The organism is Nioella sp. MMSF_3534 (assembly GCF_030732985.1).
Classification (GTDB): domain Bacteria; phylum Pseudomonadota; class Alphaproteobacteria; order Rhodobacterales; family Rhodobacteraceae; genus Nioella.
The window spans coordinates 1-55,346 of sequence record NZ_JASHJX010000005.1 but is presented as its reverse complement, the minus strand read 5'-3'; the positions used below and the strand labels follow the sequence as shown (position 1 = coordinate 55,346).

General features: G+C 62.8%; 54 protein-coding genes and 3 tRNA genes (1 of these 57 running past the window's edge). 34 read left to right on the top strand and 23 right to left on the bottom strand.

The window, feature by feature from the left end; all coding sequences use genetic code 11:
* The 3 genes from RBB16_RS03520 to rimK all read right to left on the bottom strand — a co-directional run.
* Positions 1 to 452 carry the 5' portion of a hypothetical protein gene (locus RBB16_RS03520; protein ID WP_306044826.1) on the bottom strand. The gene continues 199 nt to the left of window position 1, outside the view, so 452 of the gene's 651 nt are visible here — the first part of the coding sequence; it begins with the start codon at positions 450 to 452; its stop codon lies off the left edge, out of view.
* Between the two features lie 52 nt (positions 453 to 504).
* Positions 505 to 858, bottom strand: coding sequence for an SUF system Fe-S cluster assembly protein (locus RBB16_RS03515; protein ID WP_071689805.1), 354 nt, complete (start codon positions 856 to 858; stop codon positions 505 to 507).
* Positions 859 to 1,132: 274 nt separating this feature from the next.
* Positions 1,133 to 2,524: a 30S ribosomal protein S6--L-glutamate ligase gene (rimK, locus tag RBB16_RS03510; RefSeq protein ID WP_306044825.1), complete on the bottom strand. Its 1,392-nt coding sequence runs from the start codon at positions 2,522 to 2,524 to the stop codon at positions 1,133 to 1,135.
* 73 nt (positions 2,525 to 2,597) lie between these two features.
* Between rimK and tgt the strand changes: the two genes are divergently transcribed.
* From tgt to lon, 3 genes are all read left to right on the top strand, one after another.
* Positions 2,598 to 3,728 (top strand): tRNA guanosine(34) transglycosylase Tgt, encoded by a 1,131-nt coding sequence (gene tgt, locus RBB16_RS03505; RefSeq protein WP_306044824.1) that lies wholly within the window; start codon positions 2,598 to 2,600, stop codon positions 3,726 to 3,728.
* Between the two features lie 89 nt (positions 3,729 to 3,817).
* On the top strand, positions 3,818 to 5,362 hold the full coding sequence (locus tag RBB16_RS03500; RefSeq protein ID WP_306044823.1) for a hypothetical protein: 1,545 nt from the start codon (positions 3,818 to 3,820) through the stop codon (positions 5,360 to 5,362).
* 212 nt (positions 5,363 to 5,574) lie between these two features.
* A complete protein-coding gene (lon, locus tag RBB16_RS03495; RefSeq protein WP_306044821.1) occupies positions 5,575 to 7,980 on the top strand; it encodes an endopeptidase La in 2,406 nt (801 codons plus the stop codon).
* A 324-nt stretch (positions 7,981 to 8,304) separates the two neighbouring features.
* Here lon and RBB16_RS03490 read toward each other — a convergent pair whose 3' ends face one another.
* Positions 8,305 to 8,517 (bottom strand): hypothetical protein, encoded by a 213-nt coding sequence (locus RBB16_RS03490; protein WP_306044820.1) that lies wholly within the window; start codon positions 8,515 to 8,517, stop codon positions 8,305 to 8,307.
* A 237-nt stretch (positions 8,518 to 8,754) separates the two neighbouring features.
* Here RBB16_RS03490 and RBB16_RS03485 point away from each other — a divergent pair, with 237 nt between their 5' ends.
* From RBB16_RS03485 to RBB16_RS03445, 9 genes are all read left to right on the top strand, one after another.
* Entirely contained in the window at positions 8,755 to 9,534 is a 780-nt protein-coding gene (locus RBB16_RS03485; protein WP_306044819.1) for a polysaccharide deacetylase family protein, read from the top strand.
* A 104-nt stretch (positions 9,535 to 9,638) separates the two neighbouring features.
* Positions 9,639 to 9,980: an HU family DNA-binding protein gene (locus RBB16_RS03480; RefSeq protein ID WP_306044818.1), complete on the top strand. Its 342-nt coding sequence runs from the start codon at positions 9,639 to 9,641 to the stop codon at positions 9,978 to 9,980.
* Between the two features lie 51 nt (positions 9,981 to 10,031).
* Positions 10,032 to 10,106: transfer RNA gene (locus RBB16_RS03475), tRNA-Val, on the top strand.
* A 75-nt stretch (positions 10,107 to 10,181) separates the two neighbouring features.
* Positions 10,182 to 10,772 carry a histidine phosphatase family protein gene (locus RBB16_RS03470; RefSeq protein ID WP_306044817.1) on the top strand — a complete coding sequence of 197 codons (591 nt, stop codon included), beginning with the start codon at positions 10,182 to 10,184 and terminating at the stop codon, positions 10,770 to 10,772.
* 42 nt (positions 10,773 to 10,814) lie between these two features.
* Positions 10,815 to 10,890 (top strand) — tRNA-Val (locus RBB16_RS03465).
* A 292-nt stretch (positions 10,891 to 11,182) separates the two neighbouring features.
* The gene (locus RBB16_RS03460; RefSeq protein WP_306044816.1) at positions 11,183 to 12,094 is read left to right on the top strand and encodes a hypothetical protein; all 912 of its coding nucleotides are present in this window, start codon (positions 11,183 to 11,185) and stop codon (positions 12,092 to 12,094) included.
* A gap of 190 nt (positions 12,095 to 12,284) precedes the next feature.
* On the top strand, positions 12,285 to 13,247 hold the full coding sequence (locus RBB16_RS03455) for a pirin family protein (RefSeq protein ID WP_306044815.1): 963 nt from the start codon (positions 12,285 to 12,287) through the stop codon (positions 13,245 to 13,247).
* A 99-nt stretch (positions 13,248 to 13,346) separates the two neighbouring features.
* Positions 13,347 to 14,333 (top strand): DMT family transporter, encoded by a 987-nt coding sequence (locus tag RBB16_RS03450; protein WP_306044814.1) that lies wholly within the window; start codon positions 13,347 to 13,349, stop codon positions 14,331 to 14,333.
* Between the two features lie 134 nt (positions 14,334 to 14,467).
* Positions 14,468 to 14,544: transfer RNA gene (locus tag RBB16_RS03445), tRNA-Asp, on the top strand.
* A 190-nt stretch (positions 14,545 to 14,734) separates the two neighbouring features.
* Here RBB16_RS03445 and mmsB read toward each other — a convergent pair.
* From mmsB to RBB16_RS03415, 6 genes are all read right to left on the bottom strand, one after another.
* Complete coding sequence (gene mmsB / locus RBB16_RS03440; protein WP_306044813.1) at positions 14,735 to 15,610, bottom strand: 3-hydroxyisobutyrate dehydrogenase; 876 nt, start codon at positions 15,608 to 15,610, stop codon at positions 14,735 to 14,737.
* A gap of 12 nt (positions 15,611 to 15,622) precedes the next feature.
* The gene (locus RBB16_RS03435) at positions 15,623 to 16,657 is read right to left on the bottom strand and encodes an enoyl-CoA hydratase/isomerase family protein (protein ID WP_306044812.1); all 1,035 of its coding nucleotides are present in this window, start codon (positions 16,655 to 16,657) and stop codon (positions 15,623 to 15,625) included.
* Positions 16,657 to 17,802 (bottom strand): acyl-CoA dehydrogenase family protein, encoded by a 1,146-nt coding sequence (locus RBB16_RS03430; protein ID WP_306044811.1) that lies wholly within the window; start codon positions 17,800 to 17,802, stop codon positions 16,657 to 16,659. Before RBB16_RS03430 ends, RBB16_RS03435 begins: the two co-directional genes overlap by 1 nt.
* Positions 17,799 to 18,044 carry a hypothetical protein gene (locus RBB16_RS03425; protein WP_306044810.1) on the bottom strand — a complete coding sequence of 82 codons (246 nt, stop codon included), beginning with the start codon at positions 18,042 to 18,044 and terminating at the stop codon, positions 17,799 to 17,801. The genes RBB16_RS03430 and RBB16_RS03425 overlap by 4 nt, the downstream gene beginning before the upstream one ends.
* A gap of 78 nt (positions 18,045 to 18,122) precedes the next feature.
* Complete coding sequence (locus RBB16_RS03420) at positions 18,123 to 19,256, bottom strand: carboxylate-amine ligase (RefSeq protein ID WP_306044809.1); 1,134 nt, start codon at positions 19,254 to 19,256, stop codon at positions 18,123 to 18,125.
* A gap of 105 nt (positions 19,257 to 19,361) precedes the next feature.
* Positions 19,362 to 19,691 carry a cupredoxin family copper-binding protein gene (locus tag RBB16_RS03415; protein WP_306044808.1) on the bottom strand — a complete coding sequence of 110 codons (330 nt, stop codon included), beginning with the start codon at positions 19,689 to 19,691 and terminating at the stop codon, positions 19,362 to 19,364.
* 162 nt (positions 19,692 to 19,853) lie between these two features.
* Here RBB16_RS03415 and RBB16_RS03410 point away from each other — a divergent pair, with 162 nt between their 5' ends.
* The gene (locus tag RBB16_RS03410; RefSeq protein ID WP_306044807.1) at positions 19,854 to 20,036 is read left to right on the top strand and encodes a hypothetical protein; all 183 of its coding nucleotides are present in this window, start codon (positions 19,854 to 19,856) and stop codon (positions 20,034 to 20,036) included.
* 132 nt (positions 20,037 to 20,168) lie between these two features.
* Entirely contained in the window at positions 20,169 to 20,834 is a 666-nt protein-coding gene (locus RBB16_RS03405) for a hypothetical protein (protein ID WP_306044806.1), read from the top strand.
* Between the two features lie 66 nt (positions 20,835 to 20,900).
* Here the strand turns inward: RBB16_RS03405 and RBB16_RS03400 are convergent, their stop codons facing one another.
* The gene (locus tag RBB16_RS03400; protein ID WP_306044805.1) at positions 20,901 to 21,320 is read right to left on the bottom strand and encodes a hypothetical protein; all 420 of its coding nucleotides are present in this window, start codon (positions 21,318 to 21,320) and stop codon (positions 20,901 to 20,903) included.
* 197 nt (positions 21,321 to 21,517) lie between these two features.
* On the opposite strand from RBB16_RS03400, the gene RBB16_RS03395 reads away from it, so the two are divergent.
* Positions 21,518 to 21,676, top strand: coding sequence for a hypothetical protein (locus RBB16_RS03395; RefSeq protein ID WP_306044803.1), 159 nt, complete (start codon positions 21,518 to 21,520; stop codon positions 21,674 to 21,676).
* A gap of 57 nt (positions 21,677 to 21,733) precedes the next feature.
* Here the strand turns inward: RBB16_RS03395 and RBB16_RS03390 are convergent, their stop codons facing one another.
* Positions 21,734 to 23,233 carry a CoA-acylating methylmalonate-semialdehyde dehydrogenase gene (locus RBB16_RS03390; RefSeq protein WP_071689831.1) on the bottom strand — a complete coding sequence of 500 codons (1,500 nt, stop codon included), beginning with the start codon at positions 23,231 to 23,233 and terminating at the stop codon, positions 21,734 to 21,736.
* Positions 23,234 to 23,352: 119 nt separating this feature from the next.
* On the opposite strand from RBB16_RS03390, the gene RBB16_RS03385 reads away from it, so the two are divergent.
* From RBB16_RS03385 to RBB16_RS03355, 7 genes are all read left to right on the top strand, one after another.
* Positions 23,353 to 24,252 (top strand): LysR family transcriptional regulator, encoded by a 900-nt coding sequence (locus tag RBB16_RS03385; RefSeq protein WP_306044802.1) that lies wholly within the window; start codon positions 23,353 to 23,355, stop codon positions 24,250 to 24,252.
* Positions 24,253 to 24,314: 62 nt separating this feature from the next.
* A complete protein-coding gene (locus tag RBB16_RS03380; RefSeq protein WP_306044801.1) occupies positions 24,315 to 24,749 on the top strand; it encodes a CBS domain-containing protein in 435 nt (144 codons plus the stop codon).
* 106 nt (positions 24,750 to 24,855) lie between these two features.
* Positions 24,856 to 25,353, top strand: a complete 498-nt coding sequence (coaD, locus tag RBB16_RS03375; RefSeq protein ID WP_071689833.1) for a pantetheine-phosphate adenylyltransferase — start codon at positions 24,856 to 24,858, stop codon at positions 25,351 to 25,353.
* A gap of 162 nt (positions 25,354 to 25,515) precedes the next feature.
* Positions 25,516 to 26,022, top strand: a complete 507-nt coding sequence (locus tag RBB16_RS03370; protein WP_071689834.1) for a peptidylprolyl isomerase — start codon at positions 25,516 to 25,518, stop codon at positions 26,020 to 26,022.
* Complete coding sequence (locus RBB16_RS03365) at positions 26,015 to 26,563, top strand: peptidylprolyl isomerase (RefSeq protein ID WP_306044800.1); 549 nt, start codon at positions 26,015 to 26,017, stop codon at positions 26,561 to 26,563. Before RBB16_RS03370 ends, RBB16_RS03365 begins: the two co-directional genes overlap by 8 nt.
* 312 nt (positions 26,564 to 26,875) lie before the next feature.
* Positions 26,876 to 27,835, top strand: a complete 960-nt coding sequence (locus RBB16_RS03360) for a DUF3179 domain-containing protein (protein WP_306044799.1) — start codon at positions 26,876 to 26,878, stop codon at positions 27,833 to 27,835.
* 114 nt (positions 27,836 to 27,949) lie between these two features.
* Positions 27,950 to 29,773, top strand: a complete 1,824-nt coding sequence (locus RBB16_RS03355; protein WP_306044798.1) for an ABC-F family ATP-binding cassette domain-containing protein — start codon at positions 27,950 to 27,952, stop codon at positions 29,771 to 29,773.
* A gap of 166 nt (positions 29,774 to 29,939) precedes the next feature.
* Here the strand turns inward: RBB16_RS03355 and RBB16_RS03350 are convergent, their stop codons facing one another.
* From RBB16_RS03350 to RBB16_RS03340, 3 genes are read right to left on the bottom strand one after another with little or no spacing between them, the layout of a single operon-like run.
* Positions 29,940 to 30,380: a DMT family transporter gene (locus RBB16_RS03350; protein ID WP_306044797.1), complete on the bottom strand. Its 441-nt coding sequence runs from the start codon at positions 30,378 to 30,380 to the stop codon at positions 29,940 to 29,942.
* A 60-nt stretch (positions 30,381 to 30,440) separates the two neighbouring features.
* Positions 30,441 to 31,121 (bottom strand): hypothetical protein, encoded by a 681-nt coding sequence (locus tag RBB16_RS03345; RefSeq protein WP_306044796.1) that lies wholly within the window; start codon positions 31,119 to 31,121, stop codon positions 30,441 to 30,443.
* A 56-nt stretch (positions 31,122 to 31,177) separates the two neighbouring features.
* Positions 31,178 to 31,597: a PaaI family thioesterase gene (locus RBB16_RS03340; RefSeq protein ID WP_306044795.1), complete on the bottom strand. Its 420-nt coding sequence runs from the start codon at positions 31,595 to 31,597 to the stop codon at positions 31,178 to 31,180.
* Positions 31,598 to 31,815: 218 nt separating this feature from the next.
* On the opposite strand from RBB16_RS03340, the gene RBB16_RS03335 reads away from it, so the two are divergent.
* A complete protein-coding gene (locus RBB16_RS03335) occupies positions 31,816 to 32,091 on the top strand; it encodes a hypothetical protein (protein ID WP_306044794.1) in 276 nt (91 codons plus the stop codon).
* A gap of 62 nt (positions 32,092 to 32,153) precedes the next feature.
* Here RBB16_RS03335 and RBB16_RS03330 read toward each other — a convergent pair whose 3' ends face one another.
* Positions 32,154 to 32,690, bottom strand: coding sequence for a hypothetical protein (locus RBB16_RS03330; RefSeq protein ID WP_306044793.1), 537 nt, complete (start codon positions 32,688 to 32,690; stop codon positions 32,154 to 32,156).
* A 35-nt stretch (positions 32,691 to 32,725) separates the two neighbouring features.
* Positions 32,726 to 33,424, bottom strand: coding sequence for a DUF5765 domain-containing protein (locus RBB16_RS03325; RefSeq protein WP_306044792.1), 699 nt, complete (start codon positions 33,422 to 33,424; stop codon positions 32,726 to 32,728).
* Positions 33,425 to 33,777: 353 nt separating this feature from the next.
* On the opposite strand from RBB16_RS03325, the gene RBB16_RS03320 reads away from it, so the two are divergent.
* Positions 33,778 to 34,806 carry a hypothetical protein gene (locus RBB16_RS03320; RefSeq protein ID WP_306044791.1) on the top strand — a complete coding sequence of 343 codons (1,029 nt, stop codon included), beginning with the start codon at positions 33,778 to 33,780 and terminating at the stop codon, positions 34,804 to 34,806.
* Positions 34,807 to 34,809: 3 nt separating this feature from the next.
* Here RBB16_RS03320 and parE read toward each other — a convergent pair whose 3' ends face one another.
* The gene (parE, locus tag RBB16_RS03315) at positions 34,810 to 36,771 is read right to left on the bottom strand and encodes a DNA topoisomerase IV subunit B (protein WP_306044790.1); all 1,962 of its coding nucleotides are present in this window, start codon (positions 36,769 to 36,771) and stop codon (positions 34,810 to 34,812) included.
* 216 nt (positions 36,772 to 36,987) lie between these two features.
* On the opposite strand from parE, the gene ppk2 reads away from it, so the two are divergent.
* Positions 36,988 to 37,917: a polyphosphate kinase 2 gene (gene ppk2 / locus RBB16_RS03310; RefSeq protein ID WP_306044789.1), complete on the top strand. Its 930-nt coding sequence runs from the start codon at positions 36,988 to 36,990 to the stop codon at positions 37,915 to 37,917.
* 76 nt (positions 37,918 to 37,993) lie between these two features.
* On the opposite strand, the gene RBB16_RS03305 is transcribed toward ppk2, so the two are convergent.
* Positions 37,994 to 38,440: a hypothetical protein gene (locus RBB16_RS03305; RefSeq protein WP_306044788.1), complete on the bottom strand. Its 447-nt coding sequence runs from the start codon at positions 38,438 to 38,440 to the stop codon at positions 37,994 to 37,996.
* 192 nt (positions 38,441 to 38,632) lie between these two features.
* On the opposite strand from RBB16_RS03305, the gene RBB16_RS03300 reads away from it, so the two are divergent.
* Positions 38,633 to 40,015 (top strand): MATE family efflux transporter, encoded by a 1,383-nt coding sequence (locus RBB16_RS03300; protein ID WP_306044787.1) that lies wholly within the window; start codon positions 38,633 to 38,635, stop codon positions 40,013 to 40,015.
* A gap of 21 nt (positions 40,016 to 40,036) precedes the next feature.
* Here RBB16_RS03300 and RBB16_RS03295 read toward each other — a convergent pair whose 3' ends face one another.
* Positions 40,037 to 41,422, bottom strand: a complete 1,386-nt coding sequence (locus tag RBB16_RS03295; protein WP_306044786.1) for a M20/M25/M40 family metallo-hydrolase — start codon at positions 41,420 to 41,422, stop codon at positions 40,037 to 40,039.
* 75 nt (positions 41,423 to 41,497) lie between these two features.
* Positions 41,498 to 42,217, bottom strand: a complete 720-nt coding sequence (locus RBB16_RS03290) for a hypothetical protein (RefSeq protein WP_306044785.1) — start codon at positions 42,215 to 42,217, stop codon at positions 41,498 to 41,500.
* A gap of 270 nt (positions 42,218 to 42,487) precedes the next feature.
* Between RBB16_RS03290 and RBB16_RS03285 the strand changes: the two genes are divergently transcribed.
* The 4 genes from RBB16_RS03285 (at position 42,488) to ispG (ending at position 47,046) form a co-directional block, all read left to right on the top strand.
* Positions 42,488 to 43,072 (top strand): 5-aminolevulic acid synthase, encoded by a 585-nt coding sequence (locus tag RBB16_RS03285; protein ID WP_306044784.1) that lies wholly within the window; start codon positions 42,488 to 42,490, stop codon positions 43,070 to 43,072.
* A gap of 185 nt (positions 43,073 to 43,257) precedes the next feature.
* Entirely contained in the window at positions 43,258 to 44,481 is a 1,224-nt protein-coding gene (gene hemA / locus RBB16_RS03280; protein ID WP_306044783.1) for a 5-aminolevulinate synthase, read from the top strand.
* A gap of 162 nt (positions 44,482 to 44,643) precedes the next feature.
* Positions 44,644 to 45,828: a RodZ domain-containing protein gene (locus RBB16_RS03275; protein ID WP_306044782.1), complete on the top strand. Its 1,185-nt coding sequence runs from the start codon at positions 44,644 to 44,646 to the stop codon at positions 45,826 to 45,828.
* 93 nt (positions 45,829 to 45,921) lie between these two features.
* Complete coding sequence (gene ispG / locus RBB16_RS03270) at positions 45,922 to 47,046, top strand: flavodoxin-dependent (E)-4-hydroxy-3-methylbut-2-enyl-diphosphate synthase (RefSeq protein WP_306044781.1); 1,125 nt, start codon at positions 45,922 to 45,924, stop codon at positions 47,044 to 47,046.
* A 207-nt stretch (positions 47,047 to 47,253) separates the two neighbouring features.
* On the opposite strand, the gene RBB16_RS03265 is transcribed toward ispG, so the two are convergent.
* Positions 47,254 to 48,288, bottom strand: a complete 1,035-nt coding sequence (locus RBB16_RS03265) for an amidohydrolase family protein (protein ID WP_306044780.1) — start codon at positions 48,286 to 48,288, stop codon at positions 47,254 to 47,256.
* A gap of 188 nt (positions 48,289 to 48,476) precedes the next feature.
* On the opposite strand from RBB16_RS03265, the gene RBB16_RS03260 reads away from it, so the two are divergent.
* On the top strand, positions 48,477 to 49,889 hold the full coding sequence (locus RBB16_RS03260) for an FAD-binding oxidoreductase (protein ID WP_306044778.1): 1,413 nt from the start codon (positions 48,477 to 48,479) through the stop codon (positions 49,887 to 49,889).
* Positions 49,882 to 50,598: a VIT family protein gene (locus RBB16_RS03255; RefSeq protein WP_306044776.1), complete on the top strand. Its 717-nt coding sequence runs from the start codon at positions 49,882 to 49,884 to the stop codon at positions 50,596 to 50,598. Before RBB16_RS03260 ends, RBB16_RS03255 begins: the two co-directional genes overlap by 8 nt.
* Here RBB16_RS03255 and RBB16_RS03250 read toward each other — a convergent pair.
* Positions 50,595 to 52,622: a hypothetical protein gene (locus RBB16_RS03250; RefSeq protein WP_306044775.1), complete on the bottom strand. Its 2,028-nt coding sequence runs from the start codon at positions 52,620 to 52,622 to the stop codon at positions 50,595 to 50,597. The genes RBB16_RS03255 and RBB16_RS03250 overlap by 4 nt on opposite strands.
* Positions 52,623 to 52,777: 155 nt before the next feature.
* Between RBB16_RS03250 and edd the strand changes: the two genes are divergently transcribed.
* The gene (gene edd / locus RBB16_RS03245) at positions 52,778 to 54,583 is read left to right on the top strand and encodes a phosphogluconate dehydratase (RefSeq protein ID WP_306044773.1); all 1,806 of its coding nucleotides are present in this window, start codon (positions 52,778 to 52,780) and stop codon (positions 54,581 to 54,583) included.
* Positions 54,584 to 54,659: 76 nt separating this feature from the next.
* Complete coding sequence (eda, locus tag RBB16_RS03240) at positions 54,660 to 55,301, top strand: bifunctional 4-hydroxy-2-oxoglutarate aldolase/2-dehydro-3-deoxy-phosphogluconate aldolase (protein ID WP_306044772.1); 642 nt, start codon at positions 54,660 to 54,662, stop codon at positions 55,299 to 55,301.
* The last annotated feature ends 45 nt before the right edge of the window (positions 55,302 to 55,346 follow it).

Genomic DNA, 55,346 nt, shown 5'->3' with positions numbered 1-55,346 from the left:
TCCCGGTCAAGCAGAACGGCAATGCCTTTGTGGAGATACGCGGACTCACGCGCCGCGATGACGAGCTCTCGGTCCCTTGCCATGCCATCCAGGGCTTGGCCCGAGGCAATGAACGCAGGTCCAGACGCGTTTGACAGGTCGCCAACCGGCAAGGCGTCCACCTCTCCCAGGCCTATCGCAATGCGGCTTCGGGTTCCGGACTGAGCGGATTTTAGGCTGGCCTGAACATAGAGCGCAGCGCGCAGGGCGCGGCGCGGTTCGCTCAGGACGATCTGCCAGCCATCGCCCCGATATCGGGTGAACCGCGGGTCATCGGCGTCGTCCCAAGCCCTGATCTCATGCGCACATGTCTTGATACGGTCAAGCGCTTGTGTCGTCCATTCAGGCGAATGATCGGTTGAGCCAATGAGGTCGCCGGTAAGGACGGCCACGGGATGGGGGGTAGTGATCATGAATCAAGCCATATGACTTGATACCACAAAAATCAAGCCAAAAGACTTGATCTCACATGAAGCCCAGTTCCAGCCGGGCCTCGTCCGACATCATCTCCATCCCCCAGGGCGGGTCCCAGGTGATCTCGACATTGACGGTCTTGACCCCGGCAACAGGCAGGATTGCATCGGCCAGCCAGCCGGGCATTTCACCGGCCACGGGACAGCCCGGCGCGGTCAGGGTCATGGTCACCTCGACCTCGTTCTCGGCGCTGATCTCGACCGTGTAGACAAGGCCTAGGTCATAGATATTGACCGGGATTTCAGGGTCATAGACCGTGCGGCAGGCTTCGACGATCGCGTCGTAGAGAGGATGATCGGTCGAAGATGGTTTGATGAGGGGTGCCCCCTCCAGCTGCTCTTGCATTTGCGTGCCATCCGGCTTGGAAAACCAATTGTTGAGCAAAGATATAAGGAAAGCGCCCCCCGAGGTCCAGAGCCGCCAGCCAATCCCGTCTGTTCATCTTGGCAAAAATACCTCCGCCGGAGGCATCCTGCCCTCACCGCCATCACATCCGACCGGCCTGAAGCGCAGGTCTCGCAGATGTTCCGTGGCAACGCGGCATGACGAGGCCTCCGGCGTCAGCCGGGGGTTGAGGAGGGCCGCCCATGGGTCGACGCCAAAGGCGGCGAAACACCCCCTATTTTCCCTTGCGCTTGCGGGCAGGCGTCGGGCGCACCTTCTTCTCTATGGCATCGAACAGATGCGCGGCGATGTTCTTGCCGGTCGCCTTTTCCACCCCTTCGAAGCCGGGCGAGCTGTTGACCTCCAGCACCTTGGGACCGTCCGAGGCGCGCAACAGGTCCACCCCGGCCATCCCGAGGCCGAACACCCTGGCAGATCGCAGCGCCGCCTCCCGTTCCTCCTTGCTGATCCGCACCGCCTTTGCAGTGCCGCCCTGGTGAAGGTTGGACCGGAAATCATCCCCCGCCGCGCTGCGTTTCATCGCAGCGACCACCTTGCCGTCGATCACGAGGCAGCGAATGTCCTCGCCCGCGGCTTCCTTGACGAAATCCTGCACAAGGAAATTGGCCTTGAGCCCCCGGAACGCGTCGATCACCGATTGCGCGGCCTTTCGGGTTTCCGCCAGCACCACGCCTTTGCCTTGCGTGCTTTCCAGCAGTTTCACGATCAGCGGCGCGGTGCCCACGAGGCCAATCAGGTTGCCGGTGTCCTTGGGCGAGGCCGCGAAGGCAGTGCGTGGCATCCCGATCCGGTGACGGGCCAGCAACTGGTGGGCATGGAGCTTGTCGCGGCTCGCCGTGATCCCCGCGCTGCCGTTCACGCAGAACGTGCCGAGCGTTTCGAACTGGCGCAGAACGGCGGTGCCATAGGCAGTCACCGAGGCCCCGATGCGCGGGATCACGGCGTCATAGCGGGGCAGGCGGGCGCCGTCGTAATGGACCTCCGGGGCCAGCGAATTGATCGCCATGTAGCAGCGCGTCGTGTCGATGACCTCGATCGTGTGGCCACGCTCTTCGCCCTCATCGACCAGCCTGCGGGTGGAATAATTGTTCTCCCGGCTCAGCACGGCGATGCGCAGCGCGCGTTTCGGGGCCGAGGTCTTGACCTTGGCGGAATGATAGACATCGTAGCTCAGCAGCGGCTGACAACAGCTTTCCGTCGGGCTGACGATCCAGTCGGGCTGAAGCGCCTGCCGCCCCAACAGCATGCGATAGGCCATGTTGGTGCGGTCGGTCAGGGTCACCTCGATTGGCACGCGCTGCCCGCCGATATCCAGCTCGGTCTCGATCACATAGCGTTGTTCGGTCTCGCCATTGGACGAGGTCACCTCGCGCCGGTCCCGCAGCGGGGCGGAACAGGCGATGGTGATATCGGTGCGCCCCGGCACCGGATGCACGGCGAAGCGCACCTTCGGTTTGCTGGCCGAGCCGAAGGTTTCGATATCGAAGGCGTGCAGCGCCGAGGTCTTGGCCCCGGTGTCGACCTTGGCTTTCAGCGCGGGCAGACCGAGGCCGGGAAGGCTCAACCACTCTTCCCACCCAAGACGAAGGGACTCTTCTGCAGTCATTTCATGGGTCCTCTCTTGGCATCGCGAATATTTCGCCTATGACAGTCGCCTGTCCAAAGCAATGGGTGACGACATGACAGGCCGGTTTGACTTTTCGGTGACAGCGACCAGCGGCAAGGCGCGCCGCGGGGTGATCTCGACCCCGCGCGGGCAGATCCGCACGCCCGCCTTCATGCCCGTGGGCACGGCGGCGACCGTCAAGGCGATGATGCCCGAAAGCGTGGCCGCGACGGGGGCCGATATCCTGCTTGGCAACACCTATCACCTGATGCTGCGCCCGACGGCGGAACGGATCGACCGGCTTGGCGGGCTCCATCGCTTCATGAACTGGGACAAACCCATTCTGACCGATAGCGGCGGTTTCCAGGTCATGAGCCTTGCCGACCTGCGCAAGCTGACCGAAGAGGGCGTGAGTTTCCGCAGCCATGTGGACGGCTCGCGCCACATGCTGACCCCGGAACGCTCGATGGAGATCCAGCGGCTTCTGGGCTCCGACATCGTGATGTGTTTCGACGAATGCCCCGCGCTGCCCGCCGACCGCGCCCGGATCGCGGAGTCCATGCGCCTTTCTATGAGATGGGCCGCGCGCAGCCGTGAGGCGTTCGGCGACCGTCCGGGCCACGCGCTGTTCGGGATCATGCAGGGCGGTCTGGAACGCGATCTGCGCGAGGAAAGCGCCGAGGCGCTCAAGGCCATCGGCTTCGACGGCTATGCCGTGGGTGGCCTTGCCGTAGGCGAGGGGCAGGAGGCGATGTTCACCTGTCTCGACTACGCACCCGATTTCCTGCCCGAGGACAAGCCGCGCTACCTGATGGGCGTTGGCAAACCCGACGACATCGTCGGCGCCGTAAAACGCGGCATCGATATGATGGATTGCGTGCTGCCAAGCCGGTCAGGCCGCACGGGACAGGCTTTCACTCGACGCGGCGTGGTCAATATCAAGAACGCCCGCCATCAGGACGACCCGCGCCCGCTGGACGAGCATTGCACATGCCCCGCCTGCACCGGCTATTCCCGCGCCTACCTGCACCATGTCTTCCGCGCCAAGGAAATCATCAGCTCCATGCTGCTGACCTGGCACAATCTGCATTACTTTCAGGAGCTTATGCAGGACATGCGCGACGCCATCGAAGCCGATGACTTCGCCGGGTTCGAGGCGCGGTTTCATGCCGGGCGGGCGGAAGGCGATATCGAGCCGCTTTGACAAAGCCACCACCACCGCAGGCGGGGAGTGTTGGCCGGGCTAGTCCACCATGCTAACGATCAATCAACCGTGCAGCCTGAGGGACGGGAATGGCGATGGATCGTGGTGACAGCCTTGTTGAAACGCGCAGCGACAAGCTGTTGCCGGGGCTGACCCTTGCCCTGATCGGCCTGCTCTACCTGCTGACCTTCCCGCAGAATTTCACCGAAGGGGAGGACGCGGTCTATTATGTCGATCACGTCGCCGGTGGCGTTGCGCAATGGCATCCGAACCACCTGATCTATGAGCCGCTGATGCAGGGCCTCACCGGCGTGGCGCAAGCGGTCTGGCCGGGGGCGACGGCCTTGGCGGTGATGCAGGTGGCAAGCCTGATCGCTGCGCTTTGGACGCTGGCCCTGGTGTGGAAAATTGCCCGTCTCGCGGGCGGTGGATTGTCAGGCGCGTCGGGTGCTGTCTGGCTGCTGGCGGGCTGTTTCGCCTTCTGGCTTTATGGCATGTATCCAGATACTTACACGCTACCCTTGCCCTTCGTTCTGGCCAGCTTTCTGGCCCTTTGGCAAGTCGGTTGGGAACAGTCCGGCCCCCGTGCCGTGATCCTGGCGGCGTTTCTGGCGGGCATTGCCACGCTGATCCACCAAAGCCATGTGTTTCTGGCGGTGCCTGCGCTGATCGTGCTGATCTCTGCGCGCCGGATCGGGGCGGCGGTCCTGTGGCTGGCGGTGTTTGGCGCGGTGGTCGGGGTTTTCTATCTCTGGGCCGGGTGGGTCTTGCTGGGGCATCGGACGATCGGCGAGCTTATCCTCTGGGCCAAGGGCTATGCCGCTGACGGGCTTTGGACGCCGCTCTCGGTCCTGGCTCCGGTCAAGGCGCTGATCGGGCTTGGCACCGCGATCTGGTCGAGCCTGTTTCTCTTTGCCTCTCCAGAGGCCGCAGGCGCGCTGGAGAGGGTGTTCGCGGGCCGTCAACTGGTGGAGGAAGCGCATTTCGCTGAAACCGGGCTTGCGCTCGGGTTCTGGCCCCTGCTGCTTCTGACTGTGCTCAGCGTGCTGGCCATCGGCGCATTGTCGGTCAGGGCCTTGCTGCGCAGGGGCAGGGCGTTGACGCCCGGCTTTGCGCCGCTTCTGATACTGCATGCGGGCACCTATGCGCTGGTCGCCACGATCTGGGAACCTACCAACAAGGAATTCTGGATCGTCGCGCTGCCGTTTCTGGCCCTGCTTGTCGTGCTTCGGTTGCCGCCTGTCCGAGGCGTCCAGCGGGTGCTGGCGGCGGGCATCCTGGCCTTGTGGGTTGCCAACGGCGCGGGCGCGATGATGGGCTTCGCGCGGGCCGACAGCGATTACTGGCGCGTCACCCATGCGCCGCTGCTGCAAGAGGTCCGTCCCGGCGACATCGTCGTCGATGATTGCGGCTATATCTGCACGGGCTACCTGTTGCTGTTTTCCCCGGCAGAGCTGTTGCCCGCCGATGCGCTGGACCGGGCGGCTGACATCGGGCCGGGTCGCATCCTGCTGACCTCGCGCGCCATCGCGGCGCTGGATGTGGAGCCGGAAGACAGTTGGGCCAGCCAAAGGGCGCTGTTGCAACCTGTCTTTTCAACGGCGGCCCTGTCCCTGTCGGAACTGCCACGCTGACGGGCCGGTATGCGTCACATTTCCTTCATCATGCTTCAGTTCGCGCCTTGCCCCTGCCTGCGCCGGGGTGCAGACTGCCCGCGACCCAAAGCCGGGATGACCAGTTGAAATCGGCGGGCCATGCCCCCACTTTCAAGTGTCCCACCCGGAGAGGGCCGAGGGCTGCCGCATGACGGGGCCAGCGTCCTCTTGCCAAGAACAAGGAAGGCACCATGCCCGAGCAACATACAACCTATCCTGTCCTGCCGCTGCGCGACGTTGTCGTGTTCCCGCATATGATCGTGCCGCTGTTTGTCGGGCGCGAGAAATCGGTGCGCGCGCTGGAAGAGGTGATGCAGGAAGACCGCCAAATTTTGCTGTCGAGCCAGATTGACCCGGCAGAGGACGACCCCGACACCGATGGCATCTATCGCACCGGTGTGCTGGCCAATGTGCTGCAACTGCTGAAGCTGCCCGACGGCACCGTGAAGGTGCTGGTCGAAGGCCGCAACCGCGTGACCATCACCGGTTTCCTCGACAACCCCGAGTTTTTCGAGGCGACGGCAGAGGACCTCGCCGAAGACGAAGGGGATGCCGCCGCCATTCAGGCGATGCTTGGCCCTGTCGCGGAAGAGTTCGAGCGTTATGCCAAGGTCAAGAAGAACATCCCCGAAGAGGCGCTGACCTCGGTTTCGGAAACCACGGATCCGGCCAAGCTGGCCGATCTGGTCGCCGGTCATCTGGGCATCGAAGTGGCGCAGAAGCAGGACCTGCTGGAAACGCTGTCCATCTCGGAGCGGCTGGAAAAGGTCTACGGCCTGATGCAGGGCGAAATGAGCGTCCTGAAGGTCGAAAAGAAGATCAAGACGCGCGTGAAATCCCAGATGGAACGCACGCAGCGCGAATACTACCTGAATGAGCAGATGAAGGCCATTCAGCGCGAACTTGGCGATGGTGAAGAAGGCGCAAACGAGGTTGCGGAACTGGAAGAGCGGGTGGCCAACACCAAGCTCAGCAAGGAAGCCCGCGAAAAGGCCGATGCCGAGATCAAGAAGCTCAAGAACATGAGCCCGATGAGCGCCGAAGCGACCGTCGTGCGCAACTATCTCGACTGGATGCTGGCCATTCCGTGGGGCGTGAAATCCCGCGTGAAGAAGGATCTGGGCCGCGCGCAGGGCGTGTTGGATGCCGATCATTACGGGCTGGAGAAGGTCAAGGAACGCATCGTCGAATATCTCGCCGTGCAGCAGCGGTCCAAGACGTTGAAAGGCCCGATCATGTGCCTGGTCGGCCCTCCGGGCGTCGGCAAGACCTCGCTTGGCAAATCGGTTGCCAAGGCCACGGGGCGCGAGTTCATCCGCATCTCGCTTGGCGGCGTGCGTGACGAAAGCGAGATTCGTGGCCATCGCCGGACCTATATCGGCTCCATGCCCGGCAAGATCATCCAGGCGCTGAAAAAGGCGAAAACAACCAACCCGCTGATCCTGCTCGATGAGATCGACAAGATGGGGCAGGATTTCCGGGGCGACCCCGCGTCTGCCATGCTGGAGGTGCTGGACCCGGAACAGAACTCGACCTTCGTGGACCATTATCTGGAGGTGGAATACGACCTGTCGAACGTGATGTTCCTGACCACGTCGAACAGCTACAACATGCCCGGCCCGCTTCTGGACCGGATGGAGATCATCCCGCTGGCGGGCTACACAGAGGACGAAAAGCGCGAGATCGCGCTGCGCCACCTGCTGCCCAAGCAGACCAAGAACCATGGTCTGAAGGCACGGGAGTTCGAGCTGACCGAGGACGGTCTGACCGACATCATCCGCTACTACACCCGTGAAGCCGGGGTTCGGAACCTGGAACGCGAGATTGCCAAGATCTGCCGCAAGGCGCTGACCAAGATCCTCAAGCGTGAAGTGGAAACGGTCCGCGTGACCCCGGAAAACCTTGAGGATTTCCTGGGCGTGAAGCGGTTCAAGTTCGGGCTGGCGGAAAAGGACGACCAGATCGGCGTGGTGACGGGCCTGGCCTGGACCTCTGTCGGTGGCGACCTGCTGTCCATCGAGGCGCTGCGCCTGCCGGGCAAGGGCCGGATGAAGACCACGGGCAAACTGGGCGATGTGATGAAGGAATCCATCGACGCGGCCAGTTCCTTCGTGCGGTCCATCAGCCCGGCCATCGGGGTGAAACCGCCGAAATTCGACAAGATCGACATCCATGTGCATGTGCCGGAAGGCGCGACGCCAAAGGATGGGCCATCTGCCGGGATCGCGATGGTGACCTCCATCGTGTCGGTCCTGACGCAGATCCCGGTGCGCAAGGACATCGCCATGACCGGCGAGGTGACGCTGCGCGGCAATGTGCTGCCGATCGGCGGTCTGAAGGAGAAACTGCTCGCGGCCTTGCGGGGCGGCATCAAGACGGTGCTGATCCCGGTGGACAACGAAAAGGACCTGCCCGAGATCCCCGACAACGTGAAAGAAGGGCTGGAGATCATCCCCGTCGCGCATGTGCGCGATGTTCTGGCCCATGCACTTGTGCGCACGCCCGAAGCGATTGACTGGGATGAAGAGGCCGAAGAAGCCGCCGCCGCCGCTGCGCAGGCCGCTGCAGGTGGAGGGGCAGGGGCAACCGCCCACTGACGGCTGATATACCCGGTCAGGATTTGAGAACCCCGCCGATTCGCTGTCGGCGGGGTTTGCTGTTCCGTGGCGGTGCCGGTGACAAAGAGCATCATCAAAGAGGACGCTGCGAAACAAATGAAAACACCAGCGTCACCGCTGGTGTTTCGTGCGTTCTGAATCATCGCTCACGACGGGTCTGTGTGCCGCCCTATCTGAACAACCGCGATGGCCATAGGAAACGACTACGGCGTCGCTTCAGATATCGGCCGTTCAAACCCGCCGTCTGCAAGCCCGTCCGTTGCCCATCTGGGCCGTCGGCTGGATTCGCTTCAGCGAGAGCGATCAGCTTGGCATCTGGTAGCCACCGCCACCGGACGCAGCCATCAGCATCAGGATCATCGCAAGGATCGGAACAAGAATGCCGCCGTCGACGCCGGTATCCATGGCGTCCTGGGACACGATCTCAACCGGCATGGTCGGCGTGGTCTCGTCGGCATAGGTGGCGGTTGCACTCAGCAAGGTGAGCGCCGTTGTTGCAGCCATAAGTTTTTTCATCGTCTTCCCCTTCAGAGCCATCGGCCCGTTCTTACCCCAAGGTTATTGTCAACCGTAATCAATCATAATGCAGGTTCGCAAGGCAAGAACCCCCTGTGTCGCAAAGGCGACACAAGTGGGGCAGGTGACACCCTTTTGCAACGGATCGGTGCCCCATTGCTGTGACAAAACTTGATTCGCAGCCGATTCGCGGGTTGCCTAGCCGAATTGCCTTAAACCGCCTTGCCTGGTGACATAATGAAAACCAACCTGACACGTCGCAGATTTGCCGGCTGCCTGACGGCCATATTGGCCAGCCCCGCCCTGATTGGCCGCGCAAATGCGCAGGCCCGGATGGATCTGACCATTCCCGAGGGGATCACTCAGGGCGGTCCGACCACGATCACCCGAATTCCGACGGATCAGCCATTGGTCGCCATGACCTTCGATGACGGTCCGCACCAGACGCTGACACCGCAACTGCTGGACATGCTGGCCGCGCGGAACATCCGCGCGACCTTCTACCTGATCGGTCGCCGCGTGGCGCTCTACCCCGAATTGACGCGGCGCATTGCGGCCGAGGGGCACGAGATCGGCAACCATACCTGGAATCATCCGCGCCTGACCTCGCTTGGCAATGACGGGCTGCTGCGGGAACTGGACCGTACCACCGTCGTGATCAACGAAACCGTTGGCCGCCCGCCGGTCACCATGCGCCCGCCCTATGGGCTGCTGTCCATGCGTCAGCGCAACCTGATCTACGAAGCGCGGCAGTTACCCACCATCCTGTGGTCCGTCGACCCCGAGGATTGGCGCCGCCCGGGCAGTTCGGTCGTGGCCAACCGCATCGTCAGCCGGTCGCATTCGGGCGCGGTGATTCTGGCCCATGACATCATCGGCCCCACCGTGCGCGCCATGCCGGCCGCGCTGGATGGTCTGATTGCGCGGGGCTATCGCTTCACCACCGTGTCCGAACTGATGGGCTGGCCCCGGTGGGATACCCGCAATATTCGGCTGGCGTCGGGCAGCGCGGGCTGAACAGGCGCGAATGCGGCTCTGGCGCAGCTGCGCATCGGTTGCTAGGTTGTTTCCACAGAAGCAACAAACTGCCGACAGGGGGCCATATGTCAGCCGGAGAAATCGTGAGTCTCTCCTCTTCCGCGGATGCGAACAGCGCAACTGCCGAAATCACGGGCGCGGATAAGCCCAAAGCCTACAAGATGCAGGACCTGATGCAGGCCATCGCCGATCAGTCCGACCTCAAGCGGTCGGAACTGCGGGAGGCCGCGGGCCTGGTCTGCGAAGCAATTGGTCGGGCGCTCGATGACGGGCAGGTGATTTCGCTGCCGGGGCTTGGCAAGATCACCCCGCGCAAGCGCGACAGCAAACCTTCCGGGGATCTGCTGACCGCACGAATCAAGCTCATGAACAAGGGGGAGAAACTGACCCCGACAGAGCCAGAGGACGATCCGGAAAAACCGTGATCTGGCCCCTTGCGCAGTTGCGAAAGCGCCGCTAAAAGACGGCCCCACGGCGGGTGATTAGCTCAGTGGTAGAGCGCTTCGTTCACATCGAAGATGTCAGGAGTTCAAATCTCTTATCACCCACCATTTTCCTTCCGAAAGGCGCCCGGTATCGCGGCGCCTTTTCGTTTTCACAGGACCTGATCGGACCGGAAAGCGCCCATGAAACAAGCCAGTACAGATTTTCCCGAACTCTGGGTGCTGCGCCACGGCGAAACCCAGTGGAATACCGAGGAACGCCTGCAAGGCCGGCTTGATTCACCCCTGACCGCTGCGGGATTGCATCAGGCGCGTAGGCAGGGCCAGCTTCTGGCAGCCCATCTGCCCGGTCCGGTCCGGGTCATTTCCAGCGACGCCCCCCGTGCCTTGCGCACGGCGGAGATCGCGGTTTCGGGCCTGGGTTTGACAATAGAAGCCGATCCGCGCCTCGCCGAGATCGACCTTGGCAAATGGCAAGGACGCACGGTGCAGGATCTGCGCGCGGAGCATCCAGACATCGCCCGTGCGACCGACCCGCATCTGTGGAAATTCACCGCCCCCGGTGGCGAGACGCTCGGCCAGATGGCGGCGCGGGTTCAGGCGGTGCTGGAGGGGCTGACCGGCCCCACGGTTCTGGTCACCCACGGCGTCACGTCGCGCCTGCTGCGCTGTATCGTTCTGGGGTTGCCGATCGCCGATCTGGCCTCGGTTCCGGGCGGGCAGGGGGTGGTTCACCACATCCGCGACGGCAAGGCGCAAATCCTGACTGCTTAGGGCTTGCGCCCCTTCCGGACCCGCGCTATCAGAACCGCCGACGGGTCGTTAGCTCAGTTGGTAGAGCGCTTCGTTTACACCGAAGATGTCGGGAGTTCGAGCCTCTCACGACCCACCATTCCACCTCACGATATTGTAATATAAGCATTGTCGGTGATGTGCGCTTTCCGCATTCAGGATCGGATTATCTCGATTCAGGTCCGGTATGCTCTCAACAGAAATCTCAATTACATCAAAGCTTTGTTGCCCAGAAACAAATTGTTTCCCCGGCATATCTCCGCGGTATCTATCAATTATCGGCGAAATCTGGAAAAATTTGTGGCGAAATTGTGGTGTTCGGGTGGGGGCTCGAAAACCAGCCGTGGAAGCCATATTCCTCGATGTCTGGTTTTATGACCGGAGGAATACCTATGCCTAACCATTCCAAAACTTTCACTTACGAGTTGGAGGGGCTGTCCTACACGGTGACCGTGTTTGAAGATCCTGTGACCGGCAGTGTGTTCGCGGAACTCGAAGTTCTCGAAGGCTCAATGGATTTGAATGCCATCTATTACGGGGATAATGACTTCTCAGGCGACAGTGCGTCGCTTGATGGCCCGCTCAACATGAACGGCACCCGGCTGGAGGGTGAGGATATCCAGTGGGATGGCGCAGTTGCGCTATCGGATCCGGGGCTTGGTCCGGATGCGGATGAGAAGGAAACCTATCTTCAAAGCGGCGAAAGCTACCTTGTGGAACTGACCGATGTCAGCAGCATTGACGAAATTGACGTGCTTGGTATCCGCGCCACATCGACCACGACCGAAGAAGGGTCCATCAAATCCGTCTCTGACGAACCCGAAGATCCCGAAGACCCCGAAGATCCCACCTTCGAGAAAATCGGCTTTGGCGTCGAAATCGGCGCAAATGGCGGCATTGAGAATGGCGTCTACGTCTTTGAAGAGGCCCTGCCGGAAGGCCAGGACGGCACATTCGAGAATTACGTCGCCTACTACGATAGCCTCTATGCGGAAGATCCCGACTACAACATCACTCAGTTGGAATCAGTGATCTTCCTGGAACTTGTCCCGGGCACCGATGACAACGGAAACCCGATCGACATCCCGCAGGAACTGTTCCGCATCGACGCGCCCGAGGACGGGTGGAACTCTGCCGATGATCTGCTTGCCTCCTATGAGGAAGCCGTGGCCAATGGGGCCCTCGATGGGGTCTCATCTGACGAAGGCGTCGAACTGATGGCTGCCCTCAGCCTTGACGGGTCCTATGACGACCCGGCCATGGACGGGGATGGCATGGAAGAGGACGCTCTAGAGTTCATGTAAAAGCGGCTGCAGCCCCTGTTCCGCTCTCCCGCCAGCGACTTTGTTCCGTTGGCGGGAGGCCCGGCTTTGCAGTCTATCGGGTTTACGCTCGTGCAATGCTGCGCGGTGCCTGTGTGCGGAGCTATAATAGGTATGTGCGTCTTTTGGACCTATCTTTGTCTTAGCTGCAAAACGATAGGAGACAAAGGACATGAGCTGGAACCCCGCCCTCGACCCGCATTGCCCGATGGGTGATGGGGTTGATGCCATCGAGACATTGATCATCCCGCGCGCCCGCGACCTGGGCGGATTTGAAGTGCGGCGCGCGCTGCCAGCGCCCAAGCGGCAGATGGTCGGGCCGTTCATCTTTTTCGACCAGATGGGCCCGGCCGAGATGCTGCCCACAAAGGGGCTCGACGTGCGCCCGCATCCGCATATCGGGCTGGCGACGATTTCCTATCTCTACCGGGGCCGGATGCATCACCGTGACAGCCTGGGCACCGATGGCTGGATCGAACCGGGCGATGTGAACCTGATGGTAGCGGGGCAGGGGATCACCCATTCCGAACGCACCGATGACGAGACCCAGACCCTGCCCATGCCCTTTTTTGGCATCCAGACATGGATCGCCCTGCCCGAAGACCAGGAAGAGCGCGCGCCGGAGTTTCATCACGCGGGCGCGGGCGACCTGCCGTTGCTGAAGGCCGAGGGAAAGGAGGTGCGGCTGATTCTCGGCTCTGCCTATGGCGAAACGGCGCCGGTGCCGGTCCCTTCCGAGATGTTCTACGCCGACGCGGTGCTGGAGCCGGGCGCGCAGCTGCCCTTGCCCGACAATCACGAAGACAGGGGTGTCTATGTGGCCGAAGGCTCGGTCACGCTGGCGGGCGACAGCCATGGCGCGGGCGAGATGATGGTCTTTCGCCCCGGTGACCGGTTGGCACTGACCGCTGGCCCGGCGGGGGCGCGGCTGGTGCTGCTTGGCGGCGCGACGCTGAACGGCCCGCGCCATATCTGGTGGAATTTCGTCTCCTCCAGCAAGGAGCGGATCCTGGAGGCCAAGGAAGCATGGCGCGCGGCCGACTGGCAATCGGGGCCGTTCCATCTGCCCCCGGGCGACGATGCGGAGTTCATTCCCGCGCCGGATCGGGGCCCTCTCTGGGCGAAAGGGGGGTGAGTCTGCAAAGGGTTCTCAGGGCAGGCATTTCGCGTTAGGGCTGGATCGCGCGCGGCGGCATTCATCCTCGCCCGCGCCCGACCAATGAAAGCAGACGAGATGCCCGGCCCTCCGCGCCCCACCGAGGAGACTCCGCCGCTTGCGATCCTTTTGATCCTGGCCGGCATGGTCTTCATCACCGTGAACGATTCCCTCATCAAGGCGCTTGGCGGCGACTATCCGTTGCACCAGATGGTTTTCGTGCGCTCGGCCATCGGGATCGTCTTTTCGCTGGTGATCCTGCAATTCGAGGGCGGTTTCCGCGAATTGCGTACCGCGACGCCGGGGCTGCACCTGATGCGCGGGCTCTTCGTGGTGATCTCGAACATGCTCTATTTCGCGGCGCTGGCGGTGATGCCGCTGGCCGATGCCGTGGCGACCTTCTTCGTGGCACCGCTGATCATCACGCTGCTGTCGGTCGTGGTTCTGGGCGAAAAGGTCGGCGTGCACAGGATCACGGCGATCATCGTGGGCTTTGCGGGCGTTCTGGTCATGACCCGCCCCGGCATGGCGGGCGAAGACGCGCCACAGCGCTGGACGCTTCTGCTGCCGGTGCTTGCGGCCACGGCCTATGCGGCGATGCAGGTGATGACGCGAAAACTGGGGGTCTATTCCAAGGCCTCGGCGCTGGCCGTCTATATCCAGGGCGTGTTCCTTGTGGTCAGCATCGGCTTCTACCTGGTGGCGGGCGATGGACGGTTTGCAGAAGGGGTCGAGGCGGAAAGCCTTGTCTTCCTGTTCCGGGCCTGGGTCTGGCCCACGCCGGGCGACTGGCCGCTCTTTATCCTGCTTGGCTGCATGTCCGGCGCAATCGGATACCTGCTATCGGCGGCCTACAAGATGGGCAACGCCGCGACGATTTCCTCTTTTGAATACACGGCCCTGCCGCTGGCCATCGCCTCGGGCTGGCTGGTGTTCGGGGAGGTGCCGGACCTTTGGGTGCTGGCGGGCACCGTGTTGATCGCGGGGGCCGGGATCCATGTTTTCATGCGCGAAAGACAGCGCCGCAGTCCGGTCGCGCCGCGCCGTCCGCTGAGGCGTGGATAGGCCCGCGCGGGGCGGTTGCGAAAAAAGTCGCCCGACAGGGATTTATGCGCAAAACCGCGCTTGACGGGGGGGCGCGAGGCACATAGAACCCGCTTCACGCCAAGGGGATGAACGCCCCGAGGCGGCAGCAGCGGGCGGTTGTAGCTCAGTTGGTTAGAGTACCGGCCTGTCACGCCGGGGGTCGCGGGTTCGAGCCCCGTCAACCGCGCCACTTTCCTTACCGTTTGAATCTGTTGCCCTGACGGGCGGTGGCTGCGTGCCTCCTCAAACCCCCGCTTGCGCGGGGGCCTTCGTCGGCCCGCTGTCCGCTGAAGCGGACGGTTGGATCAGGTGGAACCGGACGGAGGGAGACGGCTGTCCCGACGGCGTGACGCGCCATCCCTCTCCTGATCCGATCCCAGTCATCCGTTACGGTGGCGTTTCTCGAAGCGGGGCAGCATGGCGGAGAAATCCATGCCCTTGCCGTCCTCGCGTTCCACGAACTGTTCATAAAGCGCCGCCGCGGCCTGGCCCATGGGCGTGTCGGCATCGGCGGCCTCGGCGGCGGCCTGGCTGAGGCGCAAGTCCTTCAGCATCAACTCCGCCGCGAAGCCGGGCCTGTAGTCGTTGTCGGCGGGGCTTTGCGGTCCCACGCCCGGCGCCGGGCAATAGGCGTTCATGGTCCAGCTGTAGCCCGAGGAGGTGCTGACCACGTCGAACATCTTGTCGCGCGCGAGCCCCAGCTTGTCGGCCAGGGCAAACGCCTCGCAGGTGGCGATCATCGTCACGCCGAGGATCATGTTGTTGCAGATCTTGGCGGCCTGTCCGTTGCCCGCCGGGCCGCAATGCACGGCCTTCTGGCCCATGATGTCGAAAAGCGGCTTGGCCGTCGCGAAGGCCGCGTCGCCGCCGCCGACCATGAAAGTCAGGGTGCCCGCCGCAGCGCCGCCGACACCGCCCGACACGGGCGCGTCGAGAAAGCCGAGCCCTGCCGCCTCGCACTGGCCAGCCACCTCGCGGGCGGCCTCGACCTCGACGGTGGAGCAATCGAGCAGCACCGCGCCCTTGGCCATGGCCGGGATCACCTCGGCAGCCACGGATTTCAGGATCGCGCCATTGGGCAGCATGGTGATGACCACGTCCTGACCCGTTGCGGCCTCTGCCGCGCTTGCCGCCATGGTGACGCCCTCGGGCGCGGGGGCGGCAAGGTCGAAGCCTGTCACCGCGTGGCCCGCCGCGACGAGGTTCAGCGCCATGGGGCTGCCCATATTGCCAAGGCCGATGAAACCGATCTTCATTATGTCTCTCCTTCAGAGGGTCAGGGCATCCGCCCCGAGGGGCCGGAACATGGCGGAAACCTCGGCGGGGGGAACCGCGCCCGGTCCGGCGTGGCGCCAGTTTGGCGCGTTGTCCTTGTCGATGATGAGGGCGCGGATGCCTTCTAGGAAATCGCCTTTTTCCATGGCGCGCGCTGTAAAGCGGTATTCCATGTCGAGCGCGCCTTCGATCGTGTCTTTCATGCGGCTGCGATGGATCAACTCCACCGCGCAAGCCATTGAAATAGGGGAGTTCCCATCCATCGCCTTCAGGGCGCTTCGGGCGAAGTCGCTATCGGTCGCCGTCAGCAGATTGACGATATCGCGCAGAGTTTCTCCGCCGAAAAGATCATCTATCTCAGCCTGTTGCGCGGCGATCTTAGAGTCCGGGGCGGGCAGGGCGCTGCGATCCACGGCCTCCCAATCACCGGTTTCCGCAAGCGTCTCGATCAACGATGCCCAGTGGTCGCGCGGGATGTAGTAATCGGCGAAGCCTGCATGGATCGCATCGCCCGGTCCCATCCGGGTCGAAGTGACGCCGAGATATTCGCCCAAGCGCCCCGGCGCGCGGGCGAGGATCAGCGAGCCGCCTACATCCGGCACCAGACCCACCTTGGTTTCGGGCATGGCAATGCGACTGTCATCGCAGACGATCCGGTGCGAGCCGTGGCAGCCGACGCCCACACCGCCACCCATGACGAAGCCCTGCAGGAAGGTGACGACGGGTTTGGGGAAATTGAACAGGGCCGCGTTCATGCGGTATTCGTCCTGCCAGAAGCGGCGGCCATAGCTGTAGTCGCCCGCGCTGCCGGTCGCATACATCTCGGCCAGATCGCCGCCCGCGCAGAAGGCTTTTTCGCAGGGTAGACCGTCGATGATCAGCAGATTGACCACCGGGTCATCCGCCCAGGCCGTCAGCGCTTTCTCGATCTCCAGACACATGTCCCAGGTGAGTGCGTTCAGCGCCTTGGGGCGGTTGAGCGTGATCCGGCCCGCGCGGCCGTCGATACGGCAGGTGATGTCCGACATTAACCGCGCTCCGCAAGAATTTGACGGGAAACGATAAGCCGCATGATCTCGTTCGTGCCTTCGAGGATCTGATGCACCCGCAGGTCGCGGACGATCTTCTCGATCCCGTAATCGGCGAGGTAGCCATAGCCCCCGTGAAGCTGAAGGCAGGTGTTGGCCACGTCGAAGCTTGCATCGGTCACATACATCTTGGCCATGGCACAGAACTTGGTGGCGTCATGGGCCTTGTTGTCCAGCTTCCACGCCGCCTGCCGCAGGAAGGTGCGGGCGGATTGCAGCTTGACCTCCATCTCGGCCAGCTTGAATTGCAGCGCCTGGAAGCTGTCGATGGTGCGGCCAAAGGCCTTGCGTTCGCCCATATAGGCCAGCGTCAGATCGAGCGCCTTCTGCGCGCCGCCAAGGGCGCTTGCCGCAATGTTCAAACGCCCGCCATCGAGCCCCGCCATGGCGTAGACAAATCCCTTGCCTTCCTCGCCAATCAGGTTCCCGGCAGGCACCTTGCAGTCGTCGAACTGCACCTGCGCCGTGGGTTGGGCAAGCCAGCCCATCTTTTTCTCCAGCGCCCCGAAAGAAAGCCCCTCGGCCCCGTCCTCGACCACCACTGTGGAGATGCCCTTGGGCCCGTCCTCACCCGTGCGGACCATGGTCACATAGGCGTCGGAATAGGAGCCGCCCGAGATGAACGCCTTGGTGCCGGTGAGCGAATAGCCCTCATTCGTCCGTTCCGCCCGCGTGCGCAGCGCGGCGGCGTCCGATCCCGATCCCGGTTCGGTCAGGCAGTAGGAAAAGACTTTCTCCATGCTGCACAGGTCGGGCAGCCATTTCGCCTTGGTCTCGTCCGAGCCGAACTTGTCGATCATGCCGCCGCACATGTTGTGGATCGACAGGAAGCTGCCCACGGCGGGGCAGGACATCGCCAGCGCCTCGAAGACAAGCGTGGCGTCCAGACGGCTCAGCCCCGATCCGCCGTATTCCTCGGACACGTAAAGCCCGCCAAAGCCAAGCTCCGCGATCTTGGGCCACAGGTCCTTGGGGATCGTGCCCGCCGCTTCCCATTCCATCGCGAAGGGGGCGATATGTTCCTCGCCAAAGGCTTTCGCCATGTCGAAGATCATCACCTGTTCGTCGGTCAGTTCGAAATTCATGTGCTCATCCACCTCAGGATTTCGATAATCAGGACCCAGAGGATCATCCAGGCCAGCGCCGCCCCGATGGGCAGCAGTCGCAACCAGAAATACTGTCGCCAGGCTCTCAGACCGAAGGGGTCTTTCAGTGTCTTCCAGTCCCGCAGCGCCTGCCGGTAGCCGGGGTTGCGCCGGACTACGATATAGGCCGTGCCTATTCCGACGACGAAGGTAGAGATGACAACGAAGAGACCCAAGGGCAATTGGCGGCAATCCTCCCAGAATTGAACACTTGTTTAATTACCAAATCTTGCAAGAGTTTTGCAAGGCGATGCGCGGCGTCACAAATCCGCGTGAAATTCCTCGATCAGGTGGCGCACGACATCGCGCATGGCCTCGTCTTGGGGTTTTCCAGCGTCCAGTGAGGCCGCCAGAACCGCGCGCTGCCGGTCAGACGAGGTGCCGCGCGCAACCATGTCGCGGGCGCGCTCCAGCTCGGCGGTGCAGCCTAGATAGGCGGCGTCCTCTGCGGTCAGTTCAATGATGTCCTCGATCAGGTCGGCCATCGGCAGAATCTCGCGCTTGCCGAAATCAATCAGCCCCTCGCAGGTGCCATAGCGTTGCGCGCGCCAGCGGTTTTCCTCGATCAGGAAAGCATCATAGAGCCGCCAGCGTTGGTTGAGGCCGCGCAGGCGGAAGAGCATGCGGGACAGGCTCTGGATCATCGCCGCCAATGTCAGCGTGTCCTCCAGCCGCGGATTCACGTCGCAGATGCGGGTTTCCAGCGTCGGGAAGCGAGCGGAGGGGCGCAGATCCCACCAGATCTTGGAACTGTCCTCGATGATGCCAAGATCGACCAGCACATCGACGGTGCGTTCGTAATCTGCGAAAGAGGGGAAAGAGGGCGGCAACCCGGTGCGCGGCAGGTTGTCGAAGACGGTCAGCCGGTAGGAGGCAAGCTTGGTATCACGCCCCTGCCAGAAGGGCGAGGAGGCCGACAGAGCCAGAAGATGCGGCAGGAAATAGGACAGCTGCCCCATCAGGTCATTGCGCAGGTCGTCGGTGCCAAGCCCCACATGCACATGCATCCCGCAGATCAGCATCCGGTTCACCACGCCGCCCAGATCACGGGCCAGCGCATTGTAGCGGTCCTTGTCGGTGTGGTGCTGGTTCTTCCAATCGGCAAACGGGTGGCAGGAGACGGCAATCGGGGCGAGCCCGTAAGCATCCGCAACGCGGGACACGGTGGACCGCAACCGCTTCAGATCCTCCCGCGCCTCGGCGATATCGGCGCAGACACGGGTGCCGATCTCGATCTGGCATTGCAGGAATTCGGGGCTGACCTGGCCCTCCAGCTCTGCCGCGCAGGCCTCCATCAACTCCTTGGGGGCCTCGACCAAATCGCAACTGGTCTGGTCCACCAAAAGGTATTCTTCCTCGATCCCGAGAGAGAAGGGGGGCTCTTTGCGTGCCATGATGTCCTCCACCGTTTGCATCAGCAAAACCCGAGACCGGCCATTTGCCAAGAAAAAAGCCCCGGCTCTGGGTCGGGGCTTTCGGTCGCGGCAGAAGAACCGGGGTCAGGCGACGGTGATCGTTCCGGTCATGCTGGGGTGGAACGCGCATTTGAACGGGAAGGTTCCGGCGTCGGTCAGCGTGATCTCGGCGCTTTGCCCACGGTTCAGGCGACCCGTGTCGAAGCTGCCGTCATCGGCAGTCAGCGTATGCGGCGCGCCGTCATTATTGGTGACGGTGATCGTATCGCCGACGGCGGCCGTCAGTTCGGCGGGCGAGAAGGCAAAGCCTTCGATCGTGACTGCGTGGGTGGCGGCCTGTGACCGGCCTGCGATCAGCGCGAACGGGGTTGCCAAAAGCGCGGCGAGCGTAGTGCGGCGGGTGAGGGTGGTCATTGGTAATCTCCTGTTGCGAATGCAGTCAGCGTTGCAGGCTGCGACGTCCAAAGCAACCTTTGGTTGCGAAAATGACGGGGCTTTGAAGAAAGTTTTGAACCCGGGGCAGGGGCGGGACGACAGACAGGCATACCCTTTGGAAAGACCAGTCAGGACGAACCCATGACCAAGACCTTCGCCATTGCCCTCAGCCTCACTGCCCTTCTTGCTGGCGCCGCTCAGGCCGATCAGGTGACCGGTCGCAGCACCGGCCTGATGGCCCAGATCGACGGATTTGCTTCTGACGGCGGCCTCGGCACCACCCGCGGCGGCGGTGACGGTGGTCGTGGCACGACGACCCGCTAACCCCCCCTCATTTCAGCACGTTTCGGCCCGCCTGGTTTCAGGCGGGTCTTTTCGTTGACAGGGCGAGTTCGTCAGGCAATCCTGAAACCCATTACGACGGTTCGATTTCAAGCCATAGCCCGGAGCATCCTCATGAAAAGAAGAAGCTTTCTTTCTCTCGCACTGACATCCATTGGGGCGCTCGGCGTTCCGCTCTCGGCGCGGGTTTTCGCGCAGGAGACCGACGGAGTCTCGCCCATTGGTATCGCGGTCGCGGACAGTCCGCGCGGACGGATCGTAACGCGCGTCTATCCCGGCAACCGGCGTCGAGAGGTCGTAATCATGCTGCGGACCGCCGAAGGGGACGAGTTTCGCCGCATGACCCTGCCGCCGGGCATTGTCCGGCTGTCGCGCCGCTTCCTGCAGGAAGGCACGATGCCGCTGCGCGTGGTGGACGTGAACGAAGACAGTGTCGATCTCGATTTCAGGCTGTCCGGTCAGGCCCCCAACATCTCGTTCGATTACCGCGTCGGAAACATCAGCGGATCGGGCCAGGCCGCCGGCGATGACGATGACGATGATGGCGGCACTCAGGCGCTTGGCTTCTGGGGTTTCATGCTGGCCGTTTTCGCAATGGCCTTCGCGCTTGCCGCCTATGCCATTCACGAAGGCGCGTCGCTGAAACTCAGGTTCCGCTGCGATTCCGGGTTCGAGCCGGGCTGTGAGGGTGAAATTCAGGTCGGCAATCCAATGGACGATGATGGCGACAACTTCATCGCCGATGAATCCTGCGAAGGTTTGCCTCCCCTTCCATGCTGATGTGACGGACCTCAGGGAAAGCCATGCACGCTTGGCGTCATCCTGCGGACAATCCGGGCTTCAGACCTAACGGGCGGTCTGCAGCAATTCCTCGAAGCTCCGCTCGGGCTGGCCAAGCAACTGCAGCGATTCCCCTTCATCTTCCTGGATCAGGGGAATGACAGACCCGGACGGTTCCCAGGACCGGATCACGGACTCGGCCAGTTCCATCGAGACACTGGTCGGGGCGTAGTAGACCAGCAGGGTCTGAACGTCATGTCCCAGGAACACGTCCGCCTTGCGCGCCTGCAGGGCAAAGAGCTTGACGTAGTCGGTCTCTATCCCGGTGACGTCCGAAAGGTCCACCAGTTGCTTCTGCCCTGGTCGGAAATCGGGATGGGTGGCGTATCGACCGAAGACCTCGCTGCTTTCATCCAGCCGCGCGAAGCCGGTGTAGCGCACGTAGACGAGCCCGCGTTCGGGAAAGATCTTGAAGCTGACCGGCATCCATTGCCTCTTTCGAACCAAGGGGTTGCGGGATCATACTCAGGTCACTTGGTGCAAATCCAGTCGCAATTTGCCGCCTTCTCTTCTGATCAGGGCAGCGGATCACGGTTCAGATCTGCAGCAAACTGGGCAATTTCGAAATTCAGGATCTGCAATCCTCGCGCTGGAGTTGGGGCGACTCCATAAGCGGGTCCCTGATGATCGAAAGGACCAGCCGACACCCGGCCAGCGGGTTCCTGATCCTCGTGGCCAGTGCCGCAGCGGTCTTTGGTGCCGAAGGGCTGGGACGCGGCGGGCAGGGGCAGGTCACCGTTGGTCCCACCACAACCGGGTTCCTGCTGGAAGTCTCAGGCTGACACGATAAAAGGCCCGGCGAAACACCGGGCCTTCTGTCTATTCCTGGGCGGTTGGGGTCAGTCCATCGCCTTGAAGTTGAACTCGCCGCCTTCCTTGATGCCCGAGGGCCAGCGCGAGGTGATGGTCTTGGTCCGGGTGTAGAAGCGGAACCCGTCCGGCCCGTGCTGGTTCAGGTCACCGAAGCCCGATTTCTTCCAGCCACCAAACGTATGATAGGCCAGCGGCACCGGGATCGGCACGTTGATGCCCACCATGCCGATATTGATCCGGTTGGCGAAGTCACGCGCGGTGTCGCCGTCACGGGTGAAGATCGCGGTGCCATTGCCGTATTCGTGGCTCAGCGCCAGGCCGATGGCTTCCTCGTAGCTGCCAGCGCGGACCGTGGACAGGACCGGGCCGAAGATCTCGGTCTTGTAGATGTCCATGTCGGGAGTCACGCGGTCAAAGAGGTGGGGACCGACGAAGAAGCCGTCCTCATAGCCTTGCAGGCTGAAGCCACGGCCATCGACGACCAGTTCCGCGCCCTGATCGACGCCGGATTGCACCAGACGTTCGATATTGGCCTTGGCGGCGGCGGTCACGACGGGGCCGTAGTCCACATCGTCTCCGGCGGTGTAGGGGCCGACTTTCAGCTTTTCGATGCGCGGAACCAGCTTTTCGATCAGCCGGTCGGCGGTTTCCTCACCCACGGGAACGGCGACCGAAATGGCCATGCAGCGTTCGCCCGCCGCGCCGTAACCGGCACCGACCAGAGCGTCGGCGGCCTGATCGAGATCGGCGTCGGGCATGATGATCATGTGGTTCTTGGCACCACCGAAGCACTGCGCGCGCTTGCCGGATGCGGCGGCGCGTTCGTAGATGTATTGCGCAATCGGGGTGGAGCCCACGAAGCCAACGGCCTGGATCACTTCGCTATCCAGGATGCCATCCACGGCTTCCTTATCGCCGTTCACCACCTGCAACACACCATCGGGCAGGCCCGCTTCCTGGCACAGTTCCGCCAGCATCAGCGGGACAGAGGGGTCACGCTCGGACGGCTTCAGGATCATCGCGTTGCCGGAGGATAGCGCCGGGCCCATCTTCCACAGCGGGATCATGGCGGGGAAGTTGAAGGGCGTGATGCCCGCCACCACGCCAAGCGGCTGCCGCATGGAATACATGTCGATGCCGGGGCCGGCGCTGTCGGTGAACTCACCTTTCAGCATCTGCGGTGCGCCGATGCAGAACTCGATCACTTCCAGCCCGCGCTGCACGTCGCCCTTGGCGTCGGGGAAGGTCTTGCCATGCTCGCGGGAAAGCGCTTCGGCCAGCTTGTCCATGTCGCGGTTCAGCAGGCTGACAAGCTTCATCATGACCCGCGCGCGGCGCTGCGGGTTGGTGGCGCCCCAGGCTTTCTGCGCCTCGGCGGCGTCCGCGATGGCGCTGTCCAGCTCCGCCTTGGAGGCCAGCGCCACCTTGGCCTGCACCTCACCGGTGGCCGGGTTGTAGACATCGGCAAAGCGGCCCGACGTGCCCGCCACGCGCTTGCCGTTGATCCAGTGACCGAGTTCTTCCATGGAACCTCTCCTCATCTCCAAATGCGTTGCGCGCAGCATAGTCTTGCATTCCTGCGCCACAAAGGGGCAGGTTCTCAAAATCATTTTGCATTTCTGCAAGATGGAGATAAACCCCTGTCATGACACAGAACTGGGACGATCTGCGGGTGTTTCTGGCGGTGGCACGGGCCGAAAGCCTCAGCCGCGCAGGGCAGGAATTGCGGATGGACCCCGCCACGGTCGGCAGGCGGATTGCGCGGCTGGAGGCGTCTCTGGGGGCGATCCTCTTCGCAAAATCCCCGCAAGGCTACGCGCTGACCGAGGCGGGCGAGCGGATGCAGGAGCCATTGGAGGCCGCGGAGGCCGCGCTCAATGCGGGGCAGGGGGCGGTGACCGGGGCCGATGAGGGGCTGTCGGGCACCATCCGCATCGGCGCGCCGGACGGGTCGGCCAATTTCCTGCTGCCGCAGGTCTGCGCGCAGATCCGCGAACAGAACCCCGATCTGGAGCTTCAGATCCTCGCGCTGCCGCGCGTCGTGAACCTGTCCAAGCGAGAGGCGGATATGGCCATCACCGTCAGCCCGCCCCAGACCGGACGGCTCACGGTGCAGAAAGTGGCGGATTATCACCTGCATCTGGCCGCACCGAAAGAAATAGCGGGCGAGATCCGCAGCCTGTCCGACATCCGGGACCGGCCGGTGATCGGCTACATTCAGGACATGATCTTCGATCAGGAACTGGATTACCTCTCTGCGATCGGGGCCAAGAAGGTCGACCTTGCCTCGAACTCCTTTTCCGTCCAACTGATGCTGATGCGCACCCGGCGCGGCATCGGCATCGCCCATGACTTCGCCATGCCCTTCGCACCGGAACTCAGGCTGGTGCTGCGCGATCAGGTCTCGCTGACGCGTACCTTCTACCTCGTGCGTCACGCCTCTGACCGGGGGTCCGAACGGCTCAACCGCTTTGCACAGGCGCTGGTGACCGGCATGCGCGCTGAAATCGCGCGTTTGGAGGATCTGGCCCGTCACGACGCTTGACATGCCCCAACGTTAGGGGGGACGCTGGAAAAAACCACAAGCCACGGAAAATGGAGGCCGCGATGCTGGTGCAGCAAATTCTCAAGTCCAAACCGGATCAGGGGGTTGTCACGATCAAACCGGGATCGACCATCGGCGACGCGGCAGAGCTTTTGTCCGGCAAGCGGATCGGGACCGTGGTGGTCTCGCCCGATGGCAAGTCGCTCTCCGGCATCCTGTCGGAACGCGATATCGTGCGCGAGCTTGGCAAGCGCGGCGTGGACTGCATGACCGACAGTGTCGATGACGTCATGACCTCCGAGATCATCACCTGCACCGCCTCCGACAGTTCCGACGCGGTTCTGGGCAAGATGACCCAGGGCCGGTTCCGGCACATGCCGGTGATGGACGGCGACGCGATGATCGGTCTGATCTCCATCGGTGACGTGGTCAAGGCGCAGTTGGCAGAGCTTGCCATGGAGAAAGAAGCGCTGGAAGGCATGATTAAGGGGTTCTGACCCCAATTGCCGCAGGTGCGAAGGCAATAACCCGGCGGGGGTTGCAATGCATCGCGCAATATTGTTGCGTGCGGCCCAGACATTGCGGGATGGAAAGGGACCACCCATGCGCATCGGCCTCTATCCGGGAACATTCGATCCGATCACGCTCGGCCATATCGACATCATTCGGCGGGCCTGTTCGCTGGTTGACCGGCTGGTGATCGGGATCGCCATCAACCGCGATAAGGGGCCTCTGTTCTCGCTGGAGGAACGGCTGGAGATGGTGCAGGCGGAATGCGCCAAGCTCTCCGACAAGACCGGGACCGAGATTGTCGCCCATCCGTTCGAGAACCTGCTGATCGACTGCGCCCGCGATGTCGGCGCAACGCTGATCGTGCGCGGCCTGCGCGCCGTGGCCGATTTCGAGTATGAATTTCAGATGGTCGGCATGAACCGCAAGATGGATGCCTCGATCGAAACGGTGTTCCTGATGGCGGATGCACAGCATCAGGCGATTGCATCGAAACTGGTGAAGGAGATCGCGCGGCTCGATGGGGACATCACCCATTTCGTGCCTCCGGCGGTCAAACAGGCGGTCCTGACCAAATACGGAAAGCTCTGAGCGGGGCGCGAAAGCCGCTTCGAAGCGGCTTGCGGAAAGCGCCTTCGAAGGCGCTTGATAAAGGGTTTTCAAAACCCTTCCCACAAGGCGCTTCGAAGCGCCTTGCCGCCCGGCCCGCTCGCCTCTAAGGTCACGCCCGACCCGAGACTTGAGGAGAGCCAGATGGCCGAGATCAAAGACCCCGAAAACACCATCATCATCGAACTGAAAGACGGCCCCGTCACCATCGAGCTGCTGCCCGACGTGGCCCCGCAGCACTGCGCCCGGATCAAGGAACTGGCCCGCGAAGGCGCCTATGACGGTGTCGTCTTTCACCGCGTGATCGAGGGCTTCATGGCCCAGACCGGCGATGTGGCCCATGGCAATGCCGACAAGGGCCTGAACATCCGCGCCGCCGGCACCGGCGGATCGGACAAGCCCAATGTACCGGCCGAGTTCTCCAAGCTGCCCCATGATCGCGGTACCATCGGTGCGGCCCGGTCGCAGAACCCCAATTCCGCAAACTCGCAGTTCTTCATCAACTTCAAGGACAACCATTTCCTGAATGGCCAATACACCGTTTACGGCCGCGTGGTGTCGGGCATGGAGCATGTGGACAAGATCACCCGCGGCGAGCCGCCCGCGAATCCCGACAAGATGATCTCCATGAAAGTCGCCGCCGATGCGTAGGCTGGCGCTCGCCCTCATGCTGATGGCCACCCCCGCGGCGGCCACCACGCTCGAGATCGACGTGACCGGAGAGGCCCAAGGCACCATCGTCATCGACCTCTTCGAACAGGTCGCGCCGCTGCATGTGGAACGCATCGCGACACTGGCCCGCGAAGGCGCCTATGACGAGGTCGTCTTTCACCGGGTGATCGACGGTTTCATGGCGCAGACCGGCGACGTGGAATATGGCCGTCTAGGTCAGGACATGCGCTATGCGGGGCGGGGCGGCTCGGACTACCCCGATCTTGTGGCGGAATTCGATCCAGAACTCAGCTTCGAGCGCGGCATTGTCGGCATGGCCCGCGCGCAGGATCCGGACTCGGCCAATTCGCAGTTCTTCATCATGTTCGACCACGTGCCGCAGCTCGACGGGCAATATACCATCGTGGGTCAGGTGATCGAAGGGATGGAGATCGTGGACGCGATCAAGCGCGGCACGGGCCGCAATGGCGCCGTGATCGGCCAGCCGGACTATATCACCGCGATGCGCGTGATCGACTGATCGCCGCACATCACTGCGCATTTCGGGCCTCTGCCATCCCGGCGGAGGCCCGTATCGTTTTGGCAGGTCCGGCCGGCAGGAAGAAGGCAGGGAGCCTCTGGGGCCCGCGTCTGGCACGGATCAGGAAGAGCACCTTCGGGGCGGGGCCGGAACGCGGCAACAGTCCCAGGCCGAACGGGATGCCCGCCCTACCGGCGGATCGGAGCCGCGACCTGTCGGCATCCAAGAGCTCTCACCCGCCATAACCATTGCGTGAGCGGGGCTGTGCAGCCGGGCCATTGTCTGCCAGCCTGAAGGTCAGGAGGATCCCCCATGCGCCTGATCACAATCGTTCTTGCCCTTTGCGCAGCCATACCCGCGGCTGCCAACCCCGACCGCTGGCGCGGAGAATGGCCCAATACCGATTTCACCCGGACAGCCGTGGCCTTCGACGAAATCATGTCCGGCGGTCCGCCCCGCGACGGAATCCCGGCCATCGACGATCCAGAGTTCATCCCCGTCAGCGAGGAAACCCGCCTGCGCCCGACCGAGCCGGTGATCGCGGTGGAATTCGACGGCGTTGCCCCGCGTGCCTACCCGATCCGCTATCTCACCTGGCATGAGATCGTGAACGACGTGGTGGGCGATATTCCTGTTGCCGTCACCTTCTGCCCGCTCTGCAATTCCGCCATTACCTTCGACCGTCGCGTGGGCGGGGACGTTCTGACCTTCGGGGTCTCTGGCAAGTTGCGACACTCGGACATGATCATGTTCGACCGGGAAACCGAAAGCTGGTGGCAGCAAGCCATTGGCGAGGGGATAGTCGGCGCGCATATGGGCAGCGAACTGACGACCCTGCCCACTTGGATGGAAAGCTGGGAGGATTTCCAGGCCCGCAACCCCGAGGGCCTGGTGATGGATGAACCGGACGCCCCGCGCCCCTACGGTCAGAACCCCTATGTACGCTACGACAGCTCGGTTCAGCCGTTTCTCTATAATGGTGAAATGCCGCCCCATGACATCCCGCCGCTTGTTCGCGTGGTCCGTGTCGGAGACCGGGCCTGGCCGATGACGCGCCTGGCCGCAGAAGGCGAGATCTCCGAGGCGGGAGTGACCATAAGCTGGACCGCCGGCCAGTCCTCGGCGCTCGACACGCGCGATATCGGCGAGGGTCGCGACGTGGGCAACATCCGGGTGCGCGACGGGCAGGGCAGGGACGTGGTGCACGATCTGATGTTCGCCTTCGCCTTTCACGCCTTCTGGCCGGAGGGGGAATGGATGCTGGGCGAGTGAGGCGGGCCGGGGACAAGGCGCTTCGAAGCGCCTTTTGACAAGCGGCTTCGAAGCCGCTTTCCCCCCGCCTCACTCCCTGCTTGACCTCCCGTTCCCGCAGCGCTAGCGGAGGCCATGGCACGCGCACCCCTTCTCCAGCTCAATGACATCTCGCTGACCTTCGGGGGCGACCCCGTGTTCGACGACCTGTCGCTTGTCGTCCATGAAAGCGACCGGGTGGCCCTGGTGGGCCGCAACGGATCGGGCAAATCGACCCTGATGAAGGTCATGGCGGGGCTGGTCGAGGCCGATACCGGCAGCCGCATCCTGCCCCCCGGAATATCTGTTGGCTACATGGAACAGGACCCCGATTTCGCGGGCTTCGCGACGCTTGGCGACTATGCGCAATCCGGGCTGGACCCCGCCGATTCGTGGAAGGTGGAGGCCGCTGCCGAGGGGCTGAAACTGCGCCTCGATGCCGCCCCCGATGCGGCCTCCGGCGGTGAGCGCCGCCGCGCCGCCCTGGCCAAGCTGCTGGCGGAAGCCCCGGAACTGATGCTGCTGGACGAGCCCACCAACCATCTCGATATCGAAGCGATTGGCTGGCTGGAATCCCAATTGAAGGACACCCGCGCGGGCTATGTCCTGATTTCCCATGACCGGGCATTCCTGAACGCGCTGACCCGCGCGACTCTGTGGATCGACCGGGGGCAGGTGCGGCGCAATGAACAGGGTTTTGCCAGTTTCGAGGATTGGCGCGACAAGGTCTGGGAAGAGGAAGACCAATACCGCCACAAGCTCAACCGCAAGATCAAGGCAGAGGCCCGTTGGGCCGTGGAAGGCATCAGCGCCCGGCGCAAGCGCAATATGGGCCGGGTCCGGGCGCTTGGCGAGCTGCGCGCCGAACGCGCCGGCATGATCCGCAGGCAGGGCACCGCCGCCATGGCGTTGGAGGAAGGCACCAAATCCGGCAAGCGGGTGATCGAGGCAAAGGGCATTTCCAAATCCTTCGACGGCAAGACCCTCTTCAAACCCTTCGACCTGCGCATCCTGCGCGGCGACCGGGTGGCCTTTGTCGGCCCCAACGGGGTTGGCAAGACGACGCTTCTCAAGGTGCTGACCGGCGAAATCACGCCCGATACCGGCAGCGTCACCCATGGCACGAACCTGGAGATGGCGGTCTTCGATCAGACCCGCGCGGCGCTCGATCCGAATGCGACCCTGTGGGATGCGCTGGCGCTCGATCCCGCGATGGCCGTCTCGGGTGCCTCCGATCAGGTGATGGTGCGCGGCACGCCGCGCCACGTGGTGGGCTATCTCAAGGATTTCCTGTTTGACGAACGCCAGGCCCGCGCCCCGGTCCGATCGCTGTCGGGCGGAGAAAAGGCACGGCTTCTGCTGGCGCGGCTGATGGCGCGGGAATCGAACGTTCTGGTGCTGGACGAACCCACCAACGATCTGGACGTGGAGACGCTCGACCTGTTGCAGGATCTTCTGGGCGATTACCCCGGTACGGTCCTGTTGGTCAGCCACGACCGGGACTTCATCGACCGGGTGGCCTCGACCACCATCGCGATGGAAGGCGACGGGTTGGCGACGGTCTATGCCGGCGGCTGGTCCGACTACCGCGCGCAGCGGGCCGAGACCGCGCCCACGCGGGAGGCGGAAAAACCGGGGAGACCGAAAGCACCCGCAAGCGCGCCCCGGGAAAAGCCCGCTGGCAAGACCGGGGGCGGATTGTCCTACACGGAATCGCATCGTCTGAAGGAACTGCCCGGCCTGATCGAGCGGCTGGAAGCGGAGATTGCCAAGCTGGAAGAGCTGATGTCGGATCCCGAGCTGTTTACCCGAGAGCCGGTGAAATTCCGCAAGGCCAGCGAGGCCCTGGCCGAACGGCAGGCCAAGCTGTCCGCGGCAGAAGACGAGTGGCTGATGCTGGAGGACAAGGCCGGCGGCTAGGCGCGTCCGAGCCACCGGCACAGGAGTTTTCCTGGAAGAAAATTGGGGCTCTGCCCCCGTCGCTTCGCTCCTCCCCCGTGGTATTTTTGCCAAGATGAAAGTGGATTTTCGTCTGTACGCCCGGTGTACGGGGGGTGCACGGGGGGTGTACGGGGGGCACCCCCCCTTATCTGGCCGCCATCTGGGTCAGGGCGACGCCTGCCGCCATGACCAGAATTCCGCCCGCCCGCATGAGGGTGAGCGGCGTTTGCGCTGCCCCGAACAGGCCGAAATGGTCGATCATCGCGGCCGAGACGAGCTGGCCCAGAAGCACGAAAAAGACCGCGTTTCCGACCCCGAAATGGGGGGCCACATAGGTGATGGACAGCACATAGAAGGCCACCAGAAGCCCCGCAAGAAACAGGTGCCAGGGTTGGCCCGGCAATCGGGCCAGCGCCTGTGGCCCGGTCACCAGCATGACCACGCAAGTCGCTGAAAAAGCGACGATAAACAGGATGAAGGCGGCGGCGGCGGGGGATCCGATATTGGCCCCGAGCCGGGCGTTCAGCGCGGCCAGAACCGGAATGCCGATGCCCGCGGCCAGCATGATCAGCGCGTGTTGGGTCATGTCATTGCTCTCCATCATCCGGCGCGCAGGCTGCGGCGGATCGGGGGGAAGCGCAAGGCTCTATGAGCAGATGCCGCGCGGCTCCAGCCCGTCCCAGGGCAACCGTATGTCGGGTTGTGACATGCTCTCAGCCAGTGGTGTAAGATCCAGATATGGTTGAAGAATATCCTCCAGTCTCGCTGTGCGTGCGCCGTCTTGATCGATGGCGCGGCAGCAGACATATTCCTCTACCAGGCTGGCTTGCTGTTCATATCCGTAGCTCAGGAAATCTGGAGTATCTTCAGGAACGTCAAAGAGATAGGGGTCGTCGCTGACCCAGTGTTCCGACGCGCCGCGCAGCGGGTGGTAGCCCGTGAGCGCCCGGTTCTGCCATTGCCAGATATGGGTCATCTCATGGGCAAAGAACATTGCCGCCACCAGCCGCAATTCATCCGGGTAGCCTGCCAGATAATCGTCCAGGTAATAGTCCGGCGTGACCCAGATGCGCCTGAATGTGGCAATTCCGGCTGCGCGGCTTTGGACGGTAAGTCCCTCTGGCGGCGGGAAAATCCGTTCCCGGCAGGTCACGCGGGGGCGCACGGGGCGGGTGTGGCTGCGCAGGCCCACGAGGGGCATTTCGACGATGCGGATCGGGGCCGGATCAAGCCCCGGTTGTAACTCGCCCATAAAGGCGCGTTCCGCATCGGTCAGCGGGCGGCCACAGGCGGCAATCAGCAGGCATAGGGCGAGAATCCAGCGCATGGGCGCAGTCTAGCCGATCGGATGGACATCGCCAGCCTCCGCAGACTCCGACAGGGTCAGACCACGTAAAAGGTGGCTTGCGCCCGCGCCACGGGTTTGCCGGAGGGTTCGGCCACCATTTCCGCCTCGACAAAGGCCATGGACTTGCCGGCGCGCACGATATCGGCCCGGCAGACGATCCAGTCGCCCACGCCGGGGCGCAGGAACTGGCAGGTGAAATTCGTGGTGGCGACCGGACGGAACGATCCGAAGAACCCGGCCGTGGCAAGCACCATTGTCGTATCGGCCATGGTCATCAGGGCCTGGCCCGAGATGATGCCGCCAACGCGGGTCAGCCGGGCACTGTTGGGCATGCGGGATATCGTGTGCGACTCGCTCACCTCGGTCACATCCAATTGCAGATCGCGCACCCAATCGGCGAAATTCTCGCCAAGGAAGCGGTTCAGATCGGCAGGGGAAAGGGGTGGTGTGGTCATGGCGCGTGGCCCTTCTGTGATCGTCCACTCAAGGCTAAGCCGCAGAGAATGCAGGGGCAATCCCCGAACGGTTATCCGATAGCGCAAGGCTGTTCTTGGCTGACGACGCGGCGATTTTGGATGACGGGGCCGGGTCTGGCAGGGTTTTCCTGTCGGCTCCTCCCAAACCCCCGGCGCAACCTGAAAACCCATTGACCCTGACCCAAGGAATTTGACCCATGAAGAAACCTGTTATGACCCTCCTCGCCGCAGCCCTGACGGCTGCAGCCATTGCCCCCGCCGCCTCGGCTGACATCATCGTGCTTGGCTCGCCCTTGCATGTGATCGAGGACGACGCAAAGCTGACGCCGCTGCCCGAGCCGCGCCCGCTGCCCTTCCCCTTCCCGGTGGTGCTGCCCATGCCGCGTCCGATCCCGTTGCCGGACACCTGCCTGAGCTGCCCGCCCATGCCGCTGCACTACACCCCGATCACGCGCACGGTGATCCTGCGTTGATCGGACAATTCTGACTTTGTCATGCTTCGCCCCGGGGTGTTTTCGCGCGCTCCGGGGTACTTTCAGTCTATATCCCTCAGCCCGATGGACCGCCTCAGCGCATTCATCGCCTGCATATAAGCCTCGTCGATCTGGTAATCCGTGGGCAACTCGTCGGGGGCGAACATCGGCTCCCACGCCTCGTCCCAGTCATAGCCCGCATGGACCCGCCGGTCCCCCAGATCATGCGTCACCACCGCGCGGATCTTGGCGTCTTCGCCCTGGCCGGTGAAGGTATGGAAACAGAGCTGCATGAATTCGAAATGCCGCTGGTAGAAGTCCTCGGACAGCAGGTGGCGATAGATATTCACCTCCCGGTCCAGCCGCCGTTTGGTGGCGATCATGTCGGGGGGAGAGATCTCCTTCCAATACCCCACCAGCCGCCGGAAACAGTAGATCCGGTTCATATCCGGCGCGATGCGGTCGTAGATCTCCAGCCGCTTGGCCAGAATGGGCCGGTTCTGCCACAGCGCCTTGTCGATGGAGGTCAGCCGCCAGATCAGCGCCCCCGCCAGTCCGGCGAAGACAAGGGTAAACAGAACCTGCAACCAAGGGGCCATGGCATCCTCCCTGTCGCCACGCTAGCAGATGCGGGTCATCCCGTCACCGTCCGGCGCACCCATGGGGTGAGTGAGATCAGCACCAGCCCGACGGAGAAGAGGCACCAGACCGCCGGCATTTCATTGGGGTTGGCGGTCAGCGTCGCCGCAAGGATGGGCCCGAGCGCCGCATGAACCAGCGCAAACCGCCACGCCCCGTAAAAGAGCGGGAAGATGAACACCGCCAAAAGGTAGTCGGGGAAGGGCACCCAATGTCGGAACACATCGCCGCCGAACCGTCCCGCGAAATCCGACAGCGGCATGTCCCAGGCGAGGTGCCATGTACCTGACAGCGTGCACCATTGCGGCCCGCATAGCGTCGTGCCCGGCACGCAGGGGCCAATCGAGGCCATCGGCACCATCCTCATCAGCAACAGGACCGAGATCACCGCCGTCAGCCCCATGACGGTCCGCCACATCCGGGCCGAAACGCCGCCCATGATCGCCATGCCAAAGGCGTTGATGAAGAGCGGTTGCAGCGAGATATGGACGTAGCTAAGCAGCGCCGAGGCGCGGTTGCCGGTCAGCTCGCATTGGTCGATGGTCTGGTAACCCCAGACCTGCAGCGCCTCCATCGAGGCGAAAAAGGCCAGCGTGATCGGGATCGCGGGCGGGTCACCGCGTTTCCACGTGACGACCGTTGCGGCGGCGCCGACGCCCACCATGGCCAGACTGGCCCCCTCGCTCCAGCACATCGGCTGTCCCCCCGCTTGTGTGCGTCAACTGTTGCGGGTTGCGGGGGAGCGGTCAAGGGGAAGGGTGGAGCTGTGCCCCCGGCGCGGAATCAAGGCGAAGCCGCCGCGCCATCGCCGACGCGCCCCCGGCGGAGGCGATTTGGGTAGGGCCAGGCGGGACGGAGAGGGAGCGCGGATGTGGCCGCCATAAAGCGCGAGTCACAGACCGTGGGATCGCCCCCGTGCGCGTCGTCGATGGCGTAAACGGGCGCTTCCATGAGAAAAAACTTCTTCTCTGGTAGAGGTTAATTTTATTTTGCCGATCATTGACTTGTTCGCTATCGTCAATTGATCGTGAGAAGGTAGGCGACACAATGCGTTCAGTTTTGGTTCATTTTGAAGTTTCTGAGTCTCATATTCTACTTGAAACCTTTGTAAGTTCTGCACAAGCAGCTGCGCGTACAGTGACTGCACTGAATAACGAGCTATTTGGTGGGCAGGTAGTTTTTGAGCTAGTTGTATACCCTCCGGAAGCAGGAAGTCTAAAACAGTACATCGGTGTTAGTGTTAAATTTCTAAAAGCAGCTGGAACAGTATATGCAGTAGTGTGGTCTCTAATCCAACTAATGGACTCTGCGAGCGTGAAGGATATTTCCCGCGAGTTGTTTGGAGCAACACCTTCAGAAGTCATTGTGCAGAGAATCAGAGACTACCGAACTCGGGTAGAGGAAACTCCTGTCGATGCCGCCGAAGATCAACTCGAAAGTCTTCGCCAGGATGGATATGAGATAGTCGAAGAATTACTCGTTCAAGGAACTTCTTCTTCCTTGGGGGCAGCTCCCGAAACGTTGGAATCCAGCACGATTCCCGACGAACTTAGTTATGAGTTGCGTCTTGCACAGTCAGAGCTTTTCGAGGCGGCCCTAGAAGACCAAAATGTAAGAGGAATCAGCTTCCAAGAAGAGGATCAGGTTCCGATTCCCAGAAATCAATTCGCTGTTCGAGGCGTTAGACCGCTACCACCGCGAAGGAATGAAGACGAAGGAGAGTGGGAAGTATCCCTACAGCAGGTCCGTATTACATCGCCTGTCTTCGAGCGGGAGAATCCGCAAAGAAAGTGGATGGGAGTTAACGCAAAAGGGTCCAATGTCTTGTTTGATATTGTGGATTCTGAGTTTTGGTCGAGATTGCTTGCAAAAGAGATTAAGTTTTCAGAAGGGAGTGTTATCGTGGTGCAAATGGCGACCCGAGTTCGTCGCAAGGGCCCGAGAGAAAAGATAGCTGTAAGAGTACTTTCACTTGATGGGCTGAAGCTTGCTGAGCAACTAGACGGGGCGGCACTAGCAAGCATTCTGGGAAAAATCAAAGCACCTGCGCGAAACGATCAAGACACGCTCATATAGCCCTCACACATCCAGCTCCTCCACAAACCGCGCGTTCTCCTGGATATACTGGAAGCGCAGTTCCGGTTTCTTGCCCATCAGGCGTTCCACCAGGTCTCCGGTCTCACCCGGCACCTCGTCGTCGATACTGACACGGATCAGTTTCCGCTGCTCGGGGTCCATCGTGGTTTCCTTCAGGTCCTTGGCGTCCATCTCGCCCAGGCCCTTGAAGCGGCTGACGTCGATCTTGCCCTTGCCGCCAAGCCCCTTGGCGAGCCACTCGTCCCGCTCCACCTCATCCAGGCAATAGACGCGGCGCGAGCCTTGCGTCAGGCGATAGAGCGGCGGGCAGGCGAGGTAGAGGTGCCCGTGGTCGATCATCGGCCGCATCTGGGTGAAGAAGAAGGTCATCAGCAGCGAGGCGATATGGGCGCCGTCCACATCCGCGTCGGTCATGATGATGATCTTGTCATAGCGCAGGTCGTCGATGTTGAACTTGGTGCCCACGCCGACGCCCATGGCCTGACAGAGATCGTTGATCTCGGCATTGGTGGAAATCTTGGACCCCGCCGCGCCAAGCACGTTCAGGATTTTCCCGCGCAAGGGCAGCAGCGCCTGTGTCTTGCGGTTGCGCGCCATCTTGGCGGAGCCACCGGCCGAGTCGCCCTCGACGATGAACAGCTCCGTCCCCTCGCGGTTGGAATTGGAGCAATCCACCAGCTTGCCGGGCAGGCGCAGCCGCTTGGTGGCGGATTTGCGTTGCGTTTCCTTTTCCTGACGGCGGCGCAACCGTTCCTCCGCCCGCAGCACCAGGAAATCGAGGATCGCACCGGCGGCCTTGGTGTCGGCGGCAAGCCAGTTGTCGAAATGGTCGCGCACGGCGTTTTCCACCAGCCGCTGCGCCTCGGTGGTGGCGAGGCGATCCTTGGTCTGGCCCACGAATTCGGGTTCCCGGATAAAGCACGACACAAGCGCACAGCCCCCGGTGATCAGGTCGTCACGGGTGATCTGCGCGGCCTTCTTGTTGCCCACAAGCTCGCCATAGGCGCGGATGCCTTTCAGCACGGCGGCCCAGAACCCGGCCTCATGCGTGCCGCCCTCTGGCGTGGGGACGGTGTTACAGTAGGACTGGATGAACCCGTCGCGGGACGGCGTCCAGTTGATCGCCCATTCCACCTTGCCCGGCGTGTTGAAGCGTTCCTTGAAATCGACCATGCCCGCGAAGGGCTGATCGGCATAGGTCGAGGCACCCCCGAGCGTTTCCTTCAGGTAATCGGCCAGACCGCCGGGGAAATGGAAGGTGGCCTCCAGCGGCGTGTCGCCGTCCTCGATGGCCGATTTCCAGCGGATTTCGACGCCGCTGAACAGATACGCCTTCGACCGCACCATTTTCAGCAGCCGCGCGGGCTTGAACCGGTGATGGCCGAAGATCTGTTCGTCGGGGTGGAAGGTGACTGTCGTGCCGCGCCGGTTGGGGGCGGCGCCGATGGCCTGAACGGGCCCCTGCGGGATGCCGCGCGAGAACTCCTGTGCGAACAGCTCGCGGTTGCGCGCGACCTCGACCCGAAGGTGATCGGAAAGTGCGTTCACGACAGACGCGCCGACGCCGTGGAGCCCGCCCGAGGTTTCATAGCTGTCGCCCGAGAACTTGCCACCCGCATGGAGGGTGCACAGGATCACCTCCAGCGCGGACTTGTCGGGGAACTTGGGGTGCGGGTCCACCGGCATGCCGCGACCGTTGTCGCGGATGGTGATGGAATGATCGCCATGCAGCTCCACCTCGATGCGGCTGGCATGGCCGGCCACGGCCTCATCCATGGAGTTGTCGAGGATTTCGGCCACAAGATGATGCAGCGCCCGTTCATCCGTGCCGCCGATATACATGCCGGGGCGTTTGCGGACAGGCTCCAACCCCTCCAGAATCTCGATCGAAGAGGCGTCATAGCCCCCATTGTCCACCGCAGGGGAAAGAAGATCGTCGGCCATGCCCATCTGCTCTTTGCTTTGTGCTTTTGATTGGCTGGCAGGGTATCGCAGGGGCGGGGCAGCCGACAAGGGGCAACGCAGGATTTTGTGGGGCAGGGGGTGCGGGCCACTATCCACGGGTTTTCCGATGTTTTGTGTCAGTTTCTTGACACCGATCAAGGCGCATTATCGCGGTCTGTGGCAGACGAAGCGCAGGACAATCAGAAGGAGACCGCAATGACCGCACCCGCAGCCACCGACGCCCAGACCGAGGCCGGACAGACCAACGGGGCCGACAAGGGCTTTCCCACGGTGACCACGGATGACATCCGCCATGCGTTCGAAACCGGCGAGTACCCATATTCCGACAAGCTGCCGCGCAAGGCCTACGAGGCCGAGAAGGCGCGCATTCAGGCGGAACTGCTTAAAGTTCAGCTATGGGCGCAGGACACCGGACAGAAATTCGTGATCCTGTTCGAGGGCCGGGACGCGGCGGGCAAGGGCGGCACGATCAAGCGGTTTACCGAACACCTGAACCCGCGTTTTGCCCGCGTCGTGGCGCTGAACAAACCCACGGATGAAGAACGCGGTCAGTGGTTCTTTCAACGTTATATCAACCACCTGCCAACCTCGGGCGAGATGGTGTTCTATGACCGCAGCTGGTACAACCGCGCGGGCGTGGAACGCGTCATGGGCTTCTGCGAGCCGCATGAATATCTGGAATTCATGCGCCAGACCCCGGATCTGGAACGGATGCTGGTGCGCTCGGGCATCCGGCTTTACAAATACTGGTTCTCGGTCACTCAGGAAGAACAGCGCGCCCGGTTTGCCAGCCGCGAAACCGACCCGCTGAAGCAGTGGAAGCTGAGCCCGATCGACAAGGCGAGCCTTGGCAAATGGGACGCCTATACCGAGGCGAAGGAGGCGATGTTCTTCTACACCGACACGGCGGATGCGCCCTGGACGATCATCAAGTCGAACGACAAGAAGCGCGCGCGCCTGAATACCATGCGTCATTTCCTGTCGACGCTGGATTATCCCGGTAAAGATCACGACATCGCGCAGGCGCCCGACCCGCTGATCGTGGGCCATGCCAGTCATGTGATCCATGCCTCGGACCATATTCTGGGGGCGTCCCTGCACCCTGATCAGCGGCGCGACCGCTGACCGAAGAAACGGCGCCCGTTCGGGGCGCCGTTTCCTTCAGACCAGACCGATCCGGGGCAGACAGATGGGGCGTGGCCTAGTAGGTCGAGACCAGATTGACGTCGTCGGCACTGATGATATTGCGCTGCACGCCGACGCTGGCCATGGCGACGAGCAGGGCAATATCCTCATCTGAGAGATCGCCATCGTTATAAGCCAGAATGCCTTCCTCGATACCGGTCAGGATCGTGGCGTTGGTCATGGCGTTGGCGATGTCGAACATGCTTTCCGCACCGGCTTCGTCGATCATGCCGGCATCGTAGAGCGCATTGAAATGCGCGGAATGGAACACAACGAACGCGTCGCTGACCTGCTGCGTCCGAAGCTGCGCTTCCAGATCCGAGGCGAGCGAGGAAATCCCGTCCTCGATCATCGCCGTCGCAGCCAGCGCCATACCGGCAACCGCAGCGGTCAGAACCGTCCAGTCCACCGAAACGGCACCACTTTCGGACGTCAGGAAATTATGCCAACTTTCGTGTTGCATTCTTGTTTCTTCTGCTCGCTGTTTACGCAGATGCTTATCTCGTCAAAAAATGTGGCGTGAATGTGGCGCAGAGGGGGGTAAGCTAAGCAACAATGCGGTTCCAATCTGGAAACGTATACCCACTTTATCGGGTATTTTCAAATAATTACAAAGCCGCTTGTCAAGGGGCCTTGTCGCAGAAGAGTACCAGCAATGACACCTTTTCGCCATCACCTCGGGGCTGTTTTTTTGCTTGGTCTTCCCCTCGCGGGCAGCCATCTTGCCCAATTGTCCATCGGGATCACCGACACGGTCATGTTGGGATGGTATGGTGTCAGCGAACTGGCCGCGCAATCCCTGGCGTCCTCTTACTTCTTCGTGGTGTTCCTGCTTGGGTCCGGATTCGGCATTGCCGTCATGCCCATGGTGGCCGCCGCGATTGCCAATGAAGACCGGACGCAGGTGCGCCGGGTCACGCGCATGGGGCTGTGGCTGTCCTGTCTCATCGGATGTGCCTCGATGCCGCTGTTCTGGTTCAGCGGCCCGATCTTCGTGGCCCTCGGGCAGGAGCCGGACCTGTCGCAACTGATGCAGGATTATCTGCGCATCGCGGGCTGGTCGATGCCGCTGTTCCTGCTTGCCGTTGTGTTCAAGAGCCACCTGTCGGCGCTTGGTCACACCCAGATCGTGCTGTGGGCGACATTGGCCGGGACGGCGGTGAATATCGGGTTCAACTGGGTGCTCATCTTCGGAAATCTCGGCGCGCCGGAACTGGGGATTCGGGGGGCGGCCATCGCGTCGCTTGGTACAAATGCGCTTATCCTGGTGCTGCTTGGCGCCTATGCGGCGCTGGCGCGGGACTTGCGCGAATACACCATCCTGGCGCGGCTCTGGCGGCCGGACTGGGGCGCGTTTGGCGAGGTGTTTCGCCTCGGGATGCCGATCGGGCTGACGATGCTGGCCGAAAGCGGTCTGTTCACGGCAAGCGCCATCATGATGGGCTGGATCGGGGAAGAGGCGCTCGCTGCCCATGGCATTGCCGTGTCCATCGCGGCGGCGACCTTCATGGTGCATCTGGGTCTGAGTTCTGCCGCCACGGTGCGCGCGGGCTATGCCTGGGGACGCAAGGACCTGCCCAACCTGCGCATGGGGGCGCTGGCCGCCCTGGTTCTGTCGCTTGGCATGGTGGCGATCACCATCGCGGCCTTCCTCGGCATACCGGAGCTGCTGATCGGCCTGTTCCTCGACCCGGCAGAGCCCAACCGGGCAGCCCTGATCGCCACCGGCACGGTGCTGCTGGCCACGGCGGCGCTGTTTCAGCTGGCCGATGCAGTGCAGGTCATGGCGCTTGGCTTCCTGCGCGGGGTGCAGGACACGAAGCGCCCCATGATCTACGCGGTGGTCAGCTATTGGGGCATCGGCGTACCGGCGAGCTATGTGCTCGGCTTTCCGCTCGGGCTGGAGGGTGTTGGCATCTGGCTTGGCCTGGCCCTCGGGCTGACGGTGGCGGCGGTTCTGATGATGACCCGGTTCTGGACAGGCCCGGCGCGGTCCGCCCTTGCCTTCGTGCCCGACACGCCCCCGCCCGACGCCTGAGCACCGGGCAGGGGCAGAGGGTCAGCGCGTCAGCGCATGCAGGATCCGCGCCCAGGAGCGGATGCCCTTGTGAAAGCTGTCGAGGTCATATTTCTCATTCGGGGAATGGATCGCGTCGTCGTCATTGGCGAACCCGGTCAAGAGTGCGTCCATGCCGAGCACATCCTTGAAGAACCCGGCAATCGGGATCGAGCCGCCCATCCCGATGAAGACCGCCTCGCGGCCCCATTCGTCGGACAGCGCCTGCCGGGCCTTTTCGAACTCGGGCCGGTTCACGTTCATGACCGGCGCGGGGGAGCCTTCGAGATCCTGGTTCCACTCCACGCTCAGATCGGGGCCAAGCCGGTCGGCCACATGCTTGCGGATCTTCACGCGCAGCGCGTCGGGGTCCATGTCGCCCACAAGGCGGCAGGTGATCTTGCAATGCGCCTTTGAGGGGATCACGGTCTTGGTCCCGGCCCCCTGATAGCCGCCCCACATCCCGTTCACCTCCAGCGTGGGACGCGCCCATTGCTTTTCGAGGCAGGAATAGCCCTGTTCGTAATGCGACACGGTATAGCCCGCCTCGGACAGATAGTCCGCCTCGTCGAAGCCCGACAGGTTCCACTGGCGCAGGATATCCTCGGGCACCTCATGGACGCCCTCATAGAACCCCTCGACCGCCACGGCCCCCGTCTCGGTATCATAGAAACTGTCCACGATCCGGGCCATTTCCCGCAGCGGGTTGAGGCCCGGTCCGCCATAATGGCCCGAATGCAGGTCGATGCGCGGTCCGGTCAGGGTAAACTCGTCCTTCAGCATCCCGCGCAGCTGCGTGGGAATCGAGGGCACACCGGGGGCGACCATGGAGGTGTCGCAGATCAGCGCGATATCGGCGGTCAGCTCGGCGGCGTTTTCCTGCATGAAGGGCACCAGCGAGGGCGAGCCCGATTCCTCCTCTCCCTCGAAGAAGAGCGTGATCTTGCCCGGCAGGCTGCCATGAACCGCCTTCCACGCGCGGCAGGCCTCGACGAAGGTCATGAGCTGCCCCTTGTCGTCCGAGGCGCCGCGCCCGCGGATGACCTTGCCTTTCGCTGTGTCTTCAATGGCCGGTTCAAAGGGCGGCGTGTGCCACAGGTTCAGCGGGTCGACCGGCTGCACGTCATAGTGGCCATAGAACAGGATATGCGGGCCGTCGGCATCGGCATTGGCATGGGCCACGACCATGGGACGGCCCGGCGTCACGCGCTTGGTGGCGTCGAAGCCCAGACCCTTCAGATCCTCGACCAGCCAGTCGGCGGCCCGGTCGCAATCGTCGTTGTAGGCCGGGTCGGTCGAAATGGAGGGGATTCGCAGCAGCTCCATCAACCGGTCGGTGGCGTCCTCCAGGTTTTCGTCAATGCGGGCAAGAACGGCGTCGAGCGACATGGGGGATTCCTTTCACAATCGCGTGTTGGGGCGGAGCCTATCAGCCCGCCCGGCGCTGTCCAGATGTGACCGGTTCTACTCGACGCAGGACCCCGACCAACCGCTGAAGCTCAGTTCTTCGGGGCGGCCATCCCATTCATACCACCAGGTGCCGGAAAAGACGCAGGGTGAACCGAAGAGGAAGGCAAAGCCGCCCCTGTAATCCTCGTCATTGGCCCGCCACCAGTCGCCTTCGACCAGCCACCCCCCAAGGTCCGGACGATTGGTGACAGAGGAGATGGACAGGCGCTTGTTCTCATCACCATACCAACCTTCTGACCAGTAGATCACGCCGTAGGTGCTGTCGTAATCCCGGTAGGTTTCAGGACGGCCCTGATCCTGGGCAAGGGCGCGACCTTCTTCGAAGAGGGCGCGAGCCTCCTCCAACTCTCGCTCCAGCCCGGCAAATACGTTTCCGCGAATGCGACGGGAATGCTCCAGATAGGCATCTAGAATGATCTGGCGAATGCGCCCGGCGGGCAGGTTGGCCGCGTTCTCCAGCTCTCGTGCCAGTGCGGACCGGGCTGCGGCGGGCAGTTCGAACAGAGAGTTTTCGAGCCGGCTGATCCCCTGATCGACTCGCATTGAAACGACCAGTTCTATCACGGTATCGATCCCGGACAGAACCCGGTCTGCCTCATCAATCACAACGTCTCCGTCTCGGTCGATCATCCAAAGCGGTTGGTCATAACTGGCCTCAAGCTCCCGGAGGGTTCGCATGCGCTGCAAGGCAAGCTCTTCGCGGTCCTGCGCCATCTGAACCAGATCCTGACCTGTCCAGTTTTGTGCTTCCGACATGGCTGAAAACAACAAGAGACCGCTAAGAACTATTAGAAAAACAATTGGGCGCATGGCTATATCTCCCCTGTGAATGGCCTAGGGTAGCACAAGATGGCGGCAAGCTCAGCAACAGCGAAATAACAGGGCAAGCCTGTGCATTGCGTCAGGGTTGTTGCCGAAGGGCAGGGGCTGCGATATCCCTGTTAAGGTTTCAGACATCCGGCCCAAAGAGAGCGGAGTATTTTCATGCGCGCGATATCCTTCCTTCGATCCTCGGGCCTTGCCCTTGCCATCGCGGCCACCGGGCTGCCTGCGCTTGCACAGGACCTGCCGAACCTGCGCGAGGCGCGGCGTCTGGTTTTTGCCGAACGCGGGGCCGTCGAGGTGGAGGTGATCGACCATGACAGCCTGTCGGATACCGACCGGGCCATTCTGCAATCGCCGCAACTGTCCGGCGCGGTCAGCTATTACGGGGCGATCGCCATTGCGCCCGGCATGGGTCTTGCCTCTGAGGCGACCGTTGCTGCCGCCAATTTCCATGACGAAGAGAATGCGCGCCGCGTCGCCCTGGAGGGCTGCGAAGCGCAGCGCAGCTCTGGCCCGTCCTGCATCGTGGTCATGGTGGTGCGCCCGGAGGGCTGGGAACCGGGCCGCGGTCTGCAACTGAATACCGAGGCCACAGCTGCCCTGCGCGGCGAGTATCGCCGCCTTGGCCGCAACCGCGCCATGGCCATTTCCGAGGCAACCGGCCAGTGGGGAATCGGGGCAGACGAGGAAACAGCCGTCGCCAATTGTGGACAGGATGACTGCCGCGTTGTTGTTCAGAACTGATCTTGCGGCCACTCCGTTGATCCATGTCAAAGTAACCCGCGCGTCAATTTGTAACTTGCGAGGGGAGGGCCTCAGGGCCTAGATCACCCAAATCTTCGGGCATTCAAGGAAACGCATCCGTCCGAAGCCTTGCCAGCCGTGTCTTTCGGGCCTCCGCGAACGGGTCCGGAAAAAGGAGACCGCCAGTGAACTACGATGCCGCGCTTGATGCCGCCCTGAACCGCCTGCACGAAGAAGGGCGCTACCGGACCTTTATTGATATCGAGCGCCGTCGCGGCCAGTTCCCCCATGCGGTCTGGAAGAAACCCGATGGGTCCGAGCAGGATATCACCGTCTGGTGCGGTAACGATTACCTCGGCATGGGCCAGCATCCGGTTGTGCTGGACGCGATGCACAAGGCGCTGGAAGATACCGGCGCGGGGTCTGGCGGCACGCGCAACATTTCCGGCACAACCGTCTATCACAAGGAGCTGGAGGCAGAGCTGTCCGACCTGCACCAGAAAGAAGCGGCGCTGCTGTTCACCTCGGCCTATATTGCCAATGACGCGACGCTCAGCACGCTGCCCAAGCTGTTTCCGGGCCTCATCATCTATTCCGACGCGCTGAACCATGCCTCGATGATCGAAGGCGTGCGCCGCAATGGCGGGGCCAAGCGCATCTTCCGTCACAATGACGTGGCGCATCTGCGCGAGCTGCTGGAGGCCGACGATCCGGCCGCGCCCAAGCTGATCGCGTTCGAGTCGATCTATTCCATGGATGGCGATTTCGGCCCGATCGAAGAGATCTGCGATCTGGCAGACGAATTCGGCGCGCTGACCTATCTCGACGAGGTGCACGCGGTTGGCATGTACGGCCCCCGTGGCGCTGGCGTGGCCGAGCGTGACAACCTGATGCATCGCATCGACATCATCAACGGCACCTTGGGCAAGGCCTTTGGCGTGCATGGCGGCTACATCGCGGCCAGCGCAAAAATGTGCGACGCCGTAAGGTCTTACGCGCCGGGCTTCATCTTCACCACCTCGCTGCCGCCGGTCGTTGCGGCAGGGGCGGCGGCCTCTGTCCGGCACCTGAAAACCGATCAGGCGCTGCGCGATCTGCATCAGGAACACGCCAAGGTGCTGAAGCTGCGCCTCAAGGGCATGGGCCTGCCGATCATCGACCATGGCAGCCATATCGTGCCGGTCATGGTGGGCGATCCGGTGCATACCAAGAAGATCTCGGACATGCTTCTGTCGGATTACGGGATCTACGTGCAGCCGATAAATTTCCCGACCGTTCCGCGCGGGACGGAACGTCTGCGCTTTACCCCGTCACCGGTCCATGATCCCAAGATGCTGGATGGTCTTGTCCGGGCGATGGACGCGCTGTGGAACCACTGTGCGCTGAATCGTGCCGAAATGAGTGCCTGACGCAAGTTCCGCAGGTGCAAAATAACCTCATGTTGTGTTAACACGCTCCTAACACCGGCGATTTTGGGGAATCACCGGGATGGAATGGGGATGTCTTCGGTCGGTAGATCGGAAAACCGTCAAAGACCGTAGGCGAAACGCGGGGCACAGGGCCGCATGGGCATGAACACAGACACGTCGAAGGATGGCAGCTTGCCATTTGACGAGCTTGATACGCTTGACGTGCCTCTGGGTGACCTGATGCGCGGGGAACGCGCCACGCTTGGCAAATCCCTTCTGGATGTGGAACGAGAGCTGAAGATCAAGGCTTCTCACATCGCTGCCATCGAAAACGCCGATCTCTCCGTCTTTGCCACCAAGGGCTTCGTGGCCGGTTACGTGCGCTCCTACGCGCGCTATCTGGGCATGGACCCGGAATGGACCTTCCGCCGCTTCAGCGCCGAGGCCGGGTTCCACGGGGTTCACGGGGATTCCGCGGCACAGGCCCGTGGGGCCAAGCGCGCCTTCGGCGACGCCCCCAAGCGCCTGAATCCCAATGATGTGATGTCCACCGCCCGCGTGTCTTTCGCCCCCGAGCGCGAAAGCATGTTCAGCCGTCTGGAACCCGGCGCGCTTGGATCTGCTGCCGTGCTGATCGCGCTTGTCGGCGTCATCGGCTACGGCGCATGGTCGGTGTTGACGGAAATCCAGCGGGTGCAGTTCGTTCCCGTGGACGAGGCCCCGCAGACCGTTGCGGCCCTTGATCCGGTCGAAGCAGCCGGAGTCATGTCGATGGCGCAAACGGAACTGCCCGACGCCACCACGCCGCGCCTGCCCTCGGTCGACCCCATTGACCGGCTTTATCGTCCGCAGGCGCTGGACACCCCCGTCCTGACCCCACGGGATGAAGCGATTGCCACGCTCGACCCCGATGCGGTCGGAGAATTCGCGCAAACCCCCGGCCTTGCCCGTCCAAATGCGCCCGAAGCCAGCTTTGAACTGGCTGGTGCCGTACAGGTGACCGAAGCGCCGACGGCCGATGAGGTGGTGCTGTTTGCCGTGCGCCCGTCCTGGATTCGCGTCAGCTCCGCCTCCGGCACCGTCCTGTTCGAGGGAACGCTTGACGCGGGTGACAGCTATACCCTGCCCGAAGGGGCCGATCTGCCAACCCTGCGCGCGGGGAATTCCGGCTCGCTCTATTTCGCCGTCAATGGCGTGACGCTTGGCCCCGCCGGACCCGGCACCTCCATCGCGCGCGACGTGGTGCTGACCGCCGATGCGCTGTCCGACAATTACGTAATGGCCGATGCCGCAGCCGACCCCGACCTGCCGCGCGTCGCGGCGCTGGTCCTGTCCGGCGACAACTGATCCGGCGACAACTGACGCACCCCCGTTGCCGTGCCCGGACACAGGGGCTATCTGACTGGCACAAGCGTTTGATCAGGCCCGAGGCAGACTGACATGTCCCACAATCCCATTCGTCCCTGGCGCAATATCGACCGGCGTGACAGCCGCCGCATCATGGTGGGGAATGTGCCTGTGGGGGGAGGCGCGCCGATTTCCGTTCAGACGATGACCAACACGCTGACCACGGATGTGGCGGGCACCATCGCGCAAGTTCAGGCCTGTGCCGAAGCGGGGGCCGATATCGTGCGAGTCTCGGTGCCCGATCAGGCGTCGTCCAGGGCGCTGAAAGAGATCGTGGCGGAAAGCCCGGTGCCAATCGTGGCGGATATCCATTTCCACTATAAACGCGGGATCGAAGCGGCAGAGGCGGGCGCGGCCTGCCTGCGGATCAATCCGGGCAATATCGGTGACGCAACCCGCGTGGCCGAGGTGGTGAAGGCCGCCCGTGACCATAATTGCTCCATCCGCATCGGGGTGAATGCCGGATCGCTGGAAAAGCACTTGCTGGATAAGTATGGCGAACCATGCCCCGACGCGATGATCGAAAGCGGGCTCGATCACATCCGTATCCTGCAGGACCACGATTTCCACGAATTCAAGATCAGCGTGAAGGCGTCCGATGTCTTCATGGCCGCTGCCGCCTATCAGGGGCTGGCAGAAGCCACCGACGCGCCCATTCACCTTGGCATCACCGAGGCGGGCGGGCTGACGACGGGCACCGTGAAATCCGCCATCGGACTTGGCAACCTTCTGTGGATGGGCATCGGCGACACCCTGCGCGTAAGCCTGTCTGCCGACCCGGTCGAAGAGGTGAAGGTGGGCTACGAGATCCTGAAGGCGCTCGGGCTGCGGCACCGGGGGGTCAATATCATCTCCTGCCCGTCCTGCGCGCGGCAGGGGTTTGACGTGATCAAGACGGTGGAACTGCTGGAGGACCGGCTGGCCCATATCAAGACGCCGATGAGCCTGTCCATCATCGGCTGCGTGGTGAACGGGCCGGGCGAAGCGCTGTTGACCGATGTGGGCTTCACCGGCGGCGGGGCCGGGTCGGGGATGGTTTATCTTGACGGCAAGCAGGCCCATAAGCTCGCCAATGACGGCATGGTCGATCACATCGTCGAGCAGGTCGAACGCAAGGCCGCCGAAATTGACGCCGCCCGCGCTGACGCGGCGGAGTGATCCGCGCTTAACCTTTTCTTCGTCTTGTGCTGTCAGGCTGAGCAGGGCTCCGGTCAGCCCCTGCCGCGATGTTTGGGTGCGGTGCGACAGGGGCTGTCCTTCAGTGCCTTCGGCAGTCGGATCGCTTGGGCACGTGAAGAAGAGTACGGTAAGAATTCTTGCGAAAGGGTTAATGGTGCCGACGTAATACTGGCGCGCAGCGGGCGATCACTCCGCGGCCAATGGAATGGGGTGCCCCGGTTGCCCGAAACGCGCCGCCAGATCCCGCGTCGCAAAACACAGGCGACCCTTTGAGATGGTGGCCACAACCGCGCGCGTGGTTTCCTCGACAATCACCAGATCGGCCCGTTTGCCGTGTTCCAGCGTGCCGCGATCGGCCAAACCGATGATCTCGGCCGGTTTGGACGAGATCAGCGCCCATGCGGCGGGCAGGTCTTTCAGCGCGCCATTGGCCAGAACCCAGGCTGCTTCGGCCATTTTATGCGGCGCGCCATTTGACACAAGCGCGTCGCAAAGCCCCTGCGCCACCAACCGGGCCGTTCCGGCCGCTTCACCAATGCCCGCGGAAGGGCAAAGATCCCCGGCGGAGACAAGCACGCAATCACCCATGGCACGCGCGGTGGCCGCCGCGGCCCGGCTGCGTGGCAGTTCGGCAATCCGCGCCCCGAGCATCCGGTAGTATTCCCGTGTTTCGGCATCGGCATCGCCGAGACTGCCATAGGGGATGCCAAGCGAGTCGAGACATTCCGCCATCTGGCAGAGATCGCGGGGAAAATTGGGCGCGCCGGAGTCTGCCACAGTCGTCCGGGCGCGGGACGTGAACGAGGCAAGGTCCAGACGACGTTCTTCCAGCCGCCGCAGCCGGTCCGGGCCGAGACGCGCATCCGGCGACAGGATCAGCTTGGCCCGCAGGTCGATTCCGCCGCGAATGACGGCCAGCCCGTCCAGAACCTGCTCGATCAGCGGTTCTGGGTCGGACGGAACGGTCAGCCAGGCCGTTGTGATACCCTGTGCTGCCAGGCGAGATTTGATCGCGGGCAACGCGCCGATCCGCAACGGTTCGGGCAGGGCCAGATGCAGATCGACGATGCCGGGCAACACCAGGTATCCGCTCAGGTCGATCTCGGGCAGGGGGCCCTTGGTGATCCGCCCGCGCGCAAGCCCGAGCGACCGGCGCTGAAGCTGGCCACTACGCAGAATCCGGGCGCCGGTCAGGCGCAGGGGCGGCAGGTAGAGAGACATTGTGAAGACCGCTCAAGCCAGGGTTTTCAGCAAATCTAGGCACGATCTGTATCGCCCGGATGACAAGAAACCGGAAAATCATGGTTAACAGGTGGAATTACCGCCCGCAGCGACCATGGCGGCAATTGCACCGACGTGACGAGCGGCCTAGGGTCAGCCCGTTGGGTGCTGATGGGAAGGTGGTCGCCATGGCCGAACTGATGGAAATGCCGCGCAATGACGAGGGAATCGGAACGGCTGTGGCGCTTTTGAAGCAACGCTTCGCAGAGCGGCTGGAGACTGGCCAATCCATCCGTGACCAGCATGGCCACACCACCACATGGATCGAGACCCAGCCTCCCGATGCGGTCGTTTTCGTCGACAGCGCCGAGGAGGTGCAGGAGGTGGTGCGCATCTGCGCCGATCACCGCGTGCCGATCATCCCCTTTGGCACCGGCACCTCTCTGGAGGGGCATGTGAACGCCCCTGCCGGTGGCATCAGCGTGGATTTCAGCCGCATGGACAAGATCCTTGCCGTGCATCCCGAAGATATGGACGTCGTCATTCAACCCGGCGTGACCCGCGAGGCGCTGAACACCTACCTGCGCGACACGGGGCTGTTTTTCCCGGTCGATCCGGGTGCCAATGCCTCGCTCGGTGGGATGGCCGCGACTCGCGCCTCGGGCACCAACGCGGTGCGCTACGGCACGATGAAGGATAACGTGCTGGCGCTGAAGGCGGTGCTGCCCTCGGGGGAAATCGTCAAGACCGGCAACCGCGCCCGCAAAAGCAGCGCCGGATATGACCTGACGCGGCTGATCGTCGGTTCGGAGGGCACGCTTGGCCTGATCACCGAATTGACCTTGAAATTGCAGGGCATCCCCGAGGCGATCTCGGCGGCCACCTGTTCCTTTCCCACGGTCGAGGCCGCCTGCAACGCGGTGATCATGACCATCCAGATGGGCCTGCCCGTCGCGCGGATCGAGCTGCTGGACGCGCTGTCCGTCAGGGGGGTGAACGCCTATTCCAGGCTCGATCTGCCGGAACAGCCGCTGCTGTTGCTGGAGTTCCACGGATCTGAAAACTCCGTGAAGGAACAGGCGCAAACCTTTGGCGAGATTGCAGAAGATTTCGGCAGCCAGGGCTTTGCCTTCACCACGAAACCGGAGGACCGCAATCGGCTCTGGCAGGCTCGGCACGACGCCTATTGGGCATCCCTGGCGCTGCGCCCCGGGGCGAAGGGCATTTCCACCGATTGCTGTGTGCCCGTGTCCCGCCTTGCCGAATGCGTCACCGCCGCGCAGGCCAAGGCCGAGGAACTGGGCCTGATCGCCCCGGTCGTGGGCCATGTGGGCGACGGCAATTTCCACGCCCTGCCGCTGATCATGATGGAGGATGCCCAAGAGGTCGCCCGCGCGCGGGAATTTGTCAGTTGGCTGAACGATCTGGCGATTTCCATGGACGGCACCTGTACCGGCGAACACGGGATCGGGCAGGGCAAGGCGAAGTACCTGATGGGGGAACTGGGCGAAGGCGCCCTGACCATGATGGCGGCAGTGAAACGCGGCGTCGACCCGTTCAACATCTTCAATCCCGGAAAGATCCTGTTGTCCGATGTCTGATCTCACTGACCAACCCTCCGCCCACGACGAACCGCATCTGTCTTTCCGCACCGGCTGGCTGCGCGCCGCGGTGATGGGAGCCAATGACGGCATCCTGTCCACCGCGTCCCTGATCGCCGGTGTTGCCGCCGGGGGCGGCGACAGGGTGGCGATTGTGCTGGCCGGGACCGCCGGATTGATGGCCGGTGCGATGAGCATGGCGGCAGGTGAATATGTGTCGGTCTCCAGCCAGGCCGATACCGAGGCCGCCGATGTGGAGCGCGAGAAATACGAGCTGGAACACAACCCGGACTCGGAACTGGAAGAACTGGTTGCGATCTATGAATTCCGGGGCCTGTCGCCCGATCTGGCCCGCAAGGTCGCCGTGGAACTGACCGAGAAGGACGCGCTCGCCGCCCATTTGCGCGACGAGATCGGCATCACCGACCTGTCGCCGCCCGCGCCGGTGCAGGCCGCTGTCGTATCGGCCCTGACCTTCGCCGTCGGGGCCGCCGCGCCGCTGCTCGTGGCCATGTTCGCGCCGCTGACGGGTCTGGTCTGGTCCGTGGGCCTTGCCACGATTGTGGCTTTGGCCGCCTTAGGGGCCCTTGGGGCGCAGGCAGGCGGGGCGCCCAGGACACGGGCTGCCATGCGGGTCGTCATCTGGGGCGTGTTGGCCATGGCCGCCACCTCGGCCATCGGGGCGCTTGTGGGCGTCGGCCTGATCTAGCGATCGCTGGTTGCCGCGGCGATACGGGCCAGAAGAACCGCGCGTATTCCCGCGTCGGGCACATAGAGTGCTGCAAGGTAGGCATCAGCGAGAAACCCTGCCTCAAGATAGCCTTCGGATACTGTGCTCAAGACGATCGATTGGTCCGTCTCCAGAGAAAAGCCTGCCATTCCGTTTGCATCCCCCGGCACCAAACGAGCCGCCTGCAAGGCGTCGTGCAGATGAATTCGCGCCTCGCCTAGGCTTTGTTCTTCCAAAAACAACCCTGAGAGCCGGGTCAGCCAGCGCCCTTGCTGTGCCGGGGTCTCCAACCGGCCGATCAGAGCAATCGCCTCGTGGCGGCGGTCTTCCACGTCCCACAACGCGGCAATCACCCTGGACAGCAGATCGTCTCGAACCGTTCGATCACCCTCGCGAGTCAACAGGGCCCAAACCTCGTCCATTTCACCATGTCGGGCGAGCGACCCAACCAGATCGCGGATCACCAGCGCCGGAATGTCGGCGCTTTCATAAAGTCGTGCGACTTCGGAAAATTCACCCTGGTCAGACAGATAAAGGGCGAAGCTAGCCCGCGCACCTTCACCCGCACCTGGTGCAAACGCTGCAAGGCTGTCGCGAATACGGCTTTCGGCATTGAAGGCGACAGCCCCAGCCTGGCGCTGCAAGTCAGCGATCCAGATCAATCGTGCGATGCGGGTGCTGGCATTCTCGATCTCATCGGTCCGTGACATCGCGCGGCCCAGAAGGTCGAGGCCCGTGTCACGGGCTCCCTGTCTAAGGGCCGCTTCCGCGACTGAGGCCATGGCCCTGGTTGACCCTTCGGGGTCCGGAATGGCTTCGGCGGTTCGAATGGCGTCGCGCAGCGCGCCCGCATGAGCGATGCTCCTTGCGATGGACTGCATCTGCCGTGACCGCGCCGCTTCATCAGCGATTCCAGAGGCGGCCTCTGCAGCATCCTCCAGTGTCGCAAGCGCAGCGTTTGTATCGCCCGCCTCGGCTTGCACCTGTGCAATTCGGCGCAACATCCGGGCGCGATTGCGTACATCGTCAAGAGCAAGTACCCCCTCCCGCGCAGCTTGACCATCTCCCGCGCTCAGATGGTGCTCGATCATGGTCATGGCAAAGCTTTCGGGATCGCGCAGAAGTCCACCGTATCGAGTGAATCGGGCGCGCGCTTCGGCCAGCATTCCAGCATTCACCTGCGCCCGCAAAGTTCGGTCGATTGCAGAGGATTGCGTGACACCCGCGTCCATATCCGAGATTTGCTCATAGGCTTGGCCGAACAGGGCCAAGGCGCCATCGCTGTCGCTGGCAAGGGCGCGCAACGATGCCACGCGCACCATTGCGGTTATGGCCTGACGCGGCTCCATATCCGGCTCGATCTGGGCGCGTGCCTCATCAAACAGACAGATCTGCGGCAAATCGCCGTTGCAATACCGAGTCATGTTCCGACGAACTTGTGTTGTGATCTGAGATATCCGAGCCTGAGTGAACTGGCCGACCTGTGTACCGGCTTCCAAAGACATGGCCAGATCCGACGTTTCATGTGCCTCGACGATCTGTTCAACCAGTTGCATGATGCTGCGGACCGCCAGGGCATGGTGGAGCGCCGAAGCACGATCCCGCACCTCGATGCTGTCTAGTTCTTCCAGCAAGAGACTGGCCTGCACGAACAAGCCACGCGCCGCAGTGTCATCCACGCTTTCGCGCAGAGCTGCTTCTGCATCCTCAATGGCCCGTGCCAGACCCGCGCGTGAAATCGGTCCGACCGTTTCCCCTAGGATGAGCTGCAAAGCGACATCAGAGGACGCATAAGTAGACAGAATGGTTTCCACTCTGTCATCTACTTGCTGCAACAGCTGCAGACGTTCGGCGCGTCCCGCATCCGTGTCGGGCATGGCTTCAGCCGCCTCCCAGGCGCGAATCGCGGAAACCAGGACGGAATTGACAGGGTCATCGGCGCTGGCAGGAACTGCTGCAGTTAGGATCACGGCAAGGGCTGCAGCGGATAGAGTGTTGCGCATCTTAAATAAATTCCATCTTTCGGCACTGTACCATTGATGCCGTATGGTCTGGCGAATTGCAAACGCCTCTGCTGCAGGAAGGAGTTCTATTCCCTCTAGTAATGTTAGCGCTAACGGATTATAGAATGCGGTAACACGCAGCCAAGGAGTTTCCGATGTCGCTCAATGCCCGGATTGCAGAGGTCACGGACCGGATCATCGCCCGGTCGGCGGACAGCCGCAGCGCCTATCTCGACCGGATGCGCCGTGCCGCCGATCAGGGTCCGGCACGCGCGCATCTGACCTGTGGCAACCAGGCCCATGCCTATGCGGCCATGGGGCAGGATCAGGGGGCGCTTGCCGAAGGGCGCGCGCCCAATATCGGGATCGTGACCGCCTATAACGACATGCTCTCGGCCCATCAGCCTTTTGAGAGGTTTCCGGGCCTGATCAGGGACGCTGCCCGTGCCCGAGGGGCGACCGCGCAGGTCGCGGGCGGCGTTCCCGCCATGTGCGACGGGGTCACGCAGGGCCAGCCGGGGATGGAACTGAGCCTCTTTTCGCGCGACGTGATTGCCTTGTCCGCTGGCGTGGCGCTCTCGCATAACTGTTTTGACGCGGCCATGTATCTGGGGGTCTGCGACAAGATCGTACCCGGCCTGATCATCGCCGCTGCCACATTCGGCCATATTCCGGCGGTCTTCGTACCGGCGGGGCCGATGACCAGCGGCCTTCCCAACGACGAGAAATCCCGGGTGCGCCAGCAGTTTGCCACCGGAGAGGTAGGCCGCGACAAGCTGATGGAAGCCGAGATGGCCTCCTATCACGGGCCGGGCACCTGCACTTTCTACGGCACCGCCAACAGCAATCAGATGCTGATGGAATTCATGGGGCTGCACCTGCCGGGGGCGTCCTTCGTCAACCCAAACACGCCGCTTCGCGATGCGTTGACCATTGCCGCGACCGAGCGGGCGATCAGCATCACAGCGCTTGGCAATGACTATCGCCCCGCGGGCGAGGTTCTGGACGAAAAGGCCTTCGTGAATGGCATCGTCGGGCTGATGGCCACGGGCGGCTCCACCAATCTCGTGTTGCACCTGCCCGCCATGGCGCGGGCGGCAGGGGTGCTGATCGAACCCGCCGATTTCGCCGATATCTCTGCCGTCACGCCGTTGATGGCGCGCGTCTACCCCAATGGGCTGGCGGATGTGAACCATTTCCACGCGGCGGGCGGGCTTGGCTATATGATCGGCGAGTTGCTGGATGAGGGGCTGTTGCACGAAGACGCCGTCACCGTGGCGGGCGATGGCCTGTCCCGCTACCGGCAGGAACCAAAGCTGCAAGGTGACAAGGTGGTCTGGACCGACGGTGCCGGGACCAGCCTGAACGAAAAGATCCTGCGCCCGGCCTCCGACCCGTTCCAGGCCTCCGGCGGGCTGGCGGAGCTGACGGGCAACCTCGGCCAGGGCATCATGAAAGTGTCTGCCGTGGCCCCCGAACGCCATATGATCGAGGCCCCGGCAGCCGTATTCCATGACCAGGCCGATGTGAAAAAAGCCTTTCAGAACGGCCAGTTGAACCGAGACGTTGTGGTGGTCGTCCGCTTCCAGGGGCCGCGCGCCAACGGGATGCCGGAACTGCACAGCCTGACCCCGGTCCTGTCGGTGTTGCAGGATCGCGGCCACAAGGTCGCTCTCGTCACCGATGGCCGCATGTCCGGCGCATCGGGCAAGGTGCCCTCGGCCATTCACGTCTCACCCGAGGCGCTCGATGGCGGCCTTATCGCCAGGCTGCAGGACGGCGACCTGATCCGCGTCGATGCGGTCAAGGGAACGCTCGACGTGCTGACCGAGGGCGTCGCCGACCGAACCCCCGCCACGCCGGATCTTTCCGCCAACAGCCACGGCATCGGCCGCGAGCTCTTCGAGGTCTTCCGCCGCAGCGCAGGCCCCGCGACTTCGGGGGCGGGCGTGGTCGTCTGATCTTTCATCTTGGCAAAAATACCTCCGCCGGAGGCGTCCCGACCCCGCCACTGGCCCCGACCTCAAGGAACGTGACATGACCCCGCAACAAGCCTCTCTTCGTGCCCTCGAAATCGCGGCCCTTGCCCCGATCATCCCCGTGCTGGTCGTCGATGACGCGGCTCATGCACAGCCTTTGGCGCAAGCGCTCGTCGCCGGTGGCCTGCCCGCGTTGGAGGTAACCCTGCGCACCCCCGCCGCGCTCGACGTGATCCGCGAGATGGCCAAGGTGCCGGGCGGCGTCGTGGGGGCCGGCACCTTGCTGACGCCCGCCGATGTGCAGGCCGCGAAGGAGGCGGGCGCGACATTCGGCGTTTCGCCCGGCGCGACCGACAAGCTGCTCGATGCCTGCGAAGAGGCGGACCTGCCGCTGCTGCCGGGTGCCGCCACCGCGACCGAGGCCATGCGCCTTCTGGAACGCGGCTACACGATGCTGAAATTCTTCCCCGCCGAGGCCTCTGGCGGCGCGCCTGCCCTGAAATCCATCGGGGCACCCATTCCGCAGATTTCCTTCTGTCCCACGGGTGGTGTCAGCTTGAAAAATGCGAAAGATTACCTGACCTTGCCGAACGTTGTTTGTGCGGGCGGGTCCTGGGTCGCCCCCAAGGATGCGGTGGAATCCGGCGATTGGCAGCGCATTGAAGCGCTCGCGAAAGAGGCCGCAGCCCTGCCGCGCTGACCCTTTCATCTTGGCTGAAATACCTCAGGGGGGTGCGGGGGGGGG

Excerpts from the sequence above, each read along its gene's own strand:
- RBB16_RS03515 (WP_071689805.1), bottom strand. The coding sequence starts at position 858 with ATGCAAGAGCAGCTGGAGGGGGCACCCCTCATCAAACCATCTTCGACC.
- rimK (WP_306044825.1), bottom strand. The coding sequence starts at position 2,524 with ATGACTGCAGAAGAGTCCCTTCGTCTTGGGTGGGAAGAGTGGTTGAGC.
- tgt (WP_306044824.1), top strand. The coding sequence starts at position 2,598 with ATGACAGGCCGGTTTGACTTTTCGGTGACAGCGACCAGCGGCAAGGCG.
- RBB16_RS03500 (WP_306044823.1), top strand. The coding sequence starts at position 3,818 with ATGGCGATGGATCGTGGTGACAGCCTTGTTGAAACGCGCAGCGACAAG.
- lon (WP_306044821.1), top strand. The coding sequence starts at position 5,575 with ATGCCCGAGCAACATACAACCTATCCTGTCCTGCCGCTGCGCGACGTT.
- RBB16_RS03490 (WP_306044820.1), bottom strand. The coding sequence starts at position 8,517 with ATGAAAAAACTTATGGCTGCAACAACGGCGCTCACCTTGCTGAGTGCA.
- RBB16_RS03485 (WP_306044819.1), top strand. The coding sequence starts at position 8,755 with ATGAAAACCAACCTGACACGTCGCAGATTTGCCGGCTGCCTGACGGCC.
- RBB16_RS03470 (WP_306044817.1), top strand. The coding sequence starts at position 10,182 with ATGAAACAAGCCAGTACAGATTTTCCCGAACTCTGGGTGCTGCGCCAC.
- RBB16_RS03460 (WP_306044816.1), top strand. The coding sequence starts at position 11,183 with ATGCCTAACCATTCCAAAACTTTCACTTACGAGTTGGAGGGGCTGTCC.
- RBB16_RS03455 (WP_306044815.1), top strand. The coding sequence starts at position 12,285 with ATGAGCTGGAACCCCGCCCTCGACCCGCATTGCCCGATGGGTGATGGG.
- RBB16_RS03450 (WP_306044814.1), top strand. The coding sequence starts at position 13,347 with ATGCCCGGCCCTCCGCGCCCCACCGAGGAGACTCCGCCGCTTGCGATC.
- mmsB (WP_306044813.1), bottom strand. The coding sequence starts at position 15,610 with ATGAAGATCGGTTTCATCGGCCTTGGCAATATGGGCAGCCCCATGGCG.
- RBB16_RS03435 (WP_306044812.1), bottom strand. The coding sequence starts at position 16,657 with ATGTCGGACATCACCTGCCGTATCGACGGCCGCGCGGGCCGGATCACG.
- RBB16_RS03430 (WP_306044811.1), bottom strand. The coding sequence starts at position 17,802 with ATGAATTTCGAACTGACCGACGAACAGGTGATGATCTTCGACATGGCG.
- RBB16_RS03420 (WP_306044809.1), bottom strand. The coding sequence starts at position 19,256 with ATGGCACGCAAAGAGCCCCCCTTCTCTCTCGGGATCGAGGAAGAATAC.
- RBB16_RS03415 (WP_306044808.1), bottom strand. The coding sequence starts at position 19,691 with ATGACCACCCTCACCCGCCGCACTACGCTCGCCGCGCTTTTGGCAACC.
- RBB16_RS03410 (WP_306044807.1), top strand. The coding sequence starts at position 19,854 with ATGACCAAGACCTTCGCCATTGCCCTCAGCCTCACTGCCCTTCTTGCT.
- RBB16_RS03405 (WP_306044806.1), top strand. The coding sequence starts at position 20,169 with ATGAAAAGAAGAAGCTTTCTTTCTCTCGCACTGACATCCATTGGGGCG.
- RBB16_RS03400 (WP_306044805.1), bottom strand. The coding sequence starts at position 21,320 with ATGCCGGTCAGCTTCAAGATCTTTCCCGAACGCGGGCTCGTCTACGTG.
- RBB16_RS03395 (WP_306044803.1), top strand. The coding sequence starts at position 21,518 with ATGATCGAAAGGACCAGCCGACACCCGGCCAGCGGGTTCCTGATCCTC.
- RBB16_RS03390 (WP_071689831.1), bottom strand. The coding sequence starts at position 23,233 with ATGGAAGAACTCGGTCACTGGATCAACGGCAAGCGCGTGGCGGGCACG.
- RBB16_RS03385 (WP_306044802.1), top strand. The coding sequence starts at position 23,353 with ATGACACAGAACTGGGACGATCTGCGGGTGTTTCTGGCGGTGGCACGG.
- RBB16_RS03380 (WP_306044801.1), top strand. The coding sequence starts at position 24,315 with ATGCTGGTGCAGCAAATTCTCAAGTCCAAACCGGATCAGGGGGTTGTC.
- coaD (WP_071689833.1), top strand. The coding sequence starts at position 24,856 with ATGCGCATCGGCCTCTATCCGGGAACATTCGATCCGATCACGCTCGGC.
- RBB16_RS03370 (WP_071689834.1), top strand. The coding sequence starts at position 25,516 with ATGGCCGAGATCAAAGACCCCGAAAACACCATCATCATCGAACTGAAA.
- RBB16_RS03365 (WP_306044800.1), top strand. The coding sequence starts at position 26,015 with ATGCGTAGGCTGGCGCTCGCCCTCATGCTGATGGCCACCCCCGCGGCG.
- RBB16_RS03360 (WP_306044799.1), top strand. The coding sequence starts at position 26,876 with ATGCGCCTGATCACAATCGTTCTTGCCCTTTGCGCAGCCATACCCGCG.
- RBB16_RS03355 (WP_306044798.1), top strand. The coding sequence starts at position 27,950 with ATGGCACGCGCACCCCTTCTCCAGCTCAATGACATCTCGCTGACCTTC.
- RBB16_RS03350 (WP_306044797.1), bottom strand. The coding sequence starts at position 30,380 with ATGACCCAACACGCGCTGATCATGCTGGCCGCGGGCATCGGCATTCCG.
- RBB16_RS03345 (WP_306044796.1), bottom strand. The coding sequence starts at position 31,121 with ATGCGCTGGATTCTCGCCCTATGCCTGCTGATTGCCGCCTGTGGCCGC.
- RBB16_RS03340 (WP_306044795.1), bottom strand. The coding sequence starts at position 31,597 with ATGACCACACCACCCCTTTCCCCTGCCGATCTGAACCGCTTCCTTGGC.
- RBB16_RS03335 (WP_306044794.1), top strand. The coding sequence starts at position 31,816 with ATGAAGAAACCTGTTATGACCCTCCTCGCCGCAGCCCTGACGGCTGCA.
- RBB16_RS03330 (WP_306044793.1), bottom strand. The coding sequence starts at position 32,690 with ATGGCCCCTTGGTTGCAGGTTCTGTTTACCCTTGTCTTCGCCGGACTG.
- RBB16_RS03325 (WP_306044792.1), bottom strand. The coding sequence starts at position 33,424 with ATGTGCTGGAGCGAGGGGGCCAGTCTGGCCATGGTGGGCGTCGGCGCC.
- RBB16_RS03320 (WP_306044791.1), top strand. The coding sequence starts at position 33,778 with ATGCGTTCAGTTTTGGTTCATTTTGAAGTTTCTGAGTCTCATATTCTA.
- parE (WP_306044790.1), bottom strand. The coding sequence starts at position 36,771 with ATGGCCGACGATCTTCTTTCCCCTGCGGTGGACAATGGGGGCTATGAC.
- ppk2 (WP_306044789.1), top strand. The coding sequence starts at position 36,988 with ATGACCGCACCCGCAGCCACCGACGCCCAGACCGAGGCCGGACAGACC.
- RBB16_RS03305 (WP_306044788.1), bottom strand. The coding sequence starts at position 38,440 with ATGCAACACGAAAGTTGGCATAATTTCCTGACGTCCGAAAGTGGTGCC.
- RBB16_RS03300 (WP_306044787.1), top strand. The coding sequence starts at position 38,633 with ATGACACCTTTTCGCCATCACCTCGGGGCTGTTTTTTTGCTTGGTCTT.
- RBB16_RS03295 (WP_306044786.1), bottom strand. The coding sequence starts at position 41,422 with ATGTCGCTCGACGCCGTTCTTGCCCGCATTGACGAAAACCTGGAGGAC.
- RBB16_RS03290 (WP_306044785.1), bottom strand. The coding sequence starts at position 42,217 with ATGGCGCAGGACCGCGAAGAGCTTGCCTTGCAGCGCATGCGAACCCTC.
- RBB16_RS03285 (WP_306044784.1), top strand. The coding sequence starts at position 42,488 with ATGCGCGCGATATCCTTCCTTCGATCCTCGGGCCTTGCCCTTGCCATC.
- RBB16_RS03275 (WP_306044782.1), top strand. The coding sequence starts at position 44,644 with ATGAACACAGACACGTCGAAGGATGGCAGCTTGCCATTTGACGAGCTT.
- ispG (WP_306044781.1), top strand. The coding sequence starts at position 45,922 with ATGTCCCACAATCCCATTCGTCCCTGGCGCAATATCGACCGGCGTGAC.
- RBB16_RS03265 (WP_306044780.1), bottom strand. The coding sequence starts at position 48,288 with ATGTCTCTCTACCTGCCGCCCCTGCGCCTGACCGGCGCCCGGATTCTG.
- RBB16_RS03260 (WP_306044778.1), top strand. The coding sequence starts at position 48,477 with ATGGCCGAACTGATGGAAATGCCGCGCAATGACGAGGGAATCGGAACG.
- RBB16_RS03255 (WP_306044776.1), top strand. The coding sequence starts at position 49,882 with ATGTCTGATCTCACTGACCAACCCTCCGCCCACGACGAACCGCATCTG.
- RBB16_RS03250 (WP_306044775.1), bottom strand. The coding sequence starts at position 52,622 with ATGCGCAACACTCTATCCGCTGCAGCCCTTGCCGTGATCCTAACTGCA.
- edd (WP_306044773.1), top strand. The coding sequence starts at position 52,778 with ATGTCGCTCAATGCCCGGATTGCAGAGGTCACGGACCGGATCATCGCC.
- eda (WP_306044772.1), top strand. The coding sequence starts at position 54,660 with ATGACCCCGCAACAAGCCTCTCTTCGTGCCCTCGAAATCGCGGCCCTT.